The 57,671-nt window shown below is 53.1% G+C and carries 52 protein-coding genes, 1 tRNA gene and 1 pseudogene; 47 read left to right on the forward strand and 7 right to left on the reverse strand.

What is annotated here, in order from left to right; genetic code table 11:
• From N5J69_RS19450 to N5J69_RS19535, 18 genes and pseudogenes are all read left to right on the forward strand, one after another.
• Window positions 1-230: pseudogene (locus N5J69_RS19450) on the forward strand (hypothetical protein); the annotation flags it as partial.
• A 10-nt stretch (window positions 231-240) separates the two neighbouring features.
• Complete coding sequence (locus tag N5J69_RS19455; protein ID WP_008927077.1) at window positions 241-732, forward strand: hypothetical protein; 492 nt, start codon at window positions 241-243, stop codon at window positions 730-732.
• Between the two features lie 2 nt (window positions 733-734).
• On the forward strand, window positions 735-1,286 hold the full coding sequence (locus N5J69_RS19460; RefSeq protein WP_031378016.1) for a hypothetical protein: 552 nt from the start codon (window positions 735-737) through the stop codon (window positions 1,284-1,286).
• Window positions 1,287-1,295: 9 nt separating this feature from the next.
• The gene (locus N5J69_RS19465) at window positions 1,296-2,018 is read left to right on the forward strand and encodes a hypothetical protein (RefSeq protein ID WP_008927079.1); all 723 of its coding nucleotides are present in this window, start codon (window positions 1,296-1,298) and stop codon (window positions 2,016-2,018) included.
• Window positions 2,019-2,029: 11 nt separating this feature from the next.
• Window positions 2,030-2,848 carry a hypothetical protein gene (locus N5J69_RS19470; protein ID WP_008927080.1) on the forward strand — a complete coding sequence of 273 codons (819 nt, stop codon included), beginning with the start codon at window positions 2,030-2,032 and terminating at the stop codon, window positions 2,846-2,848.
• 750 nt (window positions 2,849-3,598) lie between these two features.
• Window positions 3,599-6,667 (forward strand): hypothetical protein, encoded by a 3,069-nt coding sequence (locus N5J69_RS19475; RefSeq protein ID WP_279772270.1) that lies wholly within the window; start codon window positions 3,599-3,601, stop codon window positions 6,665-6,667.
• Between the two features lie 3 nt (window positions 6,668-6,670).
• Entirely contained in the window at window positions 6,671-7,030 is a 360-nt protein-coding gene (locus tag N5J69_RS19480) for a hypothetical protein (RefSeq protein ID WP_008926978.1), read from the forward strand.
• A 12-nt stretch (window positions 7,031-7,042) separates the two neighbouring features.
• Complete coding sequence (locus N5J69_RS19485; protein ID WP_279772271.1) at window positions 7,043-8,476, forward strand: baseplate protein; 1,434 nt, start codon at window positions 7,043-7,045, stop codon at window positions 8,474-8,476.
• A gap of 9 nt (window positions 8,477-8,485) precedes the next feature.
• Window positions 8,486-9,577 carry a phage tail protein gene (locus N5J69_RS19490; RefSeq protein ID WP_279772272.1) on the forward strand — a complete coding sequence of 364 codons (1,092 nt, stop codon included), beginning with the start codon at window positions 8,486-8,488 and terminating at the stop codon, window positions 9,575-9,577.
• A 61-nt stretch (window positions 9,578-9,638) separates the two neighbouring features.
• A complete protein-coding gene (locus N5J69_RS19495; protein WP_008926981.1) occupies window positions 9,639-10,082 on the forward strand; it encodes a hypothetical protein in 444 nt (147 codons plus the stop codon).
• 275 nt (window positions 10,083-10,357) lie between these two features.
• Entirely contained in the window at window positions 10,358-13,852 is a 3,495-nt protein-coding gene (locus N5J69_RS19500; protein ID WP_279772274.1) for a hypothetical protein, read from the forward strand.
• Between the two features lie 8 nt (window positions 13,853-13,860).
• Window positions 13,861-14,445 (forward strand): tail fiber assembly protein, encoded by a 585-nt coding sequence (locus N5J69_RS19505; RefSeq protein ID WP_279772275.1) that lies wholly within the window; start codon window positions 13,861-13,863, stop codon window positions 14,443-14,445.
• 103 nt (window positions 14,446-14,548) lie between these two features.
• The gene (locus N5J69_RS19510) at window positions 14,549-14,866 is read left to right on the forward strand and encodes a hypothetical protein (protein ID WP_008926984.1); all 318 of its coding nucleotides are present in this window, start codon (window positions 14,549-14,551) and stop codon (window positions 14,864-14,866) included.
• Window positions 14,863-15,318, forward strand: a complete 456-nt coding sequence (locus N5J69_RS19515; protein WP_008926985.1) for a hypothetical protein — start codon at window positions 14,863-14,865, stop codon at window positions 15,316-15,318. The genes N5J69_RS19510 and N5J69_RS19515 overlap by 4 nt, the downstream gene beginning before the upstream one ends.
• Window positions 15,305-15,922 (forward strand): hypothetical protein, encoded by a 618-nt coding sequence (locus N5J69_RS19520; RefSeq protein ID WP_279772277.1) that lies wholly within the window; start codon window positions 15,305-15,307, stop codon window positions 15,920-15,922. The genes N5J69_RS19515 and N5J69_RS19520 overlap by 14 nt, the downstream gene beginning before the upstream one ends.
• Window positions 15,919-18,117 carry a head protein gene (locus N5J69_RS19525; protein ID WP_279772278.1) on the forward strand — a complete coding sequence of 733 codons (2,199 nt, stop codon included), beginning with the start codon at window positions 15,919-15,921 and terminating at the stop codon, window positions 18,115-18,117. The genes N5J69_RS19520 and N5J69_RS19525 overlap by 4 nt, the downstream gene beginning before the upstream one ends.
• The gene (locus N5J69_RS19530; protein ID WP_279772279.1) at window positions 18,114-18,533 is read left to right on the forward strand and encodes a hypothetical protein; all 420 of its coding nucleotides are present in this window, start codon (window positions 18,114-18,116) and stop codon (window positions 18,531-18,533) included. Before N5J69_RS19525 ends, N5J69_RS19530 begins: the two co-directional genes overlap by 4 nt.
• 46 nt (window positions 18,534-18,579) lie before the next feature.
• Entirely contained in the window at window positions 18,580-19,917 is a 1,338-nt protein-coding gene (locus N5J69_RS19535; protein WP_279772362.1) for a hypothetical protein, read from the forward strand.
• A 30-nt stretch (window positions 19,918-19,947) separates the two neighbouring features.
• Here N5J69_RS19535 and N5J69_RS19540 read toward each other — a convergent pair whose 3' ends face one another.
• A complete protein-coding gene (locus N5J69_RS19540) occupies window positions 19,948-21,669 on the reverse strand; it encodes a hypothetical protein (protein ID WP_279772280.1) in 1,722 nt (573 codons plus the stop codon).
• Window positions 21,670-21,798: 129 nt separating this feature from the next.
• Between N5J69_RS19540 and N5J69_RS19545 the strand changes: the two genes are divergently transcribed.
• Window positions 21,799-22,290: a glycoside hydrolase family 104 protein gene (locus tag N5J69_RS19545; RefSeq protein ID WP_279772281.1), complete on the forward strand. Its 492-nt coding sequence runs from the start codon at window positions 21,799-21,801 to the stop codon at window positions 22,288-22,290.
• Here the strand turns inward: N5J69_RS19545 and N5J69_RS19550 are convergent.
• Window positions 22,287-23,177 (reverse strand): hypothetical protein, encoded by an 891-nt coding sequence (locus N5J69_RS19550; RefSeq protein WP_279772282.1) that lies wholly within the window; start codon window positions 23,175-23,177, stop codon window positions 22,287-22,289. The genes N5J69_RS19545 and N5J69_RS19550 overlap by 4 nt on opposite strands.
• A gap of 363 nt (window positions 23,178-23,540) precedes the next feature.
• Complete coding sequence (locus tag N5J69_RS19555; RefSeq protein WP_279772283.1) at window positions 23,541-24,542, reverse strand: head processing protein; 1,002 nt, start codon at window positions 24,540-24,542, stop codon at window positions 23,541-23,543.
• A 480-nt stretch (window positions 24,543-25,022) separates the two neighbouring features.
• On the opposite strand from N5J69_RS19555, the gene N5J69_RS19560 reads away from it, so the two are divergent.
• Together N5J69_RS19560 and N5J69_RS19565 are read left to right on the forward strand one after the other, a co-directional pair.
• Entirely contained in the window at window positions 25,023-25,226 is a 204-nt protein-coding gene (locus N5J69_RS19560) for a hypothetical protein (RefSeq protein WP_279772284.1), read from the forward strand.
• 228 nt (window positions 25,227-25,454) lie between these two features.
• Entirely contained in the window at window positions 25,455-25,901 is a 447-nt protein-coding gene (locus N5J69_RS19565; protein WP_279772285.1) for a hypothetical protein, read from the forward strand.
• A 1,017-nt stretch (window positions 25,902-26,918) separates the two neighbouring features.
• Here N5J69_RS19565 and N5J69_RS19570 read toward each other — a convergent pair.
• Window positions 26,919-28,619: a phage portal protein gene (locus tag N5J69_RS19570; protein ID WP_279772286.1), complete on the reverse strand. Its 1,701-nt coding sequence runs from the start codon at window positions 28,617-28,619 to the stop codon at window positions 26,919-26,921.
• A gap of 79 nt (window positions 28,620-28,698) precedes the next feature.
• Between N5J69_RS19570 and N5J69_RS19575 the strand changes: the two genes are divergently transcribed.
• The 17 genes from N5J69_RS19575 to N5J69_RS19655 all read left to right on the forward strand — a co-directional run bounded on the left by N5J69_RS19575 (window position 28,699) and on the right by N5J69_RS19655 (window position 45,608).
• On the forward strand, window positions 28,699-35,568 hold the full coding sequence (locus N5J69_RS19575) for an SNF2-related protein (RefSeq protein WP_279772287.1): 6,870 nt from the start codon (window positions 28,699-28,701) through the stop codon (window positions 35,566-35,568).
• 30 nt (window positions 35,569-35,598) lie between these two features.
• Window positions 35,599-36,027: a hypothetical protein gene (locus N5J69_RS19580; RefSeq protein ID WP_008927000.1), complete on the forward strand. Its 429-nt coding sequence runs from the start codon at window positions 35,599-35,601 to the stop codon at window positions 36,025-36,027.
• A gap of 8 nt (window positions 36,028-36,035) precedes the next feature.
• Window positions 36,036-36,317: a hypothetical protein gene (locus N5J69_RS19585; RefSeq protein ID WP_008927001.1), complete on the forward strand. Its 282-nt coding sequence runs from the start codon at window positions 36,036-36,038 to the stop codon at window positions 36,315-36,317.
• Between the two features lie 154 nt (window positions 36,318-36,471).
• On the forward strand, window positions 36,472-36,636 hold the full coding sequence (locus N5J69_RS19590; RefSeq protein ID WP_279772288.1) for a hypothetical protein: 165 nt from the start codon (window positions 36,472-36,474) through the stop codon (window positions 36,634-36,636).
• A gap of 136 nt (window positions 36,637-36,772) precedes the next feature.
• Window positions 36,773-37,363 carry a VRR-NUC domain-containing protein gene (locus tag N5J69_RS19595; RefSeq protein ID WP_279772289.1) on the forward strand — a complete coding sequence of 197 codons (591 nt, stop codon included), beginning with the start codon at window positions 36,773-36,775 and terminating at the stop codon, window positions 37,361-37,363.
• The gene (locus N5J69_RS19600) at window positions 37,364-37,882 is read left to right on the forward strand and encodes a hypothetical protein (protein WP_279772290.1); all 519 of its coding nucleotides are present in this window, start codon (window positions 37,364-37,366) and stop codon (window positions 37,880-37,882) included.
• Window positions 37,883-37,941: 59 nt separating this feature from the next.
• Window positions 37,942-38,178 (forward strand): hypothetical protein, encoded by a 237-nt coding sequence (locus N5J69_RS19605; protein ID WP_143756077.1) that lies wholly within the window; start codon window positions 37,942-37,944, stop codon window positions 38,176-38,178.
• A 141-nt stretch (window positions 38,179-38,319) separates the two neighbouring features.
• Window positions 38,320-39,609 carry a DNA-directed RNA polymerase subunit alpha C-terminal domain-containing protein gene (locus N5J69_RS19610; protein ID WP_279772291.1) on the forward strand — a complete coding sequence of 430 codons (1,290 nt, stop codon included), beginning with the start codon at window positions 38,320-38,322 and terminating at the stop codon, window positions 39,607-39,609.
• Window positions 39,610-40,037: 428 nt separating this feature from the next.
• Window positions 40,038-40,110, forward strand: a tRNA-OTHER gene (locus tag N5J69_RS19615).
• Between the two features lie 740 nt (window positions 40,111-40,850).
• A complete protein-coding gene (locus N5J69_RS19620; RefSeq protein ID WP_008927007.1) occupies window positions 40,851-40,979 on the forward strand; it encodes a hypothetical protein in 129 nt (42 codons plus the stop codon).
• Window positions 40,980-41,179: 200 nt separating this feature from the next.
• Complete coding sequence (locus N5J69_RS19625; protein WP_279772292.1) at window positions 41,180-41,620, forward strand: hypothetical protein; 441 nt, start codon at window positions 41,180-41,182, stop codon at window positions 41,618-41,620.
• Between the two features lie 82 nt (window positions 41,621-41,702).
• Window positions 41,703-41,825 carry a hypothetical protein gene (locus tag N5J69_RS19630; protein WP_279772293.1) on the forward strand — a complete coding sequence of 41 codons (123 nt, stop codon included), beginning with the start codon at window positions 41,703-41,705 and terminating at the stop codon, window positions 41,823-41,825.
• 282 nt (window positions 41,826-42,107) lie between these two features.
• The gene (locus N5J69_RS19635; RefSeq protein WP_279772294.1) at window positions 42,108-42,335 is read left to right on the forward strand and encodes a hypothetical protein; all 228 of its coding nucleotides are present in this window, start codon (window positions 42,108-42,110) and stop codon (window positions 42,333-42,335) included.
• 2 nt (window positions 42,336-42,337) lie between these two features.
• On the forward strand, window positions 42,338-42,922 hold the full coding sequence (locus N5J69_RS19640; RefSeq protein WP_279772295.1) for an MW1434 family type I TA system toxin: 585 nt from the start codon (window positions 42,338-42,340) through the stop codon (window positions 42,920-42,922).
• Window positions 42,922-43,320 (forward strand): hypothetical protein, encoded by a 399-nt coding sequence (locus N5J69_RS19645; protein WP_279772296.1) that lies wholly within the window; start codon window positions 42,922-42,924, stop codon window positions 43,318-43,320. Before N5J69_RS19640 ends, N5J69_RS19645 begins: the two co-directional genes overlap by 1 nt.
• Window positions 43,321-43,421: 101 nt before the next feature.
• Entirely contained in the window at window positions 43,422-44,672 is a 1,251-nt protein-coding gene (locus N5J69_RS19650) for a hypothetical protein (protein WP_279772297.1), read from the forward strand.
• 528 nt (window positions 44,673-45,200) lie between these two features.
• Window positions 45,201-45,608 (forward strand): hypothetical protein, encoded by a 408-nt coding sequence (locus N5J69_RS19655; RefSeq protein WP_008927013.1) that lies wholly within the window; start codon window positions 45,201-45,203, stop codon window positions 45,606-45,608.
• A 15-nt stretch (window positions 45,609-45,623) separates the two neighbouring features.
• Here N5J69_RS19655 and N5J69_RS19660 read toward each other — a convergent pair whose 3' ends face one another.
• Window positions 45,624-46,166, reverse strand: a complete 543-nt coding sequence (locus N5J69_RS19660) for a hypothetical protein (RefSeq protein WP_279772298.1) — start codon at window positions 46,164-46,166, stop codon at window positions 45,624-45,626.
• Window positions 46,167-46,168: 2 nt separating this feature from the next.
• Entirely contained in the window at window positions 46,169-47,296 is a 1,128-nt protein-coding gene (locus N5J69_RS19665; protein ID WP_279772299.1) for a ParM/StbA family protein, read from the reverse strand.
• A gap of 185 nt (window positions 47,297-47,481) precedes the next feature.
• Between N5J69_RS19665 and N5J69_RS19670 the strand changes: the two genes are divergently transcribed.
• Window positions 47,482-48,756, forward strand: a complete 1,275-nt coding sequence (locus N5J69_RS19670; RefSeq protein ID WP_279772300.1) for a hypothetical protein — start codon at window positions 47,482-47,484, stop codon at window positions 48,754-48,756.
• Window positions 48,756-50,267: a terminase gene (locus tag N5J69_RS19675; RefSeq protein ID WP_279772301.1), complete on the forward strand. Its 1,512-nt coding sequence runs from the start codon at window positions 48,756-48,758 to the stop codon at window positions 50,265-50,267. Before N5J69_RS19670 ends, N5J69_RS19675 begins: the two co-directional genes overlap by 1 nt.
• 126 nt (window positions 50,268-50,393) lie before the next feature.
• Here the strand turns inward: N5J69_RS19675 and N5J69_RS19680 are convergent, their stop codons facing one another.
• Window positions 50,394-51,473: a hypothetical protein gene (locus N5J69_RS19680; protein WP_279772302.1), complete on the reverse strand. Its 1,080-nt coding sequence runs from the start codon at window positions 51,471-51,473 to the stop codon at window positions 50,394-50,396.
• 610 nt (window positions 51,474-52,083) lie between these two features.
• Between N5J69_RS19680 and N5J69_RS19685 the strand changes: the two genes are divergently transcribed.
• From N5J69_RS19685 to N5J69_RS19715, 7 genes are all read left to right on the forward strand, one after another.
• Window positions 52,084-53,115 carry a tyrosine-type recombinase/integrase gene (locus tag N5J69_RS19685; protein ID WP_279772303.1) on the forward strand — a complete coding sequence of 344 codons (1,032 nt, stop codon included), beginning with the start codon at window positions 52,084-52,086 and terminating at the stop codon, window positions 53,113-53,115.
• A 93-nt stretch (window positions 53,116-53,208) separates the two neighbouring features.
• Complete coding sequence (locus N5J69_RS19690) at window positions 53,209-53,541, forward strand: hypothetical protein (RefSeq protein WP_279772305.1); 333 nt, start codon at window positions 53,209-53,211, stop codon at window positions 53,539-53,541.
• Window positions 53,541-53,999, forward strand: coding sequence for a hypothetical protein (locus tag N5J69_RS19695; protein WP_279772307.1), 459 nt, complete (start codon window positions 53,541-53,543; stop codon window positions 53,997-53,999). Before N5J69_RS19690 ends, N5J69_RS19695 begins: the two co-directional genes overlap by 1 nt.
• 176 nt (window positions 54,000-54,175) lie before the next feature.
• Window positions 54,176-54,598 carry a helix-turn-helix domain-containing protein gene (locus N5J69_RS19700; protein WP_279772308.1) on the forward strand — a complete coding sequence of 141 codons (423 nt, stop codon included), beginning with the start codon at window positions 54,176-54,178 and terminating at the stop codon, window positions 54,596-54,598.
• Complete coding sequence (dut, locus tag N5J69_RS19705) at window positions 54,585-55,175, forward strand: dUTP diphosphatase (protein WP_279772311.1); 591 nt, start codon at window positions 54,585-54,587, stop codon at window positions 55,173-55,175. The genes N5J69_RS19700 and dut overlap by 14 nt, the downstream gene beginning before the upstream one ends.
• A gap of 9 nt (window positions 55,176-55,184) precedes the next feature.
• On the forward strand, window positions 55,185-55,979 hold the full coding sequence (locus N5J69_RS19710) for a hypothetical protein (RefSeq protein WP_279772313.1): 795 nt from the start codon (window positions 55,185-55,187) through the stop codon (window positions 55,977-55,979).
• 628 nt (window positions 55,980-56,607) lie between these two features.
• Complete coding sequence (locus N5J69_RS19715; protein ID WP_279772314.1) at window positions 56,608-57,600, forward strand: hypothetical protein; 993 nt, start codon at window positions 56,608-56,610, stop codon at window positions 57,598-57,600.
• Window positions 57,601-57,671: the final 71 nt, after the last annotated feature.

Below are 57,671 nucleotides of genomic sequence, written 5' to 3' on the forward strand. Positions count from 1 at the left end.
TGGCCTCCCCTGAACTGAACGCTGCGCTGCCGGGTGGCCGCCGTCCTCTCCCCGTGATCATGGACGTTGGCCGTCGCCTGAAGCTGATGGACGTGGTGATCCGAAGCGTCGGCTACCAGCTGGACGCACCCCGCACTGCCGAAGGGCATTACACCCACAACACCGTCACGCTCCAGTGCTCCGGCCTGAGCGTGCAGAACCAGTCTGACATTCCATATATGTTTATCTGAGGAACAAATTATGTCCGGATTTTCCAACACGAAAGCCGATACCGCCTTTCTGAAAAAGCGCTTTAACCAGAACCTTGCCGCGGGCGAAAAACTTATCGGCTCTGAGTACTGGATGACCGTTAAAGGCTACCCGAACCTGTCGATCCTGATCCGTACCACGCAGCTGCCGGAAATGGCCCGCGAGGACGTGGAAGACGTGGCACCGGGTGGCATGAAGTTTAACCAGCATGGCACCCTGAAAAACTCTGGTGAGTTCCAGATGACCTGCGTTGAAACCATCAAAGGTGACGTGTTTGCAGCGGTGCGCCAGATGGTGCTCAACAAAGAATACGTTGATATCACCTTTGCTGCAGCAGCAGAGTCGAACGGCGGCGACAGCGCTGGCCTGACACGCAGTTACCTGCACTGCAAGGTGTACTCAGATGCCGTCGATTTTGGCTCTGAAGACACCACAGCTGCAGTGAAGCTGCCGCTGCGCGTTGTTTACAACTGGGCTGAATAATCATGACGCCGGTCGAACTGCTTGAAGCCGTGAAAGCGCGCTTCACGACGCTGCTGGTGGATGAAGAGGCGTTATTAACCAGCCTTCTCCGCCAGGCTCTCGGCGTCTATCAGGATCGGGCCGGTGTACCAGGCCGTAAACGCATTGAGAAACTGGGGGGCGCAAGCCTCCCTTTTCCGTCTGATTACCTGTCACTGGTAAACGTGAACGATTTCAATGGCGCGCTGGTGTATGCCGATCCCTACGATTCAACCATTGAGCTTGAGCTGACTGGCCGCGAGAAATGGCCGTTTACCCTGCTCTACTTCCGCAATATCCGTGACTGCGATTACGAAGAGACACAGCTACCGGCAGACATTACCGGGCTGCTCGAAGACTACCTGGAAGTGCTGATCGCCATTCCAAATGTCGAGCGCCTGCGCCGCTTACACATCGCCGGTAAGTTCGACGCATCGTTTCTGCCAGATGAGGCAACGCTCCACCAGCGTAAAACCGATCTGGAAATGCAGATCTCCGCCAGTCGGGCAATTATCCCCGCAATGAGCACCTGGTAAGGGGGCGCTATGAGCTTTTTTAACGGTCTGGCCGGGAACATCAAAGGCTTTGCCGCCAGCACGGCAAAACAGGCTGGAAGCAACCTGATCTCTAACATCCTGTCCCGTGCCTCCGCCACCATGAGCGGCGGCGCCGGCGCATCGTATGCCGGTCTGCCGCCTGAGCTGGCCAACGCGAAAACCATCCTCGAATTGGCTATGCGCATCCGGTACGCGCAGGGCTGGCAGTGGAACATCGAGATAGACGGCTTCTCCCGTGTGGACATGTACGTGAAAGATATCACCTACAGCACGGGCAACGTTGAGACCGAAAGCAAACTGATCGGCGGTAACGAGTTCGTGAAGCCCACTCACATCACGGCGGGCTCTGTCTCGATGACCGTTCGTGATAACGAGGATGGCGAAATTCTGCAGAAGTTTAAGGAGCGCCGTGCGCGGATCCATAACGGAGACGGCACCTTTAATCTGCCGCCAGCCTACCTGCTCAACATCCGGATCTACCGTGTCTCACAGGACGGCCGCACCTCGCTTGAAGAGGAAATGAAAGGCTTTATCACCACGATCGGCGAGATCTCCCGCGCCCGCGATGCCGTGGGCGAGTTTGCCACCATTCCGGTGACATTTGTGAAGTACACCAGCGCCGGAAGTCTCGCAAACGGACTGCTGAAAGGAGTAACAGGGGGAATTACAAACCAGGTTCAATCATCCGCATCAAACCTCATTAAATTCTGAAGGACAACACTGTGATCATCCCTCCACTGCCGCTGGCGTCGCGCCCTGCCACTGAAATCATCTTCCGACAGCCGGTGATCAAAGACGCCCTGAAATATTGCTCTCCCGACGTGTTGGGTGATGAACGGCGCGTTACGGAATACCTGAATGCCCTGCAGGAAGGTCCGATTAATGACAGCCGCGACTGGACCGCACAGGAGCGACGCACAGCGCTGTGGTGGATCATGATTAACAGCCGCGCTGACAACCTGGAGGCGTTTCACTATAGCTGTGAGCACTGTCAGGAACTGCACACCTACGACTTTGATCTGAGTGAACTGGCGGAGACCGTTGAGCTGCTAACCATCGAGCCCGTTGAGCGCGTGAATGTCCCTGTAAACGGCGTACCTACTGATTGGACGCTCAAGCCTTTGACCGGGCGCGGGCAGGAAATGCTGGAGCGCATGCGCGCTGGTCTGCCGGATGCTGACGCGCCGGATTATGAAACCGCCATTATGCGCATGCGTATTGCAGAGTTCGCACTTTGCACCGAGCTGGATGACGATCCAGCTGATTTTGAAGAGGCCGCAAATCGCCGCTTCGACATTCTGGAAGGCATGGTTCCCGATCTCGAGTTCGCGCCGCTGGTGGCTCATATCCAGCTGATGCAGCGCAACCTGCGCCACGGCTTGCTGATGCAAATCACACAAGGTGAAGTCCGGCTTCTGCTCCCGCCCGTCGCTTGCGAAAAGGAGGATAAGCAGATGAATACCACTCAACTGTTTATCCCATTTCGCTCTGGATTTTTTGTTCCACGATTTTCACCTCAATGGATGGCTAACCATCATTGACAACCTGACGCTGACCGCACGCCAGCCAGTCGGTGACGTTGACGCACTGCCGTTATGGCGCGCCATTCAGATGAATAACACGCTCACAGAGCAAATGAGAAAGACTAACAGCAGGTCGGAATGATGAAGCAGCAGGATCAGGCCCGCATCATTGATGCAATTCAGAAAGCCAGCGAAGCAGAGTTAAAACAGTTAACCCTGATTCGCAATGCGCTCACAGGTACGAGACAGCCATCCTCCGCCGACAGAAATAATGCCGCGTCAGGGATGACTGTTACGCGATCGCTGACACGTCGTAGCGCCGGTCAAAATGATGTACAGCCGGAAAATAGTGAGAACACCAGAAAGCTACCCCACTCTGACAAAGAACCAAATAGGCACAAAAAGAGCCTTATTAAGGACCAAAACAGGACAGAAAAATCCAATTCAGTTCGTTTAACTGAATGGGGTAATAATAAAAGCACTAAAAAGGCCTTTAATAAGGCACAAAAAGGATCTGCTGGGGCCAATTTAGTTCCTGTCGGAGGCTATGGGCTTAAAAAGAACTCTGATAAAGCACTAAAACGGAATATTGAGGGCGAAAAGGTATCTTTAAACGGCACCAAAAAGGTGAGCGCTGGCGGACGTGATTCAAATGGGCGCTTTACAGCACGGAGTGATTCTGCGGCTGCATCAGCAGCAACACAGGAAAAAAATGCGCGGCGCGCTGAGCAAAAACAGCAGCAGGGATTTTTCCGCTCCCTAAGTAGCATGCTGGAATCTGCCACCGAAACGAACAGCGATGGTATGTCTTCCGGCGCAGACATTGCTGGAACGGCTGCTGGTGGTCCGCTATGGATGATGGGTAAAGGCATGTACGACATTTCCGCCGAAGTCGGAAAGAACGTCGTGACGCTGAAAAACTTCATGCAGGGTAAAACCGAAGGCAACGCTGCGCTGAAAATTGAGCCTCCGTTGACACATCCGCCAGTGACAACCGAAGCCAGAACGCCACCAGCGATCGGCAAGCCAAAATCGGCTGATGGCTTTAAATCCGCTCAACAGGCAAAAGCCATTCAGGTAACGCAGGAACAGACCAAAGTGATCGCCGCCAATGACGATCGCATTGTGGATGCCCTGGACGATGTGCGGGAGGAAGTTAAGAAGCTGTCGCATGCGTCGGGGAAAGTAGCTGGCGGGTTCATGGATTCGCTGATCCCCGGCAGGCGTAAACGCCGCGGCCGTAAACGCGGTGCGCTCTCAACTGCTGCTGATGTTGCTGACGTAGCCAGTGATCTGCTGCCGGACGGCAAAGGCAAGCCCGATGCCTCTAAACCCAAGCCTAAGCCGAAAAAGAAAAGCCTGCTGTCGAAAGCGCTGAGCGTTCTTAAAGGGGGCAAAAAAGCGGCAACGATTGGTGGCGTAGCAGCAACGACGGCTGCAGCCGGTGCAACGATAGCCGCAGGCAGCATGGCGGGCAGTGAAACGACTAAAGCAGGTGAAAAAGCCACACAGGCTGCAGCAGAGAAAACCGCTGCAAAAGGTGGGATAAAAGTCGCTGAAAAAACCACGGAAGCCGCAGCGGAGAAGACCGCAGAAAAAGGCGGGCTGAAAGTGGCCGGTAAACTCGCCGGTAAAACGGCTCTTAAAGCGATTCCGCTGGTCGGAACCGTGCTCGGCGCTGGCATGGACGCATACGAAGGCTACAACGACACAGCGGGGCAGCAGAGGGCCTTTGGCCTTAAAGAAGGCGCTACCGTCAGCGGCAGACATAAGGGCGAGTACACCGCAGCAAATGTGCTGAACATGGGCGGGCTGGTATCCGGCGCGTCCGGGCTACTGGCGTCCGGAGCGTCAGCATTGGGTATGGACGGCGTGGCGAAGTCACTGACCTTTGACACCAGTGACATTGCGAAGGGGCTGGATTCGGGGCTGAGCAAAGTAGGCGACTTGTTCAGCGCCTTCTCAACCAGCGCATCAGGCGTCTATGACAAGCTGACCGGCACCAGCGCGGAGCAGACGAAGGCGATCACCGATGGCACCACGAAAACCGTCACGGCTATAAATCGTCTCGGTACACAGCTGCAGGGTGGCGAGTGGGGCGAGGACGGCGTAGGTACGCAGGGCAAAAACGCCGCTGATTATGCCGATGTGGCGCAAAACAGCATCGGCGCAGATCTCAATGTGGGCGGCGCAAATGCGAAGGTTCGATCCTTCCGTAACAACAACTTTGGCAACCTGAATTATGTGGGACAGGAGGGCGCAAGCCTGGAGGCCAAAAACAGTAAAGGTGAGGCCCGGTTCGCTAAGTTCAACACGCCAGAAGAAGGATTCAGGGCGCTGGCGAATCAGCTGACAAGTTATTCAGAAGGCACCTCTAAAGCAGCTGGTTACAAGAAGCTGAATACCGTGCAGGACATCATCAAGCTGTACGCGCCGGAGAGTGAAAACAACACGTCACAGTACGTGGACTCACTCTCGAAAAAGCTGGGCGTGCGTGGCGATCAGCAGCTGGACCTCAAAGATCCTAAAGTCATGACGCAGATGATGCGTGGCATTGCCACCATCGAAGGCGGCAACCCGCAGGTCACGAACGACTTCATGATGAACGCCATCGGCCACAATGAAAATGGCAAGTGGGTCGGCGGGAAATTCAGTGACGAATCCCTTAAGTCGGTGAATGAAGCGCGTGCGAAGCAGGACCAGGCACCCATTGCGGTGGACTCACTCTATTCTGCTGGCGACAAAGTGAAGCTGACGGCTGGCGCAGGGGCCGCCGCCGCCGCACCGGCTGCTATTCCCGCACCCGTACCTGCACCCGTGCCAGCGCCTGCAGCATCGCCAGCAGTGGCCCCGGCAGCGCCCACGGCCTCGCAGGTTGCTGCAGCAAAAGAAGCCGGTAAGGATAAGCCGGCTAACGGCGCGGCGGACAAGATCAAACACGCTGGAGCAGGCGCATGGGGGCAGGTCAAAGCCCTGAATGAGTGGGCTGACGGGAAAGTGCAGGGCGCAACTGAATCCCTGGGCGTGGCCGGTATGTCCCGCAAACGCCCTACCAGCGGCCTGTCCCTGCCTGGTGGTGAATCTCTTCCCGCGGGCCTCCAGCTGGCCGCGCTGGCGCCCGATCAGATTGCCAGCCGCTCACGTCCCGCTGCTGTATCTCACGTCTCGACCGGCAGCGTGCGAGCCCGTCCAGGCTCTGCAACCTCTGATGCACCGATTACTGTGGCCAGCACCCGGACACCCGCCGCCGCACCGGAGTCCAGCGGCCTGTTTGATCGCATGCTGGGCGGTGCAAGGGACGGAGTGAACGCCGTCAGCGCTTCGATCATGCCCGCCATCAGTGACACATTCAGTCAGACGCTGGGTGGCTTCAGCGGCAATGACATGATCAGCAGCGTGCTGGACCAGGCAGGCATTACCGATCCCGGCGTGCTCCGTGCCATTGCACCGCTTACAAGCAAGGCTGGCGGCTGGCTCGACAGTGGCACTGAATCGCTGGCCAGCGCCGGGAAGTCATACCTGAGCGGCGCCAGTGCGGCGCAGACAAGGCCTGTACAGCAGCCTCTGCTGAATCACCCGGCGCAAATCCAGAATGTGACCGATCTCCCGCGCAGCGGCATGCGTCCGATGATGAGCGGTGACGCCAACAGTCACGATCAGGACATGCTCAAAGAGCTGAAAGGCATGCGCACCCAGCTGGAGGCACTACTGGGCGTCACGAAGAAGAAAAGCGATACCGCGCCGGACAAAGTGGTCAACACGGCGCAACCGGCTCCCCGCACGTCATCAACCCTGAGCATCAACGACCCGGCGCTCAACGAACTCCTGCAGGACTAACACATGCAAAACGAAATTGACTGCCTGATGCGCGTAGATCAGGGCGGGGTAGTGGTGAAAGCCGGGGAGTCAGACGCCTGGCTTGCCCGGCTTGAGGAATGGCTGAGGACGCCGCAGGGCAGCGTTTACGGCCTACCCGGATGGGGTAACACCATGCAGGACTACAAACATGAGCCAGTCGGCTCTGAGACCGGCCATTTAACCGAAGTCGCTATTGAGGCCGCACTGATTAAAAAGCTGCGTATCGATCTGCCAGGGCTGGGGCTACGAGCTATCCGCTGCGCGCCGCAAAACGTCGATACGTGGCAGATCACCTTTATCACATCTTACGGCCCGCTGGCCGTGTCCATGAACAAAAGTTAACCGGGGTAAATTGTGAGTATTCAGGAATTACTGGAAAAGTTTAACGGCCAGCTGCAGGCCAACAGCTGGTGGAGAAAATTCACCAACAGCCAGTTCATTCAGATGATGGCTGTGTTTGGGGCGCAAATTATCTACGCCGCGCAGACTACCGCTGAGCGCGGCCTGACGGAGGGGTTTATCTCCACAGCAACGAAGCGCTCAAGCATTCTGGCCGCAGCCGAAGATCGCAACTATCTCGGCCATTTAATCACGCCGTCATGGGGCAGTGTGAAGATCACCAACAAAACGGATGAAGTCATTCAGCTGCCAATTTATGCGGAATTTCTGTCCAATGCGCAGCTGCCCTACGTTACAACTGACGTGGTGATCATCCCTGCTGGCGGCAGCATCGTTGTGAACGACGTCCGCCAGATGGAACACGTCAACGTGTCATCCGCGATCGACGCCGAAGCGCCGTTTTACACGGTAATGCTGCCACGTGACATCACGGAGGAAACCGTCTCGATGGATGTGTTTGTGACGGAAAACGAGAACAAATCGCTATGGGAAAATAACCCGCTGTTTCGTCTATCCCGTGGGTCCAGCCAACATTACGTGCTGGTTTACAAGCCGTCTGAGCAGCTGGGCGTGCGCTTTGGTGACGGTGCGATCGGCAAGATGCCGAAGACCGGCAGTAAGGTCGATCTGGATGTGTGGTGCAGCCGTGGCGACACCACACTGACGCAGGGCCAGAAGCTGACACCTGCAGGCAACATTGCCGACATGAACAGCAAGATTGAGGTTGTGACCATGACGCCAATCACGGGCGGCAGCGGCTTCGAAAGCACGGAGGAAACGCGCAACCGGGCGCAGTACTACGTGGCGTATGACGAGCAGGTAGTCTGGGGTGGTGACTATAAGTACTTCCTGAATCGTGCAGTGCCGGGTATGTCCTGGATCAGTGCCTGGGGTGAGCAGGAGCAGGAGATTTCAACCGGCATTAAGTCACTGAGCAACATCAACACGATCTTCTTTTGCGGGCATAAACCGGGCTACACGCAGGCTGAGCTTGAGACCATGATCATGACGGCTATCAAGGCTATTCCCAATGAGATCAACAAAAAATTCCGCTACGTCCCGACACAGGAGGAGCCATTTACGATCTCACTGACCGCGCTGGCGAAGAAGAACGTCATTCTGTCAGACGCAAAGAAAGCCGTTCAGGAGGCGCTTGAGGCTCGTTTCGGACGCGATGCCACAACGTTTGGCGACAGCGATCAGAATGGCGTTGCAGCCGGTAAGCATTTCTCACAGGTGCAGGTGAAAGACCTGTGGCGCGTGATTGAGGAGCTGAACCTGTTTATCTCCTATGAGCTGACCCCGCACGATATGAAAACGGCCCTGCAGCTGAATGATTTTATCTATCTCGATGTGGCTAACTCCACGTTTGATATTAACTACCTGTAAGGCACGGCCATGATCAGAAACTGGGTAAAAGACCGTCTTACGAAGGAAAAACAGGGCTCTGAGTTGTGGTCGGGGTTTGCTAACGCGCTACAGGATATTTTTGAGGACACGGTAGAGCCGATTCTGGAGCGTATTACTAACCGCAAAAGCTACTACACGATGGACAAGGACGATCTGACGCTGCGCATGAGTGAATATGGCCGCTTCTTTATCGTGGCGGAGACCACGGACACCAGCAGGCCCGTGCTGCTGGCGCAGCGCCTGGACGAAGTGCATTTTAAAGGCACCGATAAGCCGATCACTTCAACTTTCTGGCGCGAGTTCGATAACCTGCCGGTCAGCTGGCAGGAGCTGTATGCGCCTGTGGATCAGGAGCTGGCACCCTATGGCACTTTCTTTACCACAAAAGAAGGTCTGGCGATTGCAGAAGAGAAGTATGGCGAGTTCTTCCTGACGTCACGGGCGCAAATCTCGGTGGCGCTGAATGAGCTGTATGAGCGGTATGGCTATATGGAGCAGGATTTAGCCGTACAGAAGCTGCTGACACAGTTTGACCGGATCATTGCGCCGCTGCTACCGCTTCACATCGTGTTTGACGGCTTAGCGCTCTTTATCTCGTTTGAGATGAGCGCCGACGCTGAGAGCATCACGCTTATGAGCGCCGGTATCGACTATCAGGCTAAATTGTCATTCGCGGATCTCCAGTCTGAGATCAAAAATCTGCACATGGCCACACAGCAGCAGTTTGATATTCCCGCAGTGCCACTGCGGCAGGTAAGGCGCTGCGAACGCTACGACATGTTTGCCGCTGATGCCTGGACGAATGACTACCGCGCCAGGCCGGACGCAGCGCCAGCACCCATTGATATTGCCAGCGCTGCCACTGACAGCCGCGCCCGGTTATTCACCGAAGGTGGCGTGCAGTACATTGCCATTCAGAAGGGCGATAGCCAGGGCGTCACAGCAACCGGTACGGACGGAAGTAGCGTGACAATGGCGTTTCCCTTTGACGGGACGCCGGAGTTTGTCCTGGCACTGCCCGACGACGGCAATGGCACCAGCACGATCGCCACGCTTTTTTATGAGCAATTTGTCGCGTAGTTGACCATCGGATTTTACAAACTCCATACCCTCTGGCCTCTTAACTCTGAGAGGCTTTTTTATGGCTGATACTATCTCTGTCAGCAGCAAGCTGTTTAAAGCGAAGCTGCTGGATTACTACTACATCCGTCGCGCTGAATCCTCTATCGGTAAAGGATCCCGATTCCAGATGGTGAAAGCCTACTGGGGTAAGTCCACGCTGGTAAGCAGTAACGCCGCTGGCGGCTGGAACATCGCGGATATTCCCTCCACGTTCAGCAACGACAACCTGACCGGTAAATTCACTGAAACGCCTCTGGTTCTCACCAGCACCGGCGCGGATATCTCGATCACCATTCAGCTGGATGAAGCCATTCTTCCGGAAGGCAAAGCCTATGACCTCAATACGCTGACGCTGGTGGACGCAGACGGCAACGCCTTTGCCGTGCTGTGCCTGCAGCAGGACACCGTATTCCGTGGTAAGGCCTACCGTCTTATCGTCACCATCGAACAGAAAACGGCGTAGCGCACATGAGCAGTAATGAAATTACCGATATCGGCGTTATGGCGGGGAAAGCGTATGGCACCGCGCCGCTGTCGGCGGATATGCAGTACCTGGAGACCTATACCAGTTCCGCGTTAAACCGCAAACTGAAGGGCATAGTGCGATCCGGCTTTTACCTGGGCTTTGCGCCGGTTGCCGGTTCCGGTCTGAATGTCGTCGTTACCTCCAAAGAGGCGGAAGGTGGGCAGGGCGCGGCCTCAATCGACGTAAACGCGCACCAGATCACCGTGCAGCACTTGGCCGATCTGACGTTGCCAGTCGTGGCGGGCAAAACTACCCGTATCGTGCTGGAAGCAAACTACAAGCTGGGAGTGAAGACAGATCAGGTAGATATCACCTCAACAGTTGAGGCCGCACGCGTCTTTGCGCAGGATATCTCAGTTGCGCTGATGCCGAACCAGCTGGAACTCTGCCGCGTACTGGTACCAACCGGTACCACGCAAGTTACACAGGCGATGATCGTCACCAACTACCGTATCAACCGGCAGGTCGGTATCACGCTGGATTCGATTTACACCAGCGACGATGAGCTGATTGCGGCTAACCTTAAGGGGCTGAAAATCCTTAAAGGCATGATTGATAACAACATGGTCATTGCCAATAACGGCTCGGATATTCACGACAAAGCGATGTTCCGTAAAAACATCGAGCTGGATCAGCTGGTCAACGATAAGCAGCTGGTTGCCAGTGAGAATCTGGCTGATCTGCCGGACGTGCAGGAGGCGCGTGAAAATCTCGATCTCGGTACCGCCGCGCAGGCGGATCAGCAGAAAAACCCGCTGGATATGACGGCAGGTGCGCTGATGGCCGTGGGTGCGTTTGGCCTGGGTGCGCCGTCGCTGGTACTGGACAGCAAAATCACCTTACTGGCTGACGTGTCTGTGACGGAGCAAAATGCCTTCTGGACACTGAGCGGCACCTTCAGTGATGGCCCGATTGATTTTGGCAAAACCACGCAGACGCTGCGTGGCCAGCTATTCAACATGCGCCGGAAATATGATGCTGACGCGTCACTGGTGCAGCTGCTGGCGGCGCAGGGTGGCGTAATGTATCTGCGTATTGCAGCTAAAGTTTCAGGCGACTGGGCGTGGTCCGGGCTGACAGTAGGAGCGGATCAGAACGGCTGGCGAAAGATGATGGACAGCGCCAGCATGACTCTTGCCGATCTGGTAAAAGCGGGCGCGGCACAGGCAGGTGATAACAACGATATTACCAGCACCAGCCAGCTATCCAGCATCAATACGCCAAAGCTGACAGTCTCAAAAAATCTGGAAGTTGGCTCTCAAATCAGTGCCGGATATCGTATTGGTGTGATTCGTTCTGAACCTTCAGTTCCGTCGATGACGTTTTTACGGACCGATCAGCTGGGTGATAAGCCGCCGACGTATGAAACGGACGTGATGCAGATTGTTGGTCGGGTTGCGGCATTAAGTGGTGATGCCTGGAGCGGCAGGATCCTCGGTGGCATTACCACTACAAACATGACGCATGGCGGCGGAAAAATTGTGGTAGATGCGCGCTCGTCTACCGGCGCAATTACCGCACGTCTCGCTCTAAACGGCGGAGACGGCTTAGCCACACTGCAGGGGGCTGGCGGACTGGCTATCACCGGTGGTGGAGGCCTGTCGTCGGATGGTGCTGGACTCTTTGCCGCTGACGCAACTACGCTGCAGCTGAAGCCCAAAACCAAAGACAAAGCCTACTATCTGCGCGGCAAAAAGTCAGATGACACGCTGCACTGGTATTTCGGCCAGTCCAGGGACAGTAACGATGCCGTTACCTGGGGTAACTCAATCACGAGTACATGGCTCACCCTGTCAGGCGACGGTACGGGCGAAACCAACGTTTCGACAATGAACTTCCTGAACAGCGCGGTTGTCGGTGGCAACCTTACGGTAAACAGGGGCGCTGACTTTACCGGGCCGGTAAACGTGCTTGCGAAGGGGGCAACAGCGGTAGGCGATCTGACCAATGCCGCGCTGGTGGTGACGGGCAGCAGCAGTGACGGCACCCAGGGGATCACTGTTAACAGCTTTGCGCCTACAATCTCTTTTATCGATCGCGACGCAGATGCAGCGGGCTTCCGCCTGAGAGGCGAGGGCAGTAGCCTGCGTCTCGATGTGGATAACCGGAATAATGGCGTAACGTGGAACCAGAATATCGCGCTCTTCAGCGACAAAGGGCATCTAGCACTTGGCGGTAGCAGTGACAGCACTGGACGCATGCTGACGATTGGAAGCACAGCACCGGGCAAAGGTAATCTGACAGGAACCACCCAGATTGCTGCAATGGCTTACACTAATCTCGGTGCAGACGCGACAGTCCGTGGCATTGGTTTTGGTGTCGAAATGTCAGTAGGTGACGGAAACACCGGACAAAATTTGCCTGAAGTTGTCGAGTTTTGGGGTAACAGCACAGTTGTTAACGCCAATGCCACCGTAGGGCTAATGTCGTCTTTCCGCGTGTTTGATAAAGCCAATCTCAGCATTAAAGCGGCCTATGCATTTGAAGGGATGATGACGCAACGCGCAGGATTAAATCGGTGGAACCTGTATATGCAGGGAACGGCACCAAACTATCTGCGCGGACAGACGATCATTGGCGGAGTGGATACAGCCCTTCCGGCCAGTTATGTCGCGTTGTCGGTAAAAGGTGGGCTGGAAGTCAGCGATTTATTCAGGGCTTCCAACGCTGCGGAGTTCAGAAGCCAGGTCAGCATAATTTCAGCAAATCCGTATATCGACTTCAATTCATCAATTGCACAGATGAATGACTACGACGCCCGTATTCTGGTCGATCCGACTGATGCAACTGCTTCGGGGCAGGCAACAATGAATATCGTTGCCGGTCATCTCAATATCAATGCAGCGTCGCATTTAGTTGGGTCACTTGTTGTTGATAAAGATGCGCACTTTGAGAGTGATACCTTTGTCGGAGGCCGACTATTTACAACAACACATATAAGCATCGGAAATATCGGGACAGGTTCTTTTGCTGATAGTCATGGCTCGATCAATATTGGCGACTCCGATACAGGTTTATTATGTCCTGATGATGGAACGTTAGATGTTTATACAAACAACGTTAAAACGGCCCGCTTTACCACGAACAAACTTTATGTATACGGAAAAATAGTTCAAGAAGACCCGGATTTCCGCATGCGTCCGGTTGGTGGCAAAGGCATCGGAATGCTGCACCGGTTTGATGGCTCAAACTATTACATGCTGGTCACAAACCAGAATGATCCGGATGGGGGATTTAATACTCTAAGGCCGTTCAGCTTTAATGGCACCAATGGCGACGTTCTTATGAACCATAACGTCAACGTAGGCGCTAGCTTTTCCGCAAATGGAAATATCAATGCTGGTGGCGATATTGTAGGTGGCCACTTTTCAGCACGAGGAAATGTTAGTGCTGCTGGAAATCTTTACGCCGGTAATGTGGTGTATTCCGGTAATGGTCAGTCGGTCATGCATGCGGATGGCAATATCTATGGTCCGGTTTGGGGCGGATTTATCAATAACTACATCGCAGCACGATATGTTAGTGCCGTCAGATTTGCCGGTTTTAAGCAAGGATCAACCTGGAACGGCCCCGGTATTTCTGAAGAGAGCGGCTACGTTATAACGTCTGCCAGGAACGACAACCAGGACCAATATATCGACGTCGTGACGGCGCGATGTGTTCAGTACTGTATTAACGGTGGCTGGTATACAGCAGGCTTTGCGTAAGGATAAATATGTTAAATTTTGGACCATTTAAAAAATATACACCGAATGTGCCGGTCGTTACTGAATCTTCCACTGATGAAGAAAAAGTAGAGGCCGCCAGACTGCAGTCGCTCAATGACATGAATATCATTTTTGTCCGATGCAAAAGCGGTCAGGACTGGTATGAGTCGCAAAAACTGTATTCACCAGACACGATGAAAATTGTGTACGACGAAGCAGGTCGGGTAGTCAGCTTTGACACGGACGCTTCAAAACTGTGGCCGATCAACTGCTGGGTGGCAGAGGTGGTCGCTTCGGATATTCCAGACGGCATGGATAGATTAGGTGGATGGATTTACCGTAATGGCAAAGTGGAGGCTTATAAACACTCTGCCGCAGAGCTGCAGGAAATGGCTGAGCGCACCAGAAGTTCACTGTTGGCAAAAGCGCGGGCCTTTATCAGTGACTGGCAGGCGGAGCTGGCGCTTGGCATCCTTCCGGATAACGACAAGGCGCAGCTGGTGGAGTGGATGGCTTACATCCGGCAGCTGAAAGAAACTGATATCGGCAACGTGCCGGAATCTGCCTGGCCTGCACCACCAGCAGCACTCTGATCTCCTTCCTAACAGCGCCTACGGGCGCTGTTTTTCTTTACCTCTCTAAATTACAGACTCCGTACCCTCTCGCCACCTGATTACCAGGTGCTAAGGGGGGTATGTGACCGATGTAGAAAAAATGCTCGCGGTTTCGCTTCTCCTGTCTTTGCTGAGTGGCACAGGCGTTTTCCTGCTGGGAGTGCGCGAATACCGGATCCGACCGACGGTATTCAACTTTACCACCGAGCTTGTGCTGGCGCTGATTACGGGCCTCACGGCCTATTTCTTTGCCCGCCAGCAGGGACTGGACGAAATCGTGATTTACCTTGCCGTGTTAGTTGCAAGCAACAACTGGCGAGAACTCTCAACCGTGTTTAAAGAAAGACTCATTGCGGCAATAAATGGCGTATTTGGGTCAAAAGGAGGCTCCGGCCCATGATTGATTACCAGAACCTGTTTATCACAGCGATGGCGGCGGCGATGGTTGTCGATCGCTGCGCCTTTGCCCGTAAAAAAGTGTCTCTGCTGGGATGTGGCGTGGCCACTGTGCGCGGCAACGCGCTGGCATTCCCGGTCCGCCTCAACATTGCCTGCGTGGGTAAACTTGCAGGAGCCAAAATTGAGTACTGGCTGCGCGATAGTAATGATCCGACAGTGGTCATTTCCGGCAAGCAGCGCACGCTGGACCTCTCACCAAAAGGCGTGAGTGAAGAGTTTTTGCTGATTGATACGCGCTATCTGGAACCGGGCGAGTGGTCACTGACAGTGCGCGTGACCCACGGTAACAGCCGCCTGAACCCGCTTTATCGCATTTTCCCGCTTCAGGATACCGTCACCAGAACCTACCAGCTGAGCCAGTCAGAGCAGGGGGAATACCGTGTCGAATCCTAAGACCTACGTCCTGCTGAGCTTTGACGAGCTCAACGAGAAGGGGCTGGCAAAGCTGAAAAAGGCGATCGCCACCAGCGGCTTTGAAGTAGCCAAAATCACCGCCGCCGGCGCAGCCCGGAAAAAGGATGGCGTTCTCACTAAAACCTTCAGCCTCACCGGCATGGACGAGCAGGTTATGACCGTGCAGGTTAACGACAGCGGCGACATTTCCGGCCTGAAGCTGAACGGTAAAAACGTGCCATTTACCCACGTCACCACGATCCCCGACCTGGGACGCCAGCTGGCTGCGTTATTTAAAAAAGGCTCGACGGCATTCCAGAAGGCGCTGGCGCGCAAGATGGCACGCGTCGCCGCCAGCAAAGACGACTCACCGCAGCCAAAACGCGGCGTGAAATCGTCAGTTCAGCTGCTGGCCGAAGTGCGCCAGCAGCGTGACGCCTATAAAGCGGGTATCGCAGACACCCAGGCGAAGGCTGACCAGCTGACGCGGGATGCCGATGCGGCACAGAAAAACGCGGACAGCTTACAGACCGAGCTTAATCAGGAGCAGGCGATCACCCGCCAGCTGAAAGAGCAGATCGCCCAACTGGAAGAGGCAGCATGATGAATGAGATTTTAAGCAACCGTATGGTGCTGGACCTCCAGAACCGCACACCGGGCGCAGTGCTGGCGCAGGCGGTTTATGACGGCCTGATGACCGGCAGCAGCGCGGATATGATGCTGGAAAGCGCCACGATCGACGACATCGATCACACCTATCTGGGAAATGAAAGCCTGGTGCAGGGTGCGATGTTTGAAGCGATCAGCACCGAGCGCATGCGTCTGGCGCAGACCATGCGCGCCTTTGTGAAGGCCTTAAACCGTGGCCTGAACGGGACCAACATCAGCGCCGGCACTGACGATGCTGGCGCTGATACGACCGGACAGAAAACCGTGGGCGGCGCGGTGATTGGTAAAGTGCGCCGTGTGGCCAGCATACCGGTCATGAGTGCGTTGATCCCATTATCAGACGGGCAAAGCGTGTCGCTGGTGTTCCACTCTCCGACCGCTGACAACGGCAAAATCCGCAATCAGGATACGCTGGTAGCGTTTCAGTTCCTGATCAACAAGCGCGATGTGACGCACATTGTGGCTCCGATCGGCGGACGGGATGTATCGCTGCAGCAGGTTACGCAGGCGCTTTCTAACCTGATCGAGAAGAACAGCGGCAAGTTTACAAAGCAGAAGGACGCACAGACGAAGCTGCGCGCCGAAGTGGAAACCACGCAAGCTGAAACGGACAAGCTGGCTGAGCAGCAGTCTGCATTGCTGGAGGTGGTGGATGCACAAACCGCGCGCGTGCAGATGCAGCAGGATAATGAGCAGACGCTGCGCGGCAAAGTTGCGGCACAGCGCCAGATTAATGCCGACCTTACCGGACAGCTGGCGGCGCTGCAGCAGGCGAAAGCCAGTGAGCCTGAGATCACGGACACTTTCAGCGATCGCACTATCCAGGTTAAAGCGCGCCTGAATATGGACGGACAGGCGACGCTGAGCAACGGCGCGACGGTTCGATATCACAGCTATGACCAGGACGGACAGCTTAAAGGAAAGGTGATCATCACCGAAGCGGACGGGACCAAGTTTGAAATGCCGTCCAAATCCAGCCAGGGCGCTGAGATGGGTAAAGCGGCTACCAAACTGCTGAAAGCCTATCGCACCGGTGCGGTGGATCCATATCGCGTTGCGGCAGGTGCGGCAGCGCCGGTAGAGCCCGGACCTCAGCCGCAACCTGAACCAACGCCACAGCCTGAACCAGCGCCGCAGCCTGAACCACAGCCAGAGCCACAACCGGAACCTGTCACAACTGCAGCAGTCTGGCGCTATGCCCTGGTGAACCGGCCAGTAGGTATCGGCGCGGTACCGCCTGAATATGCCTCCGTTACCGCCCAGCCTGCAGCGGGCCAGCCGTATAGCGGCGTTGCCCGCAACGGCATCATTTCCTACGACCGTCCGCTGACCGACAAAGAGATTGCCGACTTTGAGCTGAAGCTGATCCCGACACATGCGGATCTCGATGCGCTGGCCGTCACCGTGGCCGACAAGATGGGTGATTACGCCGAACAGTATCTGGAAATGTCCGTAGAAGACCCGGACACCTATGCAAAACAGGTGCGCATGGTTGCCCGTAAAAACCTGACTGGCGTGGCCTACCCTGAAGGCGAAGACCTGACCTACTTCAACCAGGCCATTAATGCCAGATTGCAGACCCTGGCCGCAGGTGAGCCAAAACAGGAAGAGACAGACGTGACTGACGACCGTGAAAGCACTGACCCATTCTGGATGGCGGCGAAACGCATGGGCGATCTCGTAGGCTGGGCGTCTGACCTGGTAAATGCCTGGGCCGAAGCGCTGGGTTATGGCAGTGAGCAGGTCAAGCAGGCAGCGGACTACGTGGAAGCTAATCAGAGTCCTGAGTATTTGAAGGCAGTGGAGACCGCGATGATTACCGGCAAGCGTATTCCGCTGGTGGAGGAACTGAGCACAGGTGAGCCACAGCCGGAACCGCAGCCAGCACCGGAACCAGTGCCGGAAGCTGACACCGAAGCACAGAAGGCGATTGATTACCTCCAGGGGCTGACCGCGCTCGATACCGACGATATGGACGTGATCCGCGCTGGACGCAGTCAGGTCCGGGAAGCCATCGCAGCACTGACGGCCGCGGGCGTGTTCGATGAAAACGAGTCCCTGGTCAATGACGCCGTGCAGCACCTGAGCGATCTGCTGGTGGCCGTGCAGCGTAATGGGGTGGCCGCATGAGCCTGACTGCACTGCAAAAGCTGGACTTAGCCGACCAGCTGGACGAGCTGATCATCAAAGCGCCGACCGTGAAGGGGCTGGACCTGCTGGATCTCAATGACCAGATGGAGGCGATCATGCTCCAGCTGGGTTATGGCGCTGCACCAGCACCCGCCACCAGCGCACCCGTTCCGGTCCCGGAGCCAGCGTCCCTCCTGATACCCGAACCTGAGCCACAGCCGGAGCCTGTGAAAGAAGATCAGCCTGTTCCGGAAGTTGTTACTGACTTTCTGGCCGGGAAGTTCACCAGCCAGGCACAGCTGGATTTTGTCGAGACGCTGCGCCGCGTCGGTGACTACATCGGCGTCTATCTGGAGCTCGACGACGCCAGACAACAGACCGCCAGTTGGATAGCGGCCAGCGGCCTCGCTACTTAATCATCACCCCGTTTCGGCGGGGTTTTTTATTCCCGGAATCAAAATGCTGAACGAGAAAATTCGAAATCTGCTGAGCGACGCTGGCAGCATATTTGCCCTGATTGGGCTGGTGGGCTCACTGCGTAAAGCGCAGACCACAACGGGGCGATCGTCATACGTTGTCACCGGCAAAGGGCAGGAAGTAAAGACCGCATTTAAGGTGGTGGATGCGCGCCACCTGATTATCTCCAACAACCTCGATGGCACCATCAACTCGCTGTTTCCGGCAGAGCTGCAGCCACGCGACCGCACGCGCCTGACCAGTAAAGTTCAGGTTTCCAAAATCGCGGGCAACCTCCGACCGGCGAAGCTGACTGATTCAGGCATGAGCAGCCACGGCGCGCCAATCGTGGGCGCTGATAACGTGGTGGAGTCGGGCAATGGCCGCTCGATGGGGATCACACGCGCCTATGAGCAGGGACAGGCCGACGAGTACAGGCAGTACCTGATTGAGCACGCAAAAGATTACGGCCTTAAAGCGTCGGATATCGCGCAAATGGACATGCCGGTACTGGTGCGTGAGCGCATTACCGATGTTGACCGTGCGCAGTTTGCGAAAGACTCCAACCTCTCCGATTTACAGGAAATGGCAGCGAGTGAGAAGGCCTTTGTTGATGCCGAAATGCTCGATGAGCGTCTGATGGCCATCTTCAATCCGTCCGACGACGGCAACCTTCTGGCACGCTCAAACGACGGTTTTATCCGGGCATTCATGAAAGAGATTGGCGACACAGCAACCGCAGGCTTGCTGACCGAAGACGGGCGCCCGACGAAGCAGCTGATTGACCGCATGCAGAATGCGATCTTTGCCCGCGCCTACAAGGATGAACGCCTGGTTAAGCTGGTTTCTGAAGAGCCGGATCCTGAAATGCGCAACATCCTGACGGCACTCAATACGGCGGCCAGCGAGTTTGCGCAAATGCAGATGCTGTCCGGAGACGTTCACCGGCAGGCCGTCACCGGGCTGGTGGACGGGGTACAATCAGTTGATGGGCTTGATCAGCAGGCAATCGCCGCGCTACAGGATGCGATTAAGCTGGTGCGCCAGGCAAAAGACAGCGGGCAGGCTATACAGGAAGTGCTGGCACAGCAGGGACTGTTTGAGGAATCCAGCGAAGAGGCCGAAGCATTGGCGCTGTTTATCGTGGCAAACAACCGCAGCGCGAAACGCATTGGGGCCGCGTTTAAAAAGATGGCGCAGAAAATTAACGACGAGCTGTTACACCAGCAGCAGGCGCTGGGGGATATGTTCGGCGGCGGTGATCTGACGCTGACTGACGTTCTCATCGCAGTATCTGGCGAGATTGAAGATGAGTTTGGAGAGGGTAAGGGGCTGACTTTATAAATTGTGGGCACATAGTGTGCCCACAAAAGATTAAACAAAAGTATAGAAGTTTTTTATGTTACTAACCAATTTACTAACTTTGACTCCCGCGCTAGCATCGTCATCCTTAGTGGCTTCATCAACCGGTTTATTATTTACTTCAAGGCTTAGTATATCTAATACATGCCAATGATTTTCATTATCCTCTATGATTATCTTACCGGTTTTTACTATTCTGGCGGTAGGGGTCTTTTTTAAGTCAAAGGAGTATATTTTCCCTCCAGGGAATTTTTCATCACAATATAATGGAGCAAGTTTTTTTCTAAAATTAATTAAACCCGTCTGTTTAAAACAATCTCTAGCTTCTTCTGGTGTTAAAATCTCTGCCTTAATCATGTTATAAACTTTGAATAACTCATAACAAGTTGTCATGCCTCGATTTGCTATTCTTGCATCGTCAATTTGGCTTCCTTTAAAAGGAGGGTTGTCTCGCTCTTCAGGTGCTTTAAAACGTTGATGATTTACTATATATATAGCTCTGAATGTATAATCTAAGAGTCCACTTCTTTCTGCAGCGTCTCGTTTTCGCAACGCTATTTTATCTGGTTGAGAGCAATCGCTATCCTGTGACGTACCACCAATACCTTTACACTCAATTATGTAAGAAAAATTCTCAGATAGTTTTATGTTTATATCTTCTTCGAATAACCCATCTACTGACACACTATCATCAGGTAAAGATATATTCTCAAAACCTATATATTTTAAGAACTTATAAACTGAGGTAACAAGTTTATCTGATTGATCTACTAAAAGACTTTTAACCCATAAATTCTCTTCTCGCTGAGATATTTCATTCAATTCACTCTGGAGTTTAAAAAGCCTATCATTATGGTTTTTAATTTCTTTTTGTATGGATATGGTTTTTAATTTTTCTTCATGTGAAATATATTCGTAGTCATTAGCCCATTTAAATCTTCCAAAGTTTTTTAATGTATCCGAAAAGAAAGGTATATCTACTTCAGGTAGGACTGAAGTGAAAAGCTCTAAAAGAAACTCTTTTTTGTTATGTATGTCAGGTAGGTATAAAAATATTTTGCTATTAATTACCTCATATTTGGCTATTATTTCTTTTGATTTGGATAGCATCAAAGCTCTACTCAAATTATCATTGAGCGTGTAAGCGACCCCATACTTTGAATTAGTCTCGTATTTTTTTATTAGTTTTATTATCCCTGTAAGCCTGTCATCTTGGTGTGCTGGCTCGACAAATATCGATCCCACCTTGGATTTAGCGTTTGATTCCTCGAAAGATTGATAGCCCAAGCTATCAACAGTGAATCTTTTGTCTTTTTTTTCGCCATCCCTATATAAAATATTAACTCTGTTTAAAGTGCTTGAATAGTATTTTTGGGCAAAGAAGATGATGCACTGTGGCGATGTATTATCCTGTAAGCTATCCATTATGTGAAGCATATCAAAAGATGTTAGATTTATAAATTTGGAGTTGTCTTTTGTCGTGAATTGAAAGAAGCCCTTGCCCGTATTTTTCTTTGCTGGCCTGGATTCGTTTGAAATGACTATATAATCCATTTCATGAATATTAGCTGGTGTTAGTTTGTTAACCCTAATTATTTCATTAGGATTATCTTTTGTTTTTGATAAAAGCCCATTGATTTCAGAATCATATACCTCAAAATTCTCTTTAACCAAAGCGCCTTCAATACAGTCATCCAAATTTATAAGCTGAATCAGTACTTTTTCAGTGTTCATCGTGCTTCCATGGTTATGCTTTTTTTTGATTTTAACACTGGAAGTCTACAAAGTAACTTTTAGAAATAACTGTGTAAATTACAAACTATCTATATTGGCGCTCCTATTAACACTGTGAGCGGAACCAAAATGTACCAATCCCCGAACCGTAAAGCCTTTGGCGACATGCTGGCCTTTTCCGAAGGCACCAGTACACACCCGTTAACCCGTATGCGCGGCTACGACGTCATCGTGACCGGGCTGGGCGAAAAGCAGGGCGAAATCTTCACCGATTTCAGCGATCACCCGTTTGCGCATCGTCAGGCAAAACAGATTAATCACGGCGGCCTGGCATCAACAGCTGCGGGCCGCTATCAGCAGCTTTATCGCTACTGGCCTGCCTACAAAAAGCAGCTGACCCTGCCTGATTTTAGTCCCGCCTCACAGGAACGATTACTCGATCAGCTGCTGAAAGAGCAGGGTGCTTATGCCGACGTTCTGGCTGGGCGGATCCGCACGGCGATCGGCAAAACTAACGATATCTGGGCCTCGCTCACTGGTTCGCCGTATGGTCAGAAAACGCACAAGATTGAAGTGCTACTGACGGCCTATGTGAACGCTGGTGGCACTGTTACCGACTAACAACCGCGAAAGCCTTCCGGTATGACTGAGTAATCCACACCCGCCGAAAAGCTGCCGCTCAATGGGTCAGAGTAGCGGCGGCCTTTCGGCTTCCTGCCACCAGCAGGCTTTGCCCTGAAGGTAGACTTCAGCGTCTGGTAGGCTTCATGCAGTACACCGCCTTTTCGCTGAAACTCTTCAGCGCTACGTTCGTTCTGCGCTGCTGACGATGCAGCCGCCAGCTGCTTTTGCGTGTTCTGGTAGAGCCCGAATTTTTTCACCGCGGCCGGTTGAGGTTCTGACGATTTTTCAACCACAGAATTTAATGGTTTCCTATTGTGTATTTCTCTTTTACTGGAGGGATCTCTTAATTCTTGTTGGTCAGATTGACCAGGGGGAGCCTGTTCATTCTGACTAGGGGTGCTGTGGATAAAATCGTTTTTAAAGAATGCTTTAGCGATAACTCTCCGGACTATGGTCTGGCGTCCGGACGGCTTCAGATTTGCCTCTTTCAGGGCTTCCAGGCTGGCCCGGACAAAGGACAGCGCTTTACTGGTAAACGTGTATTTACTGGGCTTGCTGACGCTGTGATTTTTCTCGTCACGCTGCTCTTCATAGTTGAGGATCCCCAGTTTGACTGCAGCACGATAAGCACGCTGAACTGTAGAGATACTGCAACCGGCTTCTTCGGCCAGATTCCTGAGCGATTTAATGATGATGAAATCGGACGTGGAACCAGCCAGATTGCAGGCGAATTTTAAGACACGTGTAACTGACTTCGGGAGGGGGGAAAGTTCGATAATATGGGTGAGATCAAAGCCTGTAATTCGGACAGAACTGTGCTCGTTATTTGAGCGAAATGCGGGAAAAGTGTTGCCGGGATCGGCGCTTTTAGCTACTATAGACACGCTTTTGAGTCCTTGATATTTGGGACATGGGCATGCCTTAATTCCTTGCTACTGGGAATTAAGAGATGATGTCCTCCACGAGACAGCAGGTGCAATGCCTGTGTCAGTGGTTTAAAAGCAACTTCCTGCTACAGAAGCTGTACGGCACAACGCCGGTGTGGTCCGCAAAACCACACAATGTTGTTTAAAAATCGTCTGCGCTAACAGGCGATTTTTTTTCGTCTTCACATTCAGCCGCTAAACTGAATTTGAGGCCGGATGATAAACGCGATCCGACAAAGGATCAACACTCAGTTTTTTCCTAATTTTTAGTTATGACTAAAACGTGCCCCCAGTTTCAGGGCACGATTTCTTTTTCCCTTCTTATCGTGTGTTAATCCACAGCAGCGGTGCTGAGACCACGGCTGGCGGGCGCGTCTCTGGTAATGCGTGCTGGTGGGCGGTTCCGATCGGTAGCGTGGCAGTCGCATTTGTGCCGATTGATTCCAGCATTGCCGCGACGATCTGCGCATCTTCCGGCGTATCCATCCGGCATAATGCCGCCTGCTGGGCTTTACTTAAAAACAGCGGCATGTTAGCCAGCGCATCCTTCATAATCCGGCGGCGCGCCTTTGCAACAGTACCTGCACTCTCGATCATCAGCTGCGTGTTGCGCAGACGTTCCTCCAGCTCCAAACGCTTTCCATGCTCGATGTGAAGCGCAGATTCCATCAGCGAAGAATCCGCAGACTCCAGCATTGCCGCCTGGCCGCGCAGGGTTTCAAAATGCTGAATAATGTCGGCCGCCTGGTTCTCCGAATACCCCTTTTCAATCAGGCCTGCGTGCATAGCGTCAGCGCGTTCGCTGGCCGACTCCAGCAGCAGAGCAGGGTGATCCTGACTGATGTAGTTCGGATTGGTCACATAATCGAAGCCGTGGAAGCTGGTCACTTTGGAAATGGCGTTATCATCACCGCCAGTCGCCCACGACCAGCCACCAGCGCGAGAACGGTTCATGCCGTCAACGATGTTGCCAGGCTCAGTGTCCAGAATCTCCTGAACGTGAGTCACAATGCCGTTATCGTCCACGCTGACATCCAGCGTACGGTTAGACGGTACGTTTTCCAGCGTCACCGGCTTCCCGTCAACCATGACAACCGCAAATTCCGGCAGATTGAGCCGCCCGGTCTTAGCGTAATAGGCGGCGCGGCGTCCGTGGCCGTAATATCCGAACATTTCCCCCAGCTGGATTCTCTCCAGAGTTTCGGGGCTGGCGAACGTCTCGCGGACAGAGCGCAGCAGGTAGTTGCGATCATTCTGTGGAGTAAATCGACGAATTTTATCAATCAATGAAAAACGATCCGTCACCGTGCGGAGTGCTTCCATAAATACCTCATATTCACAGGGTTATGCCCCGCAGAGCGGCGGCAGCGCTGGCGATAGCCTGCGTGAAAAGATGGTAGGGAGGTTGTAATTTGTCAGGGTAGCGATTCTTCGATTATCAGTGGATCTAATAACCAGTGGATAATTTCATATTAGAAATATTGAATTTATCCGCGCCGGGGATATAGTGTGCGCGCCACTGTAAAACAGGGGTCGGGATTGGAACCCCGAACGAATGTACGAGGAGGCACTTAGTGCCTCCGGCGCTACCACGTCTGGAGTTTGCCAGATGTTTCAATGGTGGCGTTGGCGGGGCTACCTTCGGGTAGGCCGGTCTCCTCGTACGCCGGTAGTTCCAACCCTGTCAACGTCACCACCCGGAGATTGGAAGCTCCCGTTGTGACGCATCTCAAAGCACAGGGAGCATTTCATGTCTGATATCCCCGACACGCCATCCCAGCAGCAACAGGTTTTAACCACGCCATGACAGCTATCAGCCAGACTGAAAGTAATATCTGTCGTCGTGCCAAGTGGGGTGATACACCTGTTCATGTATTCACTGAAACAAATGCCGACAGTCAGATGCAGTTTATTGTCATGAGCGAGTCTGGCGTACTGTCTTTTTATGATCCTACTCCTGACGACATTATTTCAGCTGACTGGAAAGTTATTTCGCTGCTACACTAAAGCGTCATAATTTTCCTTATGGCTGAGATATCAGGTCCGGTACAGGTTGCGTGGGTTAATTTAGTTTAATTAACTCTGCACGTCAGGGATTCTCATTTGGGTACGTAAAATTCAGTGCCAGGCTGAATTTACAGGATTCATACCCGCAGACCAATTACTAATAATAATAATCAATATCATTATCTTTCTCCTGTTGAATCAGGATCAATACAGCTTAAAGGAATTGGCATGTTAGAAGCAAAGAAATACTACGTCTCCGTTCACTATGAAAGCGGCACTCTGTTGCACCGTGAAGGCTGTAAACTTCTCCCAAAAACGCCTGAAAGCCGGATATTTATCGGCACGCTCTACACCACGCAACAGGCAATGACTGTGGCACTGGGCCATCACAGTAATTCTGAGCGATGCCCTGTATGTTTAAAAATCCAGAATCCTGAAGAAAAAGACTCTCGCAAAGAGCGGTTGCTTAAGCTCAGTCAGAAACCTAAAAAGAGGCCTGCGCCCAAAGCAAAGAAGGCGATGGCGACGCAGACATGCCAGCCTGTTAAGGCTGCTGCTCTTCTGATGAAACAGGCAATTGCGCAGGAGCAGGCCGGTCCGCAGCAGGTTGTGAAAATTAAAAAAGGTGTTGAGGCTGTTGCTGTGCAACATTTTGTCTATGACTGGCCTAATTAGCTGCATCCAACATCGCAAAGCAGCTTACTGAGAAGTGGCTGTCTGTAACCGCACGAAGGCTTACTCCAGTGCGGTTTTTTTTGCCTGCAATTAAGATGTTATTAAGCATTAACATAATAACCCTTAATGATAATTTTTGGTGTTAACTAAACAGGAAGCAGTAATTTTAATGATCAGGGTGAAATTACCTCTTGTTTTGTTTAATGAGTTTAGGTAGGGCGACAAAATGCAATGCAGTAAAATTCATTTTTACATGGCTTTTTTAGCCTGGCATGATTCTCATTAGAAATACTGAATTGGCTATGATTTTCCGATGTGAAGATTGAAATTCAGACATTTACATGTCACTAAGTGATTATCTTGCAAAAAATGCAATTAGTGATTAGGGCAGGGTAAATGTAGAGTTCGCTAAAAAATGTTTTAAAATTAAAATCAGAGTGCTAAATTTTATTAACGCAGACGAGCTAATGTGAAAAAGTTTGATATATAAATTTTACATAGACACGACTGCGGCTATCACGGATTATGGATAATTACGAATAGCATCAATTCCGAATGGTACTTCCATTACACGCAGCAAAAGGATATGGCATGTACAGCGCCATAAAGTTCTACGTCAGTGACCACGGAAACAGCGGGTTACTGCTGCACCGGATTGACTGCCCCCGGCTACCCGCTAAGGAAGGCAGGACATTTATAGGCAGCTGTTATTCACTGTTACAGGCGCTGAGCGTGGCAAAAAGAAGTTACACAGGGGTGATGCCGTGTCCATACTGCGCGGCACTTCCTGAGATAAACGCAGCTGAATCTGATGCATCTGTTTTATTAAACACTGCCCGGAAGCCGCAAAAAAAATAAGTTGCTTAATAATCTCGCTAATCCGATCGCAATATGTGGTAGTGAGATTATCTAGCATTGTAATACCTCTCTGTTTTCATCTCCATCAATCGCGCTGATAAGACTTTTATCAACCGCACACCTTCCTGAATATAGTGTGCGGTCTTTTTTTAACGCTGATCAGCTGTCGGGCATTGTCACATAACGGGCAAATGCCACCAGCTCGTCATGCGTCCAGCTTGCCGGATCCGAACCGTCAGGCGCTGATTCATTTATCATGCTGCCATTACCGCCTTCCTCATCCTGCGCGTTCGCCTTCTTCCTGCTCTTCTCAAACTCCGCCAGCATTTTGTCGAGCGTGCCGCCGTCCATTTTCAGTTGATCGCTGAACAGGTAGCGCATGAACGTGTCGTTCTCCGCCAGCTTGTTGTTGGCCTGCAGCGCATCCATGACCTGCACCATCAGGGTAATGAAGTTGGCGCGGGCGTCCATTTCGCGGCTTTCTTCTTCCTGAATGGCGGTGTTCATCGAGTTGAACTGAACTACATAGGGCCGATCCTTAACCGGATAAACCTTGCCGTATTTGAACGCCAGGTGAATATCGATCAGCCGGTAAATCATTTCCTGCGCGCTCTGTCGCAGCCACTGCGCCCGGAGTGCCGCCTGTATAGCCGTCTGAATCCAGCCGCCTTCACCCAGCCCGCCCGCCATCTGATCGGCCCACCCCAGCATAGTCGAGTCGATACCGAGCGCAGCGCACAGCTGGCGCAGGTGAAACATCACGTCCTCAATGCCGGTAATGTCCGCCGGTATTGACTGCGTGTCGATCGTAATGCCGTTTTTACCGTCTCCCATCACCGGGATCACATGGTTCATCACGGTTGGCATTGTGTTGCCGTTAACCGCTTTTTTCTGGAGTGCTTCGCCGTGGCGCTTGAGCGTCTGTGACACAGTGCGGGTGTAGTTCGCACCGACAACCGGATCGAGTGAGTTGGTTGTCAGGGCAATCAGGCGGTCAATTTTGGCGGCGTTGTAGCGCGTTGCCTTCAGCGCATTCAGCGCGCCGACCAGATTCAGGAAAGGCTCATAGGCATGCGCCAGGAAGCTGGTGCCGTAGTTCTGTGTCTCCGCAACCTCCTTGTCCTCTTCCTCTGATAGCAGAGAGTAACCACGATTACCGGACGTCACGGGTTGAACGTTGCGTGTCGGGGTCCAGTACGGATTTTTCATCGGGACCAGGGACCACGGCGTAGATAATGTGCGGGTATGGGTGTCTGGCGAAAGCACATAATCCCCGCCGAACCCCACCAGCTGATCGCCTTTGTAAAACTCCTGGATGAAGTAGGGCAAGGAGTAATAGCTGTTTTCCAGGCTGGTGATCCCTTTCCCTGAGCGGGCATAAGGGCGCACATAGGACACGCCGAAAATCGCCATTGTCATAGCCAGCGACGGCAGGTGTCGGTTAATCATCGCGCCTAAATCATACTGCAGCTCTTTGGCCCGCGCCGCGCCTTCTGCGTCGGACGGGTCAACCGGCACAATAGAGAATGCCAGCCCAGTTTTTTTGTCCGGCGCGAGTGCGTGGCCAATGTGGATATTCAGTGCGGCTGAGCACGTTGGGCTATTCGCCATTTCCTCCAGAATCGCATAGCGCTGCAGTCTGTCCAGCGGCAGCTCCGCGCCCAGGAAAAGACTGTCGCCTGCGGAAGTCATTTCCCCGGCATTTCCCTCGTTGTAAGCCATTGCCGCCAGCCCGGACCGTGAGACGACCACGTTCTGTCCGTTGGTCCAGGCGAGGCTTTGCGGTGCCTCTGTCGCCGCGCCCCGGAATGCCTGCCTCAATGCGCTTAAAACAGACAACGCCTTATTTTTAGTAGCCAAAGTTATACGCCCTATTTAATAAACCTTTAGAATAAGATAAAGCATATTCGCTTTATGCAATCTGAGGAAAAGTTACACAGTGGAAAATCCAGTAAACAGGGCGGTACAGGAGGCGGGATCGGTTGAGGAACTGATCCGGCTGGTCATGCGCCTGCATAAACAGCGAACCGTAGTAGCGTTTGGCGTGACCAAGCGTGAAGGCGTGAGTCTGCAGCGTGAGCGCCGGAGTGCAAACGACAATGCGATCGCGCTGCTTAACTCTCTGCCCCAGGGCTTCGACGGCAATAAACTGACCGACGATCAGCGCCGGGTGCTGGCGGGCTACAGCGGAGAGGGCGGTCTGGAAGGCAGCGGCGGCAGTCAGTATGAGTACTACACACCGCCATTCATGGCGGAAGGTATCTGGGATCTGTTTTCCGATTACGGTATTACCAGCGGTCACATGCTGGAACCGTCTGCCGGTACTGGCGTTTTTCAGGAGACAAAACCGGCTGGCGCCATGATGACGTCGGCCGAGATTTCGGACACGTCCGGACGCATTAACCAGCTGCTGCACCCGGAGGACGATGTTCGCTTGGGTGCGTTTGAGAAGCTGGCGGCATCTGTGCCGGATAACAGCTATGACCATGCCGTTGGTAACGTGCCGTTTGGCGACTCGCGCACTGGTTTTGCCGAGCTTGACCCCGCTTACCGCGATGAAACTAACGTCGGTCACTACTTTGTGATGCGCACCATCGACAAGGTGAAGTATGGCGGGCTGGTGGTGCTGGTGGTGCCGAACGGCATGACCGACGGCGGCGGCAATAACAAAAAGCTGCGCGATCGCGTTTCCCGTGTGGCGGAGTTCCTGGGCGCGCACCGCATGCCGTCCGGCACGTTTGCCGAAAGCGGTACCGCAACGGTGGTGGATGTGTGGGTACTGCGAAAGCATACCGAAGCGCTGACGCAGCTGGTGCATGATAGCGATGAACAGTCGCTTGAGGCGGCAAGCGTGCTATGGCCAACGTTCATCCGGGGCAAGTGGTTCGAAACCGAAGGCCGTCGCTTTGTTCACGGTGAAACTGAGCGATCTGACTTCAATAACATCCTGGTGGTGAAGAAAGATGGCCAGCTGACCAATGCGGCAATGAAGGCCGCGCTGTCGCGCCGCTTTGATAGCCGTATCGACTGGGATCGGCTGGGTACGCCTGCCGCTGTCTGGCAGTCGCCGGTTGAAGGTGATAAGCGCCTCATGGCTGGCGTCTGGCACACCTATGACGGCACCCGTTTTATCAAAGACGCCACCACCGCATCGAGCGGGATCGACGCGGAGCGGTTCGGCGCGGCGACGTTTGGCGACCTGCAGACAAAAACGCGCACCATCAACGGCATGCTGTCGCTGGACAGCCGCGCCCTGTATGCCGCCAGCGTGGAATACCCGCAGCTGTTTGACGATCGCATTCACGCCGCGATCCGTTTCGCCATGCAGCAGAAGCCCGGCCACCGATGGCGCGTTATGCGTGCCTCGATTATCGGTCTGCGCATCAATGACGCGCTGAATACGCAGATGCTGGGCGGCGACGCCAGCGGCATCATTGCCGACGCTGCCCGCCTGGTGAGCGAAGAGGTGGGCCAGTACGGCACGCCGAAAGGCCTGAAACTGGCGGGGCTGTCTGACGCCAGCGCAAAGGGCTGGCTGAGTTTTCAGGCCAACGTCAGCCGTGAAGGCGATCTGTCGGCGCTGCTGAACGGCACCATCGACCGTAGCGAGGCTGTGGCAGTTGATTTCGCCAGTCCGGAGCAGGTGGTATCACATCTTTTCAGCGACGTTGATCTGGTTCCGGTTGCACTGGCCGCCTTCCGCGCCGCGTTTACCGGCCAGCTGCCGGAGGATGACGACGCGCTGCTGGCGCACCTGGCGACCTTCCCGGAGATCGCCCTCGATGGCAACGGCAACATCATGCCACTGGCCCGCGCCACCAGTGGGAACGTGCGCGGCAAAGTCTCCCGCCTGGCGGGGCTGATTGACGACGCGCCGGATGGCCCGGTAAAGGCGAACTATGTCCGCCAGCTGGAAGCCATTAACGAGAAGCGCAATCATACGCCGATCGAAGACATTACGGTTAACCTCAATGCCCGCTGGCTGGACCGCCGCCTGATCAAAGAGTTTCTGATCGAGCAGGGCTTTGATGACTTCAAATACACGCAGGACCTGGAAAACGACAACGGTTATCTGACCGCAGAAGACAATTACGCAGGCAAAGACGGCGTTTTCTCTGGCTACCAGGTTCGCTCTGTCACCAGCAAAGGCGGCGTGACCGAGTTCAAGCGCGCCAGCTACAAAGACGGCTTCTACAATCAGCTGGAAAACTACCTGAATGGCGTGAAGCCACGCGGGGTAAATGCCAATGCGTACCTGAAGCGCATCAGCGATCTGGAGTCACATTTCAACGACTGGCTGCGCACGCACCCGGATGTGGAAACCGTCGTCAGCGACTACAACGACGCCTTTAACGGCTACGTTCCGTTTGAGCACTCGTCTGCCTCGCTGCAGCTGCAGCAGATCAGCGGCAAACGTATTCCTCTGAGCTATCAGAATGCGGAAGTCCGGCGCCTGTCGGAAGACGGCCGCGGCATCATGGGCTTTGGCACGGGGCTGGGTAAAACCACCACGGCGCTGGCGCTGGAAGCCTATAACTACGAGGTGGGGCGCAGTAAGCGAACTGTCTACGTTGTGCCAAAAGCGGTCCTCCAGAACTGGTATCACGAAGCCCAGGGCTTCTACAGCGCCGAGGCCTTCCAGAACATCCTGTTTGTCGGGCTGGACGAAGTGCGCGGCGAAGATGGCCAGATCATGCAGGCCCAAGAGCGCGACGAGAACAACGAGCCGAAACTGGACAAAGACGGCCAGCCGGTGATGCGTAATGTCGTGAAAGAGTCCGCGGCCGCAACCGTGCTTGAGCGCATGAATATGATCCCGGTTTCCAACTACCGCGCCGTGGTGATGACCAAAGAGCAGTTTGGCGATATCCCGATGCGCCCGGAGACAATCGAGGAAAACTCCAGCCAGGCGGTCTTTAACCAGATTGAGAATGGCCGCACGGACCTGATGAAGTCCACGCACCGCGCCGCCACGTCCCGTAACAAACTCCGCGACAAAGCCGCCGATACCGGCACGAAGAAAAAGAGCCAGATCCCTTACTTTGAGGACATGCACTTTGACAGTGTGATCGCAGACGAAGGGCATAACTACCGCAACTCGCACAGCGCCGGACGTGAAGCGGGCCAACTGGCATACCTGCCTAATCCGTCCGTCTCTAAGATTGCCCGCGATATGGCCGTGAAAAGCCAGTACATGATGAAGAAGTACAACGGCCGCGGCGTCGTTATGCTGACCGCAACACCGCTGGTCAACTCCCCAATTGACGCCTTTAACATGCTGTCACACGTCGTGTCGCTGGATGAATGGAAGGCGATGGGGATTCTGACGCCGGATGACTTTGTGCGGGTGTTCGGTGAAACCGAATCTGTGACTGTGCAGAAGATTTCAGGCGAACTGGAGGACAAGCAGGGGCTGGTGGGCTTCAAAAACCTGGACGGTCTGCGCGGCATCTTCCACCGCTGGACGACGCTCAAATCTGCTGCTGACGTGAAAGACAGCGTGAAGATCCCAGGCCTCGACGAGAAAACCGTGGGTGTGCCGATGACCCGCGACCAGAAGGAGCTTTATGAAGAGCTGCGCCAGCGCGCCAGCCGTATCGGCCAGAAGGAATCCCTGCAGGACAATGGCGACGGTACTATGTCCATCGTGCAGAACGACGACGATTTCATTTTCTCTGTTATCCGCGACATGGATAAGGTGGTTATCGATCCGGACCTGTACCGCTCTGCTATCACGTTCCGCTTCCGTGAAGAGGACACAGAGCTGGCGAAACAGGTGGCGCGCTCGCTGCCGGGTGAGGCTGGTGGCCAGCTGCTTGTCGGTGATGATGAAGAGACCGCTGAGGACGCGGAAACCGGCCTAACCGACACGCGCACCAGCAAGGTAGTCAAGACCACGCTGAAGAATCGCGGGGGCGTCGTGGAGCTGGTGGTGAGCGACACGCTGGAGCAGCAGGTACTGGATGCGATCGCTGCTGCCGGTATCAGCATGGAAAACGTCTCGCACCCGGTACCGCCCAAGTATGCCGCGCTGATTGAAAACCTGAAGGCAGGCCTGCCAGACGGTAAGCAGATCATTTTCATGGATGAAAAGTCCCAGCACAACAAGCTGCGCCGCATCATCGCCAGCGCCCTGGGCCTGGCGGAGCAGCAGATAGGCATCATCAACGCCACAACAGTCAGCAAAGCGTCTGGCGTGAAGTTGAAGCCCGTGAAGAAACCGGTTGAGCCGGTGGAAAAAGCGGACGGCAGCTTTAAGGAAGGCGCATGGGATAAGTACTATCAGGATCTGGCGCGCTATGAGGATTATCAGGCCGCGCAGAGTGACGCCTCGCTGGCCGGTATGGAAGGGATCGCCGCCGACTACAACGAAGGCCGCACGCCAATCATCATCTGCAACAAAAAGGCCGAAGTGGGGATCAACCTGCACAAAGGCACCGCCGATACGCACCATCTGACACTCCCCTGGACGCCAGCCAGTATCGACCAGCGTAACGGACGCGGCGCCCGCGTGGGCTCCGAGCGCGACACCATGCGCGTGCATTACTACTGTGGCAAAGGGTCATTTGACGAGTTCCGTCTGGAGACGCTGCAGCGCAAGAAAAACTGGATCAACGACGTCATGAAATCCGACGTATCCAGCATTAAAAACGGCGATGTGGAGTCGAAAGAAGAGCAAAGCCTACTGCTGGCCGCTAATCCGGAAGAGCGCCGCGCCCGCGTCGATGCACAACTGAAAGCGAAGCGTGAAGCCGACCGTCAGCAGGCCGAGCGCGAAGCCGCTGCCGCGCTGGATATCTACCTGAAGGCAAGCGTCGCCGCTGCTACACCTGTTGAAGTGCTTGAAGACAACATTACCAAGCTGTCTGCTGCCTTTGATGCGATCAACGGCGAGATTGATGGCTATCGCGAGGACGTCACCGAAGCTGAAGCCGCCTATAACCTCGAAGTTGAGAAGTATGGCAAACGTTCAGCGGATCAGTGGCGCGGTCAGGACCGTCGCGTAGCGCGTGCTGTACTCCGTGATGGCCTGGCGAAGCAGAAGAAGCTGGAGCAGGAGTTGGGCGGCGCACGTAAGGCACTCACTCGCTCTAAAAGTGCGGCCAGCACCATTAAGCGCTCTCGCGGGGAAGTGGAACGAGCAATTAAGTCCGGCGCGCTGGAAGTCGATCCGGACGTGCTGCGCGCCCCGGAGCAGTACATGAAACTGCCCGATGGCCAGCTGGTGCGAATTGGCGCGACCTATGAAATCTGGCTCAACGATGACCGCGATGAAAAGGGCGTATTCCAGATCCGCAAATTCTTCCCGGAGAAAAATACGGTTGAGGTTGAGCTGATCCACAAGCCGTTGCGCTGCTATACCGGTCCGAACATAGGCGGCTTTGCTGAAATGCCGTCTGCGCTGGTGGGCGACCTCGTGGATATCACCAGTGACCAGGCAAAAGCGCTCCAGACAGCAGCGAAGGGCATCGAGCCGACAGACCTGGCGGACAGGCTGAGCCGTGCTGACTTCTACGCGGCCATTCACGCGGGCGTCCTGAATGTGCGCACCGATGGATGGCTGTACCGCGACAGTGACAGCATGCTGAAACTGGCTTACCTCAGCGGCACGATCAGCGCCAGCGAAGAGCGTCCAGCTGAAACGTGGCTGTACCCGGACCACAGCGACGAGCAGCTGAAGCGCGAGCTTTATCAGTACAGCGTGGATAACAACATCTACAGCGCGCAGGGCTTCTTTAAGGCGATGTTTGGCCGCAACTACGACACGGCATTGCAGGCTTACGGGAAGCAGGCGGGCATGGCGGACGTGGTTAAAGTCTTTAAGCGGCTGGTGGCTGAATTTGAAGCTAACGACTCCTTAAAGCGCACAATGACCGGCGCAACTGATGAAGAAGCGCACGCCGCTTTCCTGGGCGCAGCGCAGGACCGTTATTACTGGAGCAATTCGATCAGTATTCGCCAGTTCCGTAACGGTATGGAAGGTTTCTCCAACCGTAACGAGTATGAAGTGATATTCGACCAGCTGCGTAACGAGATGGCTGACGGCAAGATGCAAGCAATCAGGTCACTGACCGAACAGTATGCAGCCGCCGCGCTGCAGCAGTTCCGCCAGATGAGCGAGAGTGACAGCCAGGCTGGGATTGCTGTGCTGCTGGTGAAGTCGAAATTTGATGCACAATCCGACATTACTCGACCGGCCACCGTTACCGAATCGCCTGCTGCAGTTTATCTGCGTGCCGGCGTTTCACTGGGCGCGCTCGATGAAGCCGCGATCAGTGCCGAAACGTTTACCTCATCCTCCGCCGTTATAAGCCGGTTAAATGAGATTTATGCGTGGCTGGAGCAGATCGAGAAAGGCGGATACCGGGATTACGCCGTAACGTGGGATGACTACAAAGGGATGATTACCGGCAAGCTGTCACCTGATGCTGTGAAGGCCCGCCGCGATGAGGCTCAAAGACTCGCAGCGGCAGCGGCAACTACCGTGCGCACCGCACAGGTACAGAAGCAGTCCGATGGCTTCCAGGTCATGAAAAACGAGCAGGAGCTGGTGGCTTCGCGCAAGTGGAAGAACCGCACTTTCAAAATCGACTTCCCGGCTGGTGGCGCTTATGTCCTGACGGACACCAGTGATAAGCCGGTGCTTAAGCGCAAAGCGGTTCGTGATCTCATCAAAGAGAAGTACGGCGCGAAATTCTGGAATTTTGAAGAAGATCCGGTAGCCGGAAACGAGTTCACACAAGCCGCCTGGCTTATCCCTTCCTCCCACGATCTCGATGCGTTACGCAACGATATTGTAAACGCATAATTCAGGAGCGGCCCGCGAGGGCCGTCAAACATGACGACACTCATTGATACCATCAAGCCAACCGAAACCTACATTGAGAGCCTGCTACCGCTGGCGCTGGACGGGCGAACCGAAGAGGCCTTTTTAGTAAACTATTTGGAAAATTTAGTAAAGCGCGTGAGCAGTACGAGGTTTGCGTACCGGGCTTTTGGGCCGTGGTGGCCTGCCGTCAAAACGTTATTGCTTGAACGTGCTACTACTAAATTTGGGCAGGTAGTCGAAAGCGATGTAGCTGAAATATACTCGCTTTCACGTCCTGCTCTTACGGTCATAGCTGCGCACCTGTACGCTGATGACCGTACCGAAAACGATGCCGTATTCAGCGCGGTACATCTGCTTCCCGTGATGCCTTCTGCGGATGATACTGAACCTTACATGTATGTCAGCTATGATGAATCCATAGAGAAAAGAAGATTTTAGGAGACACCGTGCCGCGAGAGAACAAGTACCTTAAGCTGGAGGAACTGGAAGCCTATGCCTATGCCAATGGTGCTGAGCTGAATTTTTACCCCCCGACTGGGGTATTTACGATGCGTAATCGCCAGGATCATGAAGCATGGGTATGGGTCATTAATCCCTACACACAGGAGAGAGTTAAGCGGGTACGGGAACTGGATAAAAGTAGCTGGATTTCTGCGCTGCAGGATGCGTTAAATCGGCTGAAAAATGCCGGAGAAGCCTTGCCGCAGGTGAAAAGTGACGAAAAGTAGTTATTTTAATTGACGCCAAATTAGAAAACCCTTAGATTTCGTTAAGCATATAAGGCAGCGACAAAGAAAAAGCCCGACCATAAGGCCGGGCTTTCACTTTGCAGGGGTTCAGTTTGGCGACGTACACCCCTGCACCTAACAAAGAGAATATACCATGAATAATTTTGCGCAGCGTGATTTTGTTAATGCCACCTCAAACAAGGCTCTTTCAGCAAAAGCCACGCCTTTTTCTAATGTGATCGGCAGGTTCCTTGTACTTTGCTTCAGTACGCTCGGTATCGTTTACAGCTTGGCGTTCATGTGGATGGCCCACCAGTAAAATGATAACTGCCTGTAATAACTATCTTTCAAAGATGTAGATTACAGGCTTGTTTTTTCCCGTCTCAGCGTTAAAAATACCCCCCAACGCAGATCCACTTTTTAGACTAATTAATCATCGGTTGGCAATTTCGGATATGCGCTTCAGTGAAGAGTGGTTGCACTCCTATAAAAAAAATCAAAAAACCCGCACCAAAGCAGCTGTTAAATCTGCTGGTGGAGCGTCGGTAAAATCCGGCAAAACCTCTGCCTGGTTAGCGGCAGCTTTAGAAATATCGGTTCACGCAAAAGCGCTGGCCGCTCTCGTCAAAAATCCCGATCTGCGCAAAGGCAAACAAGAGCATTTCGATCAGGTTCGAATCTTTGACCATTTTCACCGTCACAACAGGGTTATTTATGACCATCTGTATGCCGTACCAAACGGAGGATTTCGCTTAAAGGCGACCGCCGCAGCGATCGAGGCTGAAGGCGCAAAGCGGGGCGTTCCGGATATGTCCCTAGAAATACCGGCAGGCATCTATCACGGAATGCGGGTAGAGCAGAAACACGGAAAGAATATGCCTTCTGAGTTTCAGCTGACGTGGATGCGTCGCCTGAAAGAGCAGGGGTATTACGTTCTTTTATCATTTTCACCTGAAGAGACGATCAGCGTGATTGAGCAATACGCAGTTCTCAAAGCAGGCGAAGCAATGCCAGCGCATGAGAATGACGGTTTCTGGAGCGAATAAGTGCTTTTTGACGCGCAGTTTTTTACCGGATGCCCCACCTTTGAGCAGTATGCGCGCCGTCAAAAGACGCGCGACGGCTTGGGCCGTGGGCTTTCGGTTTTTGCCGACATGGCTATGGACGTCGGCATTTTCAAAGTACCGAAGCAGGAGCTTATGTCGCGCAGCGGCATGAGTAACCGCCAGCTGAACTATTTCGGCGGCGTGAAGGGGATCAGTTACATCTTGAGAAAATCATTAACAGAAGGACGCGGACGCATGACTACGGCACAGATCGAAGGTTTGAGCAAAATTGGAATCGGTGCCATTACGTGCAGCTATGACCGCGCCTTGCTGAAGATGAAAGAGGATCCGGAATTGCTGATGCGCCGGGAAGCGTGGGAGGCGGGTTACTTTGTGTCGCTTGAGCAGGAGCATGGAGGCTGTGACGTGCTGATACTGACCCGACCGGACGGCGGCGTTGAGATACATGAACTGAGCATTAATGATATGCGCGTCAGCGACTGGGTAGTTATCAGCTGATGGGCCAGGATAAGCCATACCACTACCATACTGTCTGCTACATGGGCGACAACGGGAAGATGAGATCCGGAATCGTCCAGCTGGCCACACGTCAGATTTCCCGCCAGACGCTTGAGAACGTCCGGGCTACGCTTAGCTTTGACGAAAACGCAGTGCTGATCTCGCACAGCTACCTGGGCAGGATGACGCAGACAGAGTATGAGACCGGCGAGATCAAGGTGCCGTCTGTACTGCTGAACGTGCTGATGATTATCACTGTGGCCGCCATAGCCGTAACGGCGCTGAAACTGCTGTAACCCTCTGCTGGTGGCGGAGTCCACGATAACGCCACCAGCAATCTCACCTTTATAGTTTAATCAAATCTAAGAAAACTCTTAGACAGTGGTTAATTTCGAGTTATCATCCGCCGCAAATTACACGCGGATCTGATTCTCAATATGACTACACTCGCTCCACTCCAGCAGCTGCAAAATCTCCCTGTATGCAACGTCGATGACGATGTTCTGCACCAGGCGTTTGTCACCGCTTACAGCCAGCTTAATTCCATCCGTAAACGCCTGACGCTTGATGACCTGGAGCTGCGGCTCCTTGACAACTGCACGAACGCTCTGGAGCAGATCCAGATCGACATCGGCATGCGGCTCAATCATGAGGCTGACACCTACAACCTGCTATTAGACGCACTGGAGCAGGTACAGCAGCAGCTGGGTGCGCAGTCCGCACTGGTCAACGAAGTAACAAAAATTCGTCTCGATGCCGAGAACGCCATTGAAGATGCCCGTGAGGCGGCTACTCAGAGGGTGCTGGAGGCGGACAACCGCGTAATTAATGCAGAGAATCAGCTTGAGGGTATCAGGTCTGCCCTGACCACCGCGCAGCTGGCGTTTACCTCTGTCTCACAGGAATATGAACAGTATCGTCGCAAGAATCCTGAGCGCCTGGCGCGAGACCTGAATGAGCGTGACAAAACCATTTCACAGCAGCGCGCCGATCGCAAAAAAGACAGCCTTAAGCGGCAGGAACTACAGAGCAAACTCAACATCGCGGATAAGGTTGTCGGAGAAGAGCGCCGCCAGCGCGCCGCAACGGCCAATGACCTGATGAAGACGACCGCTCTTTATAACCACCTGAAGGAGCGTGTCGAGTTTCATGATGGCCGGGAAGATGTGCAGCAGTTCCTTCTTCAGCTGCCGGATGGCTCTGGCGACGTGGGCTGCTACATCTACAACTTCCACTTTGGCCTGAGCGTTTTCCACGGTGTCCGGGATGTGTCTATCGAGACGGCTGATTTCCACTTTCAGATCCGTACCGCGATGATGCTGGCAATGGACGTGGTGCCGGGGATATGGGGCAACCCGGTCTTCCGCCTGCTGCCTGAGCTTGCGCCGATGTGGGACACGGCTATCAATGACGAGCTGCACACACGGATAATGAAGCGCCTGGCGCAGGATTTCCCGCGTCTTCACCAGCGCATTCTTGACGGTAAGGCTGCGCCTGTTTCCGAGCTGGCCATACCGACACGCCTCCTTAACGTTCTGACAAAGGCCGGGTATGAGACGGTTGCAGATGCTGGTGGTGAGTTACCTGACGAGCTGGCAAAAGTGAGGGGGCTGAGTGAGGCCTCAGTGATTGAAATTCGTGCTGCCGTGAACAGCTGGTGCATAAAGTGGGCGCAGGAGAACGGCGACATTGAGAATATCAGAAACCCCAAAGTAAAGCGCCGCTAATCCCTCCTTTTATGCTTTGAGAATCTAAGAGTTTTCTTAGATTTTCATTGCTTCATCACTCCGTTTTGTGTACATTCCTCCCCGCTGACAAGAGCTTTACGGCTCCGTGCAAAAATCATAATAGGCATTTGGCGGATTAATCATAACTGTCTGTTTAATCCGCTCTTTTTTCACAAATCAGAGTCTATTCCAGAGTAGGCTATGCTGTGTGTAGTAGGGTTTTTGGCCCGGTAGTTTCCGGGCTTTTTTTCAGGTTCAGCCATGAGTGCATTAGGGTGTGCTGACGGCTGAAACGGGGAAAACGCTTTAGCAAGCGAGGCAAACGCACTGCAAATCTGGCGAGGTTTCCTGACCTCATACGTGACGCAAGCGGGCAGGTTGACCAGATACCTAAGTGTCCGCGCCGGGTATGTACCGGCAAGTATTCAGCATGGGTAGCGAAGAGGCCGAACGCAGAAGTTGTTAAGTCCGCCGCCGGTTCAAATCCGGCCCCATGCACCAGTTCGTAACGGGCCGCCCCCGGTTATTACCTTTTCCGGGTGTGTTATGAGTAAGGTGAACGGCAAGTAGCCCCTCCTGTCATGGCAGTGAACGCGGTTGATGGACTAATCCCGCGCAAAGAATGCCCCATGAGGCTTAAACACGTACCCGCCTGATCCTCGTAAGGGATCACTATTTGTGAGCGTGCTGGTGCTTCTGTCGTTTTACTGGCGTTTGGCGAAAGATTACCTCTGTCAGCGCGCTCACAAATGGGGGAATGCGGCTATGCGCACGCGGGACGGAACAGTTACCTGACGTTTTGCAAATTCCTTTACATGACCCGTCCGTAGATTCCGTATCGGACAGCTGGTGGCACCAGCCCCCCATGCATTACACGTCAACACCAGGCGATGCCCTGTTTACTGGCTAATTTGGCTGGTGGCGGGGCAGGGTATCGGCAGACCTCAACACGCCGTGACGGCTGGGAAAGACCAGCTCACAACGGCGAGGACACTGGCAGGTGACTAAAAATAACACCTGGCGCGTGGTTGCTCAGTGTTCTCGACCGTTGTGGTGATCGCTTTAACACACCGTAGGAGTTGTGGATCCGGAATCCACGGGGCGGAAGCCTTGCCTGTGAATTAACACGGGCGGTCAGCGATGGGCTGCGAAAGCAAAGCGGGTTTAAGTCCCGCCTCATTGAACAATCGCGCTAACGGAAAACGATCACAACAACCCCATTTCCCACGACAGGACGCATTATGTCGTTATCAGAGTTTGCTGCAGAGCACCCGTTTCTCACCGTGATTTACGCGCTGGTGGCCATCTATGCTATCGAGACGTTCATTAAGGCAGTAAGAGGCGGCAGGAAGAAGCAGCGCCGCAAATAGAGCACACCAACAGGAAAGAGCATTGATGCTTTGCGCAAAGCGCCATTGGACTAGGAATGGTCAGTGCTCTATCCGTTGTGGTGCATTCGCAGTTGCTGCTGCGATCGCAAGACTGGCCCCCGATTCTTCAGTCGCGTACACAGGGGTTAAAGCCGCCAGTAACCAGGTTGACCAGTCACTTGAGAGGTTATTTGCCGGGTATGGCACCGGCCACCACCAACGTCATCAATTACCACAGGCAGATTATGAATCCGAATAAGCAGATTATTGTCGCACATGCTGTACCAGTCGCCGTCAGTCGCGTTATGACGAGCATTGATGAATATAAATTTGTCATTGAGGGTAGTCAGTCACAGGAACAGGTGATGCTCTCAGAAGCAGATCTTATGGCTAAATATCTGCCGGTCGGTGATATCAGTCATTTGCCTGAATTTCTCCAGCGCGTCCATATTGAGCGCGCCCAGCTTGCGCACAAGGTCAGCAAACTAACTGCTTACATCAGCACTGCTGGTTTTCTGGAGCTGCACGACAATGACCGTCACCTGCTTGAGCATCAATTAGATGCTATGAGTGCTTACCGCCGTATCCTGGATGAGCGGATCGATAATCACGCAGGAAAGCTGCTGGAAAAATTAGCTTAGAATTAATTGAGCTGGTGGCCATTAGGGTTATTCGGGCAATATTGATGATACCTGACCGCCAGCTTATCTGGACACAAAGCGCATGAGTGACAGCACCTACACAAAGACCATCCGAGCCATGCAGTTTGTCATGTTTCACTGTCTGCTTAATGCCGGACTGTTTGCCGGTCACAAATGGCTTATCGCGCAGCTGGTGGCGGGCTGAGACAGGACAACAGGTAAGAGCGCCTGCAATGTGCTTTTACCGTTGTGTTGTCGCTTAACGGAAGCAACCGCCGTTCCATGTAACAGCCGCAAGGCCTGATGGGGACAGACGGACGGTAGCCGGTTCGAATCCGGTCAGCACAATGCCATTACAGCCACCCGGCCACGCGCCGGCGCAGGCTTCAAATTATCGCCGTGCGTATCCCACGCCGGATTTAACCAGGTGAACTTTAATCACCGGCGCCTGCCGGGGATTCTGCACGCCTGCAGGAAGAGAAAACGCATGAAGAAGATCGCACTGATGGGCGCAATTATGGGAAGCCTCGGCTGGGTAGCCCGTCGTCCGCCGACCGTTCCGGTCCCGCAGGTAAGAACGCTGCTGGTGGATGAGACCCGTCCACCCGCGCAGGAAGAGATCAAACAGGGAATACGTCGTTTGGCCACAAGCAATGCAGACGTGAAGAAGCAAAGACAGGCAGCGCAGAAGCGCAAGCAGAAACGGGGCTACTGATAATGATGACCGCTCAACAATTAAATGCAACGATCGCCATGATTGCAGACGCAGAAGCCGACTATGCAGGCGATTACATGGCGCTGCTGGCTGTCATTGCCCGCCTGGGATACACCATTACAGAGACGTCTGAGCCCAAAACTGAAGGATACGCAGCCGTTATCAGCAAAAGCGGCCTGACAATGACCGGTTTTGGCGAAACCCTGAACCACGCCGCCTGTGCCGCGCTGATTAAGCTGAATGATCTTATCCTGCGCAACGAAGCGATGATTGATACCGGGGAACTGAGTTTCAGGCAGGAGCAAGCACCGCTGGCCGTCGCGCAGCTGTGGCTGTCAGAGGGCTGCAAGGTGGCGCGGGCAGCATGGGGGAAGGGGGTTCATCTGCGCCTCACCAGAGGGCTGACACGCGCAGCACTGAATGGATCAGATATGTATGGCGTACCGGCCCGCTACTTTGATTGCAGCCAAGATGTGGCCGTAACGCAGATGCCCCAGCTTTTGCTCATTGATACCGAAAAGCTAACGGTTTCCGACTGGGCGCCAGCCTCAACGGATCTTCTCGCAAGCGACTGGAGGCTGGTGTAGTGGAAACAGTTAAAATCAGTGACCTGGCAGCGCTGGAATGGCGCGCTGCTAACTGCCAAATTACGTCTGTCTCCTGTAAACGCAGTTATCCCAGTGCCGGTACAGAAACTTCGGCTATGATCGTCGGCGGCACGGTGACGCTCGAGCTCCGAAAGAACTGTGGTGTGCGTTTCGCATGGCGGGCAGAGCAGCTGGTGGAGCATTTCGGTTCTACTCCCGGATTTTCCTACAGCGTAGACGCCGCGAAAGCCGGTACATCTCAGGAACTGATTTTTGTGGGTGATGCAGGGGTACATGTGCCATTAAGCGATTACAGCGCAGTCATCCTGCAGTTAGGAAGTGACATAGTAACTTTGTGGTCCCCAACCGTCAGCCACTACCTGAGAAGCCTCCGCTGACAGCCTGATATAGTGTAACTATGAAATGCTGTCGCAAGACAGCTAGACTTAGTGGTAATTTCAAGACATATTTTACGTGTTTTTTTAAAGGGAGCTAATTGATGGTTGCCAGGTATAAGAAGAGCCTTGAACAATTCACTACAATGCTTCATATCATCAAGACGCAAAAAAATTTGTCGGCAGGAGCAATCGTAGACTTCCAATTAATGCTTTTGAAGAAAATTAAAGAGGCAGAAAAATCGATTATCCGTACAAAAGGAATGGTAAAAAAACTACGCCTAGAAAAAGCGAATGACAGGCCGACTAGAGATCGCTCAAAAGAAATAACAGTACTCATAAAAAAACTTGATGAAAAAATGGAGGGGTATAGATATATCATCTATATATGGAAGATGTATGGAGATAGCATTGCGTTTCATTTTTGCGATAAATATGCAATAAAACATTTTCTATATGATGAACATTATCATGTAAAGGAGACTGCCGGATTCATCTCTGGAAAAAAAGGCATTAAATCGGAAATAATGCTGCTTAAAGTAGCAGCTCAAAATAATGTGCCTGCTGTGCTTTGTGATCTTACAAATACGTTAAGACATGGCGATGTATGCCTGCTGGGTCATAATGATCCCTTTCCTATTGAAGTTAAAACATCAAGTAAACTGAATGATAGAGGTGAAAAACAGCTTAAAAAAATTGATGAGCTAAATGGCTTTTTCATAAAAGATGAGGCTGAAAATTTTCGAGGTATAGGGCCTGTATTACGACGCGAACATATAGGGAAAGAACAGTTTCACTTGCAAGCCATTAATAAATGTATAAGTAAGTCCTATGAAGAAGGCACTAGCTATGTCTCACCAGAGAGCGGAGTTCACTATCTTGCCATAACAAAATTCAAACAAGAAGTTTTTGACCAGATTCGTGGTAAATATATTCAAGCGTTCAATTTAAACGAGTTCAAGAGAGAAATGAGTTGGCACCCCTATACGCCTTTTCAACTTTCTCTAAGTCCTGAACATGTATTTAACTTCACAAATGGAAATTTAAGTATATTTATTCTTCTCGACTTGCAAGTCATAAAAAGAAGATTTAAGAAAAATGGGCTACATATAATTTTTTTACAAGATGACCGTTGGTTTGCTCAAATATCAGCAAAAGGGAATATTTTGGACGGAGGGTTTAGGGTATCAGTGCAATCCTTTTTAAGGATTGTGTTTGAGTTCCAGAGTTTGACGTGGGCAATAAAACAGCATAAGAAACACTTAGATTTTTTTATGGAAAATATAGGTGAAAGTGGTAGAGAAATGGAAATTCCGCCTGACTGGATTACAGTTACAGACCCTATCCCCATGTAAAAGTAAACACTTTTTTGTGTCTGCTTTTTCCTATTGTTAACAACTGCTTTTAGCATAAAGCGCACCGTTAATTTATTTAAACTGAATGATGCTGCGCATAGTGCTCATCTGCGGGCTTGTTAACCTTGAGATATCGATCGTGCTACAGCATAAGTAAAATCACAGGATAAATTTGTTCTGTCCCGGTTTTGCTTTGTACATATAAGAATGCTCACCCGGCACCGGCAGCACTCCACACATCGCATAAATTCTAAGTAAAAATTTCGGGTTGACCATAATAATACCCCTGTAAACTAAATTTTGGCGGTTTGGTTATGCGGTATCGAGCGTACTGAAATGCACCACCAGCACTGCGCTTGTCATTCACTGATACAGCCTCCAGCCAGTTTAGGCATGCGCCATTCACCCCCGGAATCGTCTCTAAAACGCGCTTATACCTGCTAATAATGGCGATATTTAAACCATTAACACTTGTGCGAATTATACAATCCTTAGAATTGCTTGTAGTTAATACAAGCGGAGCAGTATATGGAGCAAAAGGTAAGCAGTATAGAGGTGGCCGATCTGTTGATTCGCAGGAAGGACTACATGACAGTGGCCGAAGTCACTAAGCTGGTGGAAACAGAATACCCGCACCTGTTGGTTAACACCGGCATTATCTCGAATATCCTGCGCTCCTTTGTCCGTTCGCCGTTCGCACAATGCCGGGTACATCCCGATGCCTATCCCCGGCAGTATCGCCTGGAGGCCATGAACGGCTACATCTTCAAGGTGCGGGGAAGAAAGGATCTGAATTACGACTCGCTGTGTGTGGAAAGCGCCACAAAGCGTGTGCTGCAGAAAAAGGAAATGGAACAGCTGTCGGTATGCGCGCTGGCGCGGCAACTGATGGATATGTGCAGACGGGGAAGGATGGAAAATGCCCCGCTCATGTGAACGGGGCAGAGCGGCTTAGCCTGAAACTCTGTGGCGTTGCAGCTTTAAGGCACTTGATGTGACACCTTTGGGTGCTTCTTCTACGCGCTTGGATGAATTGTCATCCGGATTATGAGTAACGCTAACCGCCTCCGGCTGACTCTCGGCCTGTGCTGGTTGAGCGGCTTCGCTGGAAGGCTTCTCGGCCTGTACCTGTTGAGCCTTTTCAGCTGGTGGCGCTGCAACGACAGCGGCTGCTGGTTCTGCCACTGGTGCCTGTACCGGCTGCATACCCGGCGTCGGTGGAGTGGTTTCACCCAGCGTGACGCTGATTAGCGAAAGCAGGCGCTGCAGCCGTTCGCGCTTGGTCATGGTCATGAACGTATCAGCATACGTCTCTTCCATCAGCGCGAGGATTGGCGCAAGGCCCATCATTTCGACTGCATATCCCGATCGAATGACGTTAATCACAAAGGCACGCTTTGCGGGATTCGTCTTCAGCTTGTTGTAGTCTTCGAGCATAGAGCGGCTGAACAGCCCGCCTTCCTCCAGCCCGGTAAATTTAATCACCTGTGCCATAGTTAGCCCTTCTCGTTGGTCCGGCTACGGATATCGCTTACAGACGCCGCACTGCTGATATCAGCCAGAATATCGGCCTCAGAGGCCTGCAGCGCCAGATAGACGCCACGCGCAATAGCCATTTCAGGGTTATTCGGCACAACCACAACATCATGCCAGCCAGCGGTGTGATCGGTCAGTCCTGACAGCTTGCCAGCGATGTAGTTAGCACCGCCGCCAACAACCAGAACAACGTCAACATCGCGGGTATTACGGTGCAGCGCACGCACGTCCTGCCAGATTTTCTCTGCCAGTTCAGATGCGGCCTGATTGATGACTTCACTGATATCAATACGCTTCGATTTAGCGCTTTCCAGACGGGAGCCGATATAGCCCTGACGAATGATGGCATCAACGCTATCAACGCTGAGATCGGATGCACCGAACGATTTACCCAGCTTTTCTTCAAACTCAGGCAGCAGCGCATGGACACGCTCGATCATCTTCTGAACGCCGTGCTCATAGCTGGCCTTTTTCACAGGCATCAGGTCTTTATCAACCAAGGCGATATCACAGGTAAAGCGTCCCAGGTCCACTACCAGCGTCTGCTCAGCGTCAGCCAGCTCCGGATTATCAGCCTGTGCCGAAACGATGGCAGGAACGGCTTCAGGGAATACTTCGACGTGAATGATGTTAGCCGGTTCGCTGCCGTCGCGGTAATTGGTGACAAGCGTCTTCAGGCTGGCAACCTTCTCACGGATACGGGCTTCGTTAATCACACCCATAGCGCTGTAGAACTGATTCACCGGCAACGTTTCACCAATGATCACATCACGCCCGCCGAGGCCAGCACGGTGCAGTGCATCGGCAATCAGGACGCGGTGAGCGGGTGAGACCTGATAGTTAGGGTCGCAGGTGTCATACAGGTCATAGCCTTTCTTCATGACGGTGTAGGCGCGCTCTTTGCCGCTGGCATCTGTTGTCAGCCACGTTGACTGTGATTCAGCCGCGAAAGACTGCTGGTGGCCCTCCAGTATCAGTGAAGGGGTAACAGAGGTGATCCAGCGCCCTGTGCCTTCCTCAGCATAAGTCAGTGCTACGTTGCCAGAGCCTGCGTCTACTGCCACTAAAACAGCTTTATTCTTAGTCATTTAATTTTATCCAGTGGTTAATTTCATACTGCGAACGAGCAATCAAAGTACCACATATTCCGGTTTTGTCCATTAGTAAGGGACCAAAACGGCGCGTTAGCTGCGATAGTGATCATTAATGTGATCACTGCAAATTACAGACTCCATACCATCCCGGTTTATTGGCCTCTTTTGAACGATAAACCATGTCCAAAGTTAACTGGGATGACCACAGAAAAGCCTTCATCGAGCAGAAGGCGCAGAACGGGATAACCGTCAAAGAGTACTGTGAGCACTACGGTCTGCCGTTTAACACCGCACGCCGGGAGCTGAACGGCAAAGCGCTGGCCGCAATGCGTGATCAGGCTGGTGATCACAATCATGATCATTCGAGTGATCACGCTTCTGATCATCAAAATGATCACGCCAGGCAAGAAGACCTGATCATCCGTCGTAACGGGCGCAAAGTCAGACACAGCGCGGCTTTAGAGGGGGTGCTGGAACCACGCGCTGACGCAGCAGTCCAGCCTGGCGGGAAGAAAAAGGCCAATGCTTCACATGCCAAAAAGATCATAAATGCCAGTGATCAGGATTCCGGGCGCCCAAAGCACACTCCGAAGCCCCGCGGGGAGGGCAAACCGTTTGAGGAAGGACATGAGACTAAGCTGGTGGCCAACCGGCGCGGCTACCCGCGGCCGGAAGATTATGAATCGGCTTTAGAGGTGCTGGGCGAGGGTGTGGAAGCCAGCGCCATGACGGTGCTGTTTGACTCACTGGCCCACATGGACTTGCTTAAGCGCACCACGGCGCGGGCGGTCGAACTGTTTGAGCTGGAAGCCGAAAACCTGAAGAAGGGCGGCAAAAAGGATGATGATGAAGGCGGCGGCGGACCGCATCCCATCCTGAAAATGACAAAGCTGATGATCGAGGTCGGCTATCTCGTCAATGACCATGCCACACGGGTAGCGGCGATCGCCAGCGGTACCGACAAGAACCGGCGAGACAATGAGAAGCACGCGCTGACGCATAACGCCGGTGAGGTGATCAGCCGTGCCTACGAACTGCGCGAGGAAAAGGACTGGGATTTACTGCAGACGGCTGAGTACATCGAGCGGCACGGTATCAAACTGCCTGAGTCACTATCCAAACGCCTTGAAAACGAGCTCAAGAACGCTGAGCCGCCAGTTGATGAGACCGGTGCGGTCACTGAGGACGAACTGGACCGGGATGCGCGTAAGTTCCGGGAACAACAGGCCACCAGCGCGGCTTTTGTTGAGTCGCGCCGTGCGGAAGTGGCAGCGCTGGTTGATGGCAGCGGATTCGGTGACGTCCAGGCGGACGGAGAGAACCGCGCCGGCGAAACAGCGGGTGAGGGTAATCTCAGTGGCAACTTTGACTATATGGCCACTGCGGAGCTGTACGGAGACGATGACGATATCCCGCCTGATATAGACGTCATACAGGGTGAGGACGACGCCTGATGAGCGGTAAGAAGCGCATAAAGAGCGTCACAACAGACCCGCGCTGGCGCGACATGGTTATCCGCTACCGCTATAACTGGGCGCTGGCCGTCGTTGAGCTGTTTGGCATGATCCCCACCTGGCAGCAGGAAGAGATCATGAACTCCGTACAGGAGACGGGGAGCCAGACTACCGTGACGTCCGGACACGGTACGGGTAAATCATCCCTGACGGCCATGATGCTGCTGATCTACATGATCATGTACCCGGATGCCCGCGTAATCATCGTGGCCAACAAAATCGGGCAGGTTAAGACCGGCGTTTTCAAGTACGTCAAAACCTACTGGGCGAACGCCGCCAGACGTCACCCGTGGCTTCAAAACTACTTTACCCTGACCGACACTATGTTTTACGAGAAGTCGCGTAAGGGCATCTGGGAGGTGCTCTGTAAGGGCTATCGCTTGGGAAACGAAGAAGCACTTGCCGGTGAGCACGCCGCACACATTCTGCTGATCCTCGATGAGGCGTCGGGTATCTCTGACAAAGCAATCGCAATCATGCGTGGGGCGCTGATAGAAGAAGATAACCGCATGCTGATGATGTCGCAGCCTACTCGCCCCAGTGGTTACTTCTATGACTCGCACCATTCGTTAGCCAGACACCCGGATAACCCTAACGGCTTCTGGAATGCCATTGTCCTCAATTCCGAGGAAGCGCCGCACGTTACCCTGAAATTCATCCGTGAAAAGCTGGTGGAGTACGGGGGCCGCGATTCACTGGAATACATGGTGAAGGTGCTGGGCCGCTTCCCGCGCAACGTCAGCGGCTATCTGTTGGGGCGTGACGAGTGCGATCGCGCAGCGCGCCGGAAAGTGTATCTGGAGAAGGGCTGGGGATGGGTGGCCACCGCCGACGTCGGTAACGGGCGCGATAAGTCGATCCTCAACATCTGCAAGGTATCCGGGTACGGCGATGCGCGCCGCGTCGTGTCGTTTAAGCTACTGGAAATGCCCGGCACAATGGACCCGATCTCGTTCGGTGACTACATCGCCAACGAATGCACCCAGGAGCGCTATCCGGGCATTACCATTGCAGTAGATGGCGACGGCGTGGGTTCGGGTACGCTCAAGCAGCTGGAGCGCCGGGGCGTTAATGCAATCAGTATCCGCTGGGGCCAGCCGCCTTTCAGTAAGAAGGTGAGAGAGCGATTCAAGAATCAACGCGCCTGGTCGAACATCATGGCCGCTGACGCGATCCGGTCGGGCCGGATGCGCATTGATATGTCACAGCACACGGCAGAGCAGGCCTCAAAGATTCCTTACTTCATGGATGAAATGGGGCGGATCATGATGGTGCCGAAGCCTCAGATGCGTCAGAAACTAAACATCAAATCGCCTGACCGCTGGGATACTTACTGCTTCATCTTCCTGATTGGCTACCGTCCGGCAGAGGCCGAACTGAGCGAAGATATGGCTGACTTTACTCAGAGTAAACTGGATGAACTGTCAGAGCTGGACGCGCTGCTTGGCTGACCACCAGCAGGCAACCACTATAGTCAGCAATCGACTGAAATTTGGTCAGGCCGACTGATTTACGGCCACAAAAAAGGGCGCTTATGCGCCCTTCTGTTTTCCCTGCTGGTGGCAAAATATTCGTTATTATTTTTCCTGATTTTTCAGGTTACTTTCCAGCTCGCGCAGGAGGCTGTACATGTTGCGCATATTCTTTCCGGCGCGTGGCTCTTCGCCACCGTAGCGCTTGCGGATCTCCGGCATGGTCAGCTGTTCGGTATCGCCTGCAGCAACCTTCTTCTCTAGCAGCGCCCAGTCGTATGCTTCCAGCTTTTCCAGCAGGTCACGGTTTTCGTCGATTTCAGCCTTGAACAGACGTGCTTCTTGCGCGTCCTTTGCCTTCGCAATCTTCGCCTTTGCCCTGGTCTCAAACTGAGTGCGGCGCGTGTTCACCGTATAGGCCACAGAAGAACGCTGAGCGGCCAGCTGCTTGCTGTAATCCACGTCTTCCATCGTGTACAGCTTGGCATTCGGCAGTACTGAGCATGCCACAGGGGAAATCGCGTCGTAAGAGGACGTGTAACCGCCGTTGCTGTTAACGTTCAGCCTGATATCACGCTCTTTGTTCAGCTTTTCACCGTAGATAAGCATGCCGTGCGCGCCATAACGAAACGATTCGCCCTCGTCTTTTTTGTCGTCGGTGTAGCGCGCAGTCACCTGAATGTCAGAGTAGTTGCTGGTGCGGGCGCGGTACATTGCGCCAGGCGCTGCGGCTTCAAACGCCTTCATTTCGTCTTCCAGTGACATGATGGCACCGGCAGCGAACGGAACCTTGCGCAGCTTGCCGATCTGCTTCTCATAACGCTTCAGGATATCTTCGCGGGTGTGGTTCGCGGTCGCCGTAGCGCGGAAGCGGTTGATAGTGACGTGCTTCGGCTCAACGATCAGGGTCGGCACCGGCAGGTAAAGGTTAGTCGTAATAGCGATAGAGCGCGCCTGACGTTTCTCTTCTGCCAGGTCGGCAAAGCTCTGCCAGTCGGCCAGCAGGTGCTCTGCACGCTGAAAGGTCTTCTTGTCAGTAATAAAGCCAATCGGGCGGCATTCTTCGCCCATAGCGTTTTTATCAATGAAAATCTGGTTGTCCGTGATGAGAGTCAGCCACTCTTTTTGTACCTGTAGAAAATGTTTATAGCGCTTCTCAAATTCTACATCGCTGAAGTTAGGCATAATTGTATTCCAAAAAATTAATGAGCGGTGCAAGTCTCTCTGGACTTAATGGTGGCGAATATAGACAGAATCAGTAGACATGTAAAATTAACTCTCCTTAGAATTGCAATAATAAGAATAGTCTGCATTGTGCATCTGTCAGATATTTCTGCTGTACACGCTTATTAATGAAACTGTGTGTTCAGGGTTGTGTAACAGGTATCAGGTGCAAAGCGCCTGGGCCAATGGTCCCGACTGATAATAGTTACCTTTAGCAATCAATTTGCATGCCAAATGATCATATATGAAGGCATGGTGCCGATCACGAACAATAACGTAACGAATTTGCAAATTTTTCGATTTGGCTACTCTTGCAGGTAGTCGCTGTACAAAAAGTGTCGAAATATGAAACTTTAAATAATAAGTCTTATATAAAGTTTCCGCTGATTCATGTATGCTTGATCAGTGGTTGATGATCAAATGATCAGGTAAACGAAGCCGCTGGCAAAATGTATGCTTTCTGAGCGGTTTTGCATCAGGCGTCGCTACGTGAAATCTGACGTATCACACCCCTGCTGTTTTCGTAGATTTCGCGTAGCGTTGTCTCTCTGATTTTGGATGAAATATATAAATGAAACATCTGGCTCAAATAAAGACCGGCGCACTCCCGGCAGAATTAACGCAATTAACGCCGGAAGACATTGCAAATAACCTGCGCAGATTCATCGCAGATAAGGCCGCTTATTCCGAGAATACTTTCCGCGACCTGTTATCCGTTATCCGGCGCTGGGCCTTCTGGTGTAACGAGCGCGATGTGGGCTACCTGCCGATCGACCCCGAGCTGGCGCGGGAGTACTTTCTGCAGATGGCAGAAAGCGGCCTGGCATCGAGCACGATCGACAAACACTATGCCATGATGAACATGCTGTGCCGGGAAAGCGGCCTGCCGGATCTCCGGGGAAGCGTGGACCTGAAACGCTCAATGAAACGCATCCGCCGCGAGGCCGTGCTGCAGGGTGAACGCACCGGCCAGGCTGTGCCGTTCCGCCTGCCGGACCTGCAGCTGCTGTCGCACCTCATGGGCCGCTCCGACCGGCTGACCGATCAGCGCAACCTGGCATTTCTGTTTGTGGCCTACAACACCCTGTGCCGTATGTCCGAACTCAGCCGCATCCGGGTGCGCGACCTGGATATCAGCGACAGTGGCCATGTGGTGATCAACCTGTCACACACTAAAACGATGGTGACGGCCGCGGGCGTGGTCAAGCACCTCAGCCGCGCCGCTGCCGGTCATCTGATGCACTGGCTGGAGCTGTCCGGGCTGATTCATCATCCGGACGCGATGGTTTTCGGCCCGGTCCGCCACAACAACACGGCTGGCGTGTCGGAAAAGCCAATGTCTGCACCGGCGACCGAGAAGATTTTCAAAGACGCATGGGATCTGCTGGGGAAAGAGCCGGTGCAGGACAACAAAGGCCGCTACGCCAAATGGTCCGGCCACAGCGCCCGCGTGGGTGCCGCTATGGATATGGCCGAACGTGACGCGACGATTACTCAGATCATGCAGGAAGGCACCTGGCAGGATCCGAAAACCGTTATGCGCTACCTCCGCCGCTCTGAAAGTCAGAAAGGAAAAATGTCGGGAATACTGGACGGAGAATAGAGATTTAGATTTATTGAAATCTAAAGAAATAATAATTGTAACGTTACCATTTATCCCCCACAATTCGGGCCATCCCGCATCCTGCGAATACCGATGGCCAGACAACAAATCTTACTTACGCGCACGTTCTCCATTGACGGCCACCAGCTGACCTTTACCGCCATCGAGCGCGGCGGAGTGGCGCTGGTGGAATATGGCGTGTCTACGCTGTCAGAAGCCGCACCACTGCTGACCCTCGAAAAACCCAGGATCGACCAATACAGCGCCTGCTACTACGTGGAAAACATCACCGACCGCGCCGCAAATAAGCTACTGGAGTATTTCAGAAGTGAATTTGCCGCAGTTGTCGGGCTGGTGGACCGCGCTTTCACCCAGCAGGAAACCAACACCTTAAGCAGCCGGGAACGGCTCTTTACGGGGAAATAATGTCTGTTACCGGCAACGTCGTTAACTTCTTCGTGGCTGTGGCAATGGCACACGACGTCTCTAACCCTATCGGCTCCTATACCAGCGGTTCCTACGTTGATTCCTGCACCGGGCAGTACTGGGGCGAGGAAATATTCAGGCACCCCAAAACCGTCGCATCCCTCGCTAAATACGGCGCGATTGAGTACGCCCGCGACCCGGACCAGGGCGAAGTCATTCGCTTTGAAGACCGGCGCGAAGTGCTCAGCGAGTTTGCGCGTGGCTACGCCGACGCAGAGGACGGCCAGTGTACCGAGGAAGGCGCGATCGAGTCTGTCGTGCCGCATGCCTACCTATCAGGCGCGCAGTTCTGCCGCAGGCGCAATAAGCTGGGCGGCATGGCCTTCAGGCTGGATCAGGGGCGCGTGTGTCACGGCGTGGTGTGCGTTGATACGGGCGAGAAGTGGACGCAGGACTAAAGAAAAAGGGAGCCATTGCTGGCTCCCTTATCCCGTTCGTTCTGGTTCAAACGTTAACCACTGGATGTAGGTATCCGAAATAAACCAATGGCAAGGATAACAGAACATTGAAGCGCCTTTTACCAAAACTTAAAGTTTTTCGCGCCCGATATCCGGAAACGGCCTCAGCTGTGCTGATGCTGCTGAAGGATGAGCGTATCGCCACGCGCCGCCGCTTTACCCGCGCCCTGCCGGACACGTCAACGCACGTCATCCGGGGAACGCTGCTGGACCTCCTGAAAAACGGACTGATCACGCGATCCATTGATAACGAGTACAGCCTGGCAGTGACGCCCGCTTATGCCGCCAGATTGACGCCCCTGAAAATGGGGAAGACCGAAGAGTACATTCTGATGCTGCTCGATCAGAACCGGTACATCACCGCCAGACAGGTGCGCCAGGAGTTTGACGTAAGCCATTCCCTCTTCCTGCAGTCCGTGAAGAAACTGATTGCACGCGGGCTGGTGGAGTACACAGACGTCCCTCTCTATGAGAACTCTGTCCGCAAGCGCCGCCATTACACCTTTAAATCACCGGAGTTAAGCCATGCCTCAAATTAAGATCAAACGTCTCACACCAGACGCCAAACTGCCGTTCCGTGGTTCGGACGGCGCTGCAGCGTGGGATATCACCGCGCTGGACGTGAAAAATAACGTCGTACTGACTCAAGGCGCAACCCGTCAGCCGCGTGCGTGGTGGGTCACGACCGGACTGGCCGTGGAGATCCCATCTGGCTACTGCATGAAGATTTATCCTCGTTCCGGGCTGGCTGTGAACAACTTCCTGCGCCTGGCGAACAACGTGGCCATCATCGACAGCGATTATCGTGGCGAGATCAAACTGCGCATGATTGCCGATGAAGGCGGTCAGTTCATTGAGCCGAAGGCTGGCATGGTCATCGCGCAGGCAACGATCGAGAAAGTTGAGTCAGTCACCTGGAAAGAAGTCGATCAGCTGTCAGAAACTGCCCGTGGCGATGGCGGCTTTGGGTCTACTACGCCGGTACAGACCAACCCGACGCCTGTCGAAGACAATACCAGCACGACCGCTGCCGACTCGCAGGAACCCGCTCAGGCTGAAGAATCAGCGGTGAACGAAACCAGCACCAGCACCAGCACTAAGACCACCAGCAAATAAGGCGCGATCATGACTCAGTACATTATCAGCAAGACCACGGCCATTGAGGTCAATGAGAAGAACGAGATCGTCCCGGCAAATCTTGAGATTGCGCTTGTGGCCGCACTGGGCTTTGAGCCGCAGGAAGTTGATGGCGTCACTGTGTGGGTTAACAAAGATGAGCGCTACTGGCTGCTCCACAGCCAGGAATTGCCGGAAGATGCCGCCAAACGTCAAGAAGCGGTAGACGCTATCAATGAGAAGACCGGCGCGCTGCCCCTGGCTCCGACGATGGACAAGAGCTTTGCGCAGCTGCTCATGCGTCAGATGTCGATGAACGTCACTGGCGAGGCGTTTGTGGACGGTTCGCTTACCGGCGCGTGGCGCGTTGAGACGGTCAGTCCATACATGCCTCATAATGCGCAGCTGCACGGCGTCCTCACTGGCAGGCTGCAGCATGTCAGCGTAGTGCATACCTCTCTGCCACTGGCTGTCTGCGTCCTGTTCCTCCAGGCGTTAGGCGTTGGCCAGCATGCTTACGTGTATATCCCGGATGGCGCAGAGGCCGAGCCACAGCTGATCTACATCACAGTTCAGAACGAGAAATCCCTGAAGGAAATGGCACCTGAAACGAGCCTTTTCCGCATGGAAGGCCTGGACAAGTTTGCGGTTGTCGGACTGGATGCTGATATGGTTAAAGAGGCCATCGAAAAGGCGCAGCTGCAGCGCACTATCCTGCTGGCAAAGGCGAAAACCGACGCCCCACAGCCTCAGCCGGAGCTGGTGGCCGCAGCGGCAGCGGCTGAACCGCAAAAAGCGGAATAAAAGGCGTTAAGGCCTGCTGAAAACAGCCGGATAAAATGCTTCATGATGGCGCCAAAATACATTGATTAAATCTAAGGATTTTGTAATTTGTATATCGGATGTTTTTGCCTGATGTGCAATTAGCTTTTACTCTCCAAAGCCCCTTAACCGGGGCTTTTTTTATGCCGCCTAATCAGAAGTAGATGGAAGGTCTTTTGTCTTTTATGAAATTTTCAGTATCTGAAAGATGATGAAAGGTCTTTGAGTATTGATCGTACTGCAGGTATCTTGCACATGATGGTATTGGTACTTTGATAAAAAAATTAACAAGTTACTCAGAACTTAAGAAGTGTTCTCTTATTGTATTATTAGTATCCTATTGTCTGACGTAGATTCGTGTCGTATAGTTACTGCATATTGTTATAACTTCTATCGGATACTAACCATGTCCCCCGTACAAGCTAAACGAATGCAGCATGAACGTTACAACGCAGTAGCGGAGCAAGTATCACTTGGCCGCGCTGGATACAAGCCTGCCGTAAAAAGTCGTTTTAGTAAGTCCGCTAGCAATAAATTCGCTCATAACATCTCTTTTGCCTGATTGGTGTCTTTGAGGCAAAATAAACCATCATTCGCTGATGGTTTTTTTATGTCTATTCAAAAAGTTATCCCTCCTTATGAGCAGATGTATCTGCTTAACCAGCAGCTGATCTGTAATGCTGACCAGCTCAAATGTGCGGTGGTCACTGTTGGCGGTCAGGCCGTGCAGTACTGGATTTCGTATTACTATGCTTTGTATCCCGATCGACTGCCCGACGAGCGTCTTACTACTTCTGTTGACTGCGATTACAGTGCCCGGAAGGACGATATTGCAGCTATAGCCAAGACACTCAATGTAAAGGCTTGGACGAACAAAGATGGCAATCCTCCATCCCTTGCTCAATTCATGCTTATTGATCAAGATACAGATGACATCAAGCAGGCTGACGATCGTTTGTTTGCCATGCCAGATGCACCGGAAGTAGCAAATACGGTAGATGTCATTGACAAACCGGGTGGCTTTGAACGAGTAGATTTTCTTGGGGAGAAACTTTACCTATACACCACTCCATTTTATGTAGCCGCCACCGGTCCTGATGTTCCGGAAATGCATGAAAAAGTCAGGGTACTGAATCCTGTTGCATGTATGCGCTCACGTTTTAGCAACCTTATAGATTTACGTCGGGATTCAACTGTTGAAAACGCCCGAATTAATGCACTTAAAATCCCCTGTTTCTACTTCCTTTTAGAAGCATTTGACGAGCAGCCTTATAAAATTGCTCGTGAAATGTATATGGAGCTCTGGAAGCTGGCTGGCGATGAAAATTGTCTTCGACATCAAGCATTCTGGCATTGCTGGCAAGGGCCATTAATGAAGTTCCAGCAAAGCAACAATATTACCTTGTTGGAAGTGCTGGAAAAGGTGCATCAGTATCTAACCGAACATTTGGATGACTTTGAAATACCACCAGCATTTGTTGAAAAAGAGTTGCCGATTAAACTTGCGCAGCTACGTCAAAGGTTTGAGCAGTATATTGGGCTTAACTACGAACATGCGGCCAGAGCACGTCGCGGGTTTGAACGTAATCGCCGTGATGATTAGCTGTCATTTGACGTCATTACATTGCCTGTCTTAGTAGCACTGCTTTACTCTGAGCCAGGCATTATGCCTGC

It is taken from the genome of Pantoea sp. GD03673 (genome assembly GCF_029844725.1).
Lineage (GTDB): Bacteria > Pseudomonadota > Gammaproteobacteria > Enterobacterales > Enterobacteriaceae > Pantoea.

Coding starts and splice junctions, on each gene's coding strand:
- N5J69_RS19710 (WP_279772313.1), top strand. CDS start 55,185: ATGACTCAGTACATTATCAGCAAGACCACGGCCATTGAGGTCAATGAG.
- N5J69_RS19465 (WP_008927079.1), top strand. CDS start 1,296: ATGAGCTTTTTTAACGGTCTGGCCGGGAACATCAAAGGCTTTGCCGCC.
- N5J69_RS19565 (WP_279772285.1), top strand. CDS start 25,455: ATGTTAGAAGCAAAGAAATACTACGTCTCCGTTCACTATGAAAGCGGC.
- N5J69_RS19560 (WP_279772284.1), top strand. CDS start 25,023: ATGACAGCTATCAGCCAGACTGAAAGTAATATCTGTCGTCGTGCCAAG.
- N5J69_RS19530 (WP_279772279.1), top strand. CDS start 18,114: ATGAGCCTGACTGCACTGCAAAAGCTGGACTTAGCCGACCAGCTGGAC.
- N5J69_RS19505 (WP_279772275.1), top strand. CDS start 13,861: ATGTTAAATTTTGGACCATTTAAAAAATATACACCGAATGTGCCGGTC.
- N5J69_RS19625 (WP_279772292.1), top strand. CDS start 41,180: ATGGCACCGGCCACCACCAACGTCATCAATTACCACAGGCAGATTATG.
- N5J69_RS19555 (WP_279772283.1), bottom strand. CDS start 24,542: ATGGAAGCACTCCGCACGGTGACGGATCGTTTTTCATTGATTGATAAA.
- N5J69_RS19650 (WP_279772297.1), top strand. CDS start 43,422: ATGGTTGCCAGGTATAAGAAGAGCCTTGAACAATTCACTACAATGCTT.
- N5J69_RS19595 (WP_279772289.1), top strand. CDS start 36,773: ATGCGCTTCAGTGAAGAGTGGTTGCACTCCTATAAAAAAAATCAAAAA.
- N5J69_RS19655 (WP_008927013.1), top strand. CDS start 45,201: ATGGAGCAAAAGGTAAGCAGTATAGAGGTGGCCGATCTGTTGATTCGC.
- N5J69_RS19670 (WP_279772300.1), top strand. CDS start 47,482: ATGTCCAAAGTTAACTGGGATGACCACAGAAAAGCCTTCATCGAGCAG.
- N5J69_RS19640 (WP_279772295.1), top strand. CDS start 42,338: ATGATGACCGCTCAACAATTAAATGCAACGATCGCCATGATTGCAGAC.
- N5J69_RS19515 (WP_008926985.1), top strand. CDS start 14,863: ATGATTGATTACCAGAACCTGTTTATCACAGCGATGGCGGCGGCGATG.
- N5J69_RS19715 (WP_279772314.1), top strand. CDS start 56,608: ATGTCTATTCAAAAAGTTATCCCTCCTTATGAGCAGATGTATCTGCTT.
- N5J69_RS19695 (WP_279772307.1), top strand. CDS start 53,541: ATGTCTGTTACCGGCAACGTCGTTAACTTCTTCGTGGCTGTGGCAATG.
- N5J69_RS19665 (WP_279772299.1), bottom strand. CDS start 47,296: ATGACTAAGAATAAAGCTGTTTTAGTGGCAGTAGACGCAGGCTCTGGC.
- N5J69_RS19685 (WP_279772303.1), top strand. CDS start 52,084: ATGAAACATCTGGCTCAAATAAAGACCGGCGCACTCCCGGCAGAATTA.
- N5J69_RS19495 (WP_008926981.1), top strand. CDS start 9,639: ATGGCTGATACTATCTCTGTCAGCAGCAAGCTGTTTAAAGCGAAGCTG.
- N5J69_RS19545 (WP_279772281.1), top strand. CDS start 21,799: ATGTACCAATCCCCGAACCGTAAAGCCTTTGGCGACATGCTGGCCTTT.
- N5J69_RS19460 (WP_031378016.1), top strand. CDS start 735: ATGACGCCGGTCGAACTGCTTGAAGCCGTGAAAGCGCGCTTCACGACG.
- N5J69_RS19690 (WP_279772305.1), top strand. CDS start 53,209: ATGGCCAGACAACAAATCTTACTTACGCGCACGTTCTCCATTGACGGC.
- N5J69_RS19455 (WP_008927077.1), top strand. CDS start 241: ATGTCCGGATTTTCCAACACGAAAGCCGATACCGCCTTTCTGAAAAAG.
- N5J69_RS19580 (WP_008927000.1), top strand. CDS start 35,599: ATGACGACACTCATTGATACCATCAAGCCAACCGAAACCTACATTGAG.
- N5J69_RS19490 (WP_279772272.1), top strand. CDS start 8,486: ATGATCAGAAACTGGGTAAAAGACCGTCTTACGAAGGAAAAACAGGGC.
- N5J69_RS19590 (WP_279772288.1), top strand. CDS start 36,472: ATGAATAATTTTGCGCAGCGTGATTTTGTTAATGCCACCTCAAACAAG.
- N5J69_RS19660 (WP_279772298.1), bottom strand. CDS start 46,166: ATGGCACAGGTGATTAAATTTACCGGGCTGGAGGAAGGCGGGCTGTTC.
- N5J69_RS19635 (WP_279772294.1), top strand. CDS start 42,108: ATGAAGAAGATCGCACTGATGGGCGCAATTATGGGAAGCCTCGGCTGG.
- N5J69_RS19525 (WP_279772278.1), top strand. CDS start 15,919: ATGATGAATGAGATTTTAAGCAACCGTATGGTGCTGGACCTCCAGAAC.
- N5J69_RS19700 (WP_279772308.1), top strand. CDS start 54,176: ATGCTGCTGAAGGATGAGCGTATCGCCACGCGCCGCCGCTTTACCCGC.
- dut (WP_279772311.1), top strand. CDS start 54,585: ATGCCTCAAATTAAGATCAAACGTCTCACACCAGACGCCAAACTGCCG.
- N5J69_RS19605 (WP_143756077.1), top strand. CDS start 37,942: ATGAGATCCGGAATCGTCCAGCTGGCCACACGTCAGATTTCCCGCCAG.
- N5J69_RS19620 (WP_008927007.1), top strand. CDS start 40,851: ATGTCGTTATCAGAGTTTGCTGCAGAGCACCCGTTTCTCACCGTGATT.
- N5J69_RS19675 (WP_279772301.1), top strand. CDS start 48,756: ATGAGCGGTAAGAAGCGCATAAAGAGCGTCACAACAGACCCGCGCTGG.
- N5J69_RS19680 (WP_279772302.1), bottom strand. CDS start 51,473: ATGCCTAACTTCAGCGATGTAGAATTTGAGAAGCGCTATAAACATTTT.
- N5J69_RS19610 (WP_279772291.1), top strand. CDS start 38,320: ATGACTACACTCGCTCCACTCCAGCAGCTGCAAAATCTCCCTGTATGC.
- N5J69_RS19480 (WP_008926978.1), top strand. CDS start 6,671: ATGCAAAACGAAATTGACTGCCTGATGCGCGTAGATCAGGGCGGGGTA.
- N5J69_RS19630 (WP_279772293.1), top strand. CDS start 41,703: ATGAGTGACAGCACCTACACAAAGACCATCCGAGCCATGCAGTTTGTC.
- N5J69_RS19475 (WP_279772270.1), top strand. CDS start 3,599: ATGCTGGAATCTGCCACCGAAACGAACAGCGATGGTATGTCTTCCGGC.
- N5J69_RS19540 (WP_279772280.1), bottom strand. CDS start 21,669: ATGAACACTGAAAAAGTACTGATTCAGCTTATAAATTTGGATGACTGT.